This is a genomic window from Buttiauxella massiliensis (assembly GCF_902500225.1).
GTDB lineage: Bacteria > Pseudomonadota > Gammaproteobacteria > Enterobacterales > Enterobacteriaceae > Buttiauxella > Buttiauxella massiliensis.
Genome location: NZ_LR722663.1, coordinates 57672 through 109500, shown reverse-complemented (window position 1 = coordinate 109500; position 51829 = coordinate 57672). Strand labels below are relative to the sequence as shown.

The window sequence follows — 51829 nt, the reverse complement described above, 5'->3', positions numbered from 1 at the left end:
CGAACGACAACCCAACTAAACAGACTGCATTCAGCCAGTATGACCGCCCACAAGCGCGTCGTCGTTATGCTGAAATCGCAGACCATCTGGGTCTGAGCGCACCGGGCGACCGTACTGCTGCTAAGATCGAGAAACTGCTGGCATGGTTGGATAGCATCAAGGCTGAACTGGGTATTCCTAAGTCCATCCGCGAAGCTGGCGTTCAGGAAGCTGACTTCCTGGCTCACGTTGACAAATTGTCTGAAGATGCGTTCGATGACCAGTGTACCGGTGCTAACCCACGTTACCCACTGATCTCTGAACTGAAACAAATTCTGATGGATACCTTCTACGGTCGTGAATTCTCCGAAGAAGGCAACGAAGCAGCACAGGCTAAAACAGTAGCTCCTGCCGCTAAAGCTGACAAGAAAGCGAAGAAAACCGCTTAATTGTAAAGCCTAATAAAAAACCCGCTTCGGCGGGTTTTTTGTTTCTGTTTTCTAAAAACCCGCACAAAGCCTCTCACGACGATGATTGAGAAAGGCACCCCTCTGCCTTCCTATTTAATTTAATTCGCTCTGAATGCCTTCCAGAGAGCCTGTTTGCAGCGCTTCTTTATAGTGTTTACGGCAAACAGACACATAGCGCTCGTTCCCACCAATCACAACCTGTTCTCCCTGGTTATACGGACGACCTTCCTGGTCGAGGCGCAAAACCATGCTGGCTTTACGTCCACAAAAACAGATAGTTTTTAATTCCACGAGTTTGTCTGACCACGCTAATAAATATTGGCTTCCGCCAAATAACTCGCCCTGAAAATCAGTGCGTAGGCCATAACATAATACGGGAATATCTAATTCATCCACGACGTCTGATAACGCCAGAACTTGATCGCGTGTCAGGAACTGGCATTCATCTACCAGTACGCAATGCACAGAGTCCCGCTGATGCTCTTCACGTATTTCATTGAATAATTGGGTTGAGTCATTGTAAAGCTTTGCGGGCGACGATAATCCAATACGCGAACTCACCTTTCCAGAACCAAACCGATTGTCAATTTCTGCGGTATACACCAATGTACGCATTCCGCGCTCTTGATAGTTGTATGACGATTGCAGTAATGCCGTAGATTTACCCGCGTTCATTGCGGAATAGTAAAAGTAAAGTTGTGCCATTGGTCAGCTAGCCTGAGTTAAAATGTAAATATTATTAACACAGGATTATATCATAAGCCGTTAGGGAGTTGCTTTTACCTTATGACTCCAGGAAGAATTCATAGATTGTTAGAGAGATATATAAACCATAGCGTGGAATGCCTGAAATCGGCGGATGTTTGATGTTCATCACGTTGCACTTAACTTACGGAGTTTTCAGTGTTTTTTCTGGTATTCCCTGAAATCTATTGGATCACTAATAATAACTATCTATTAAAAATACCCACCATTACAGGCAATAATACCAAAGGTTGATATTTCACCATTAATGCGTTTATGTCTCAATTTACTACTTCGGCAACCCTGAAACTATCAGGGTTGTTGTAGAAAAAGTGAGTTCCCCACGTTTTGTTTACCTTAGATGCAAGCCAAAATTTAAGTTAATACCATTTTATAAATCGACAAAATATTATGGAATTTTGAATTCCTTACATTACTTCCTATTGCAGAACTTAATTTAAGCCTCTATTATTAGCCCAACAAGCCAACCATCAATATAAGTTTGAGATTACTAAAATGAGCGAAGCACTTAAAATTCTGAACAACATCCGTACTCTTCGTGCACAAGCCAGAGAATGTACCCTGGAAACGCTGGAAGAAATGCTGGAAAAATTAGAAGTTGTTGTTAACGAACGCCGTGAAGAAGATAACGCTGCTGCAGCAGAAATTGAAGAGCGTACTCGTAAACTGCAACAATACCGTGAAATGCTAATTGCTGACGGTATTGATCCTAATGAATTACTGAATAGCATGGCTGCTGTTAAAACTACAGGCAAAGCTAAACGCGCTGCACGTCCAGCTAAATATCAGTACATCGACGAAAACGGCGAAAGCAAAACCTGGACTGGCCAAGGCCGTACTCCAGCTGTAATCAAAAAAGCAATGGAAGAGCAAGGCAAGAAACTGGAAGACTTCCTGATCGCCTAATTTTCGCTTTTAGTGCTGCTTATTAAATCCCGCTTCGGCGGGATTTTTATTTTGAGCGCATCATTAGCAGAATCTTTGTTACTACAAATAGTGCTCATAAAAAAAGGAAGCCAGGCTTCCTTTTTTCTTTTAACCTCTCAGCATTCTCAGCATTAGCTGACTTTATAGAATGCCTTATACCAGTCTACGAAGCGCTGTACGCCATCCTGAACCGATGTCTGTGGTTTAAAACCAATGACATCATACAACGCCTTCGTGTCCGCACTCGTCTCCAGAACGTCACCTGGCTGCATAGGCATCATATGCTTCTGGGCAACCTTACCTAAAGAGGTTTCAAGGGCAGTAATATAATCCATCAACGTAACCGGATTACTGTTCCCGATATTATAAACTCGATAAGGTGCTGAGCTTGTCGCCGGAGTTCCTTCCTCTACTGTCCACGTGGCATCGGCTTGCGGAATGACATCCTGCAAACGAACGATTGCCTCAGCAATATCATCAATATAAGTGAAGTCACGACGCATTTGCCCATGATTATAAACGTCGATACTCTTTCCTTCGACAATCGCACGAGTAAATTTAAATAACGCCATATCCGGGCGGCCCCATGGACCATAAACGGTGAAAAAGCGTAACCCGGTCGTCGGTAACCCATATAAGTGCGAGTACGTATGCGACATCAACTCGTTAGCTTTTTTGGTTGCCGCATATAATGATATTGGATGATCGACAGTGTCATCAGTTGAGAACGGAAGTTTGCGATTTAGCCCATATACCGAACTGGACGAAGCATATAACAGATGCCCCACTTTATTATGGCGACAACCTTCAAGAACATTTAAATGCCCCACAAGGTTTGAATCAGCATAGGCGTGAGGGTTATCGATGGAATAACGTACACCTGCTTGTGCAGCAAGATGAATCACACGATCAAATTTCTCTTTGGCAAATAATTCTGCCATGGCATTACGATCGGCAAGGTCAATTTTATCGAAACGGAATGAAGAATGTGGTGCGAGGAGATCAAGGCGAGCTTGCTTAAGATTGACATCGTAATAGTCATTCAGGTTATCGATACCGATAACCTGGTGACCGGCTGCCAGCAAACGTTCACTGACATGAAATCCAATAAAGCCTGCACTGCCGGTAACCAAAAATTTCATATAATCCTCATTTATACCCGTCATACTTCAAACTACATCTTTGTTGGCTTCGTAAACATACCCGAATCACCTACTGATGTAAGTTCATCGGGATGTGTTCAATTGCCGCCGCGATGCAGCTTGAATTATTTAGGATATATTACGCAATATTGATGGACGCTCCGCGGCCGATTGCATAATAGACAAAGCCGCGTTTGTTAAGTCTCTCAGGATCATACAGGTTACGGCCGTCAAAGATAACTGGTTGCTTTAGGGATTTCTTGATTGCATCAAAATCAGGTGCACGGAAACTTTGCCACTCTGTACAAATAACCAGAGCATCTGCATCTTGTAATGCGGCTTCTTTAGTTCCCATCAATTTCAGATCTGGGCGATGTCCGTAAATGCGCTGAGCTTCGTCCATTGCTTCCGGGTCATACGCCTGCACCTGAGCACCGCGTTCCCACAGCGCTTCCATCAGGACGCGGCTAGAGGCTTCACGCATATCGTCGGTATTCGGTTTGAATGAAAGTCCCCACAGCGCGAAGGTTTTACCTTTCAGATCTTCACCGAAATGACGAGTAATAAACTCAGGGAGTTTTAACTTCTGGTCATGGTTGACCTCTTCTACCGCTTGCAGAATACGTGGCGTGTAGCCAATCTGCTGAGCGGTACGAATCAGAGCCTGCACATCTTTAGGGAAGCAGGAGCCACCATAACCGCAGCCAGGGTAAATAAAGCTGTAGCCGATGCGGGAGTCTGAACCAATACCCATACGCACTTTTTCGATATCTGCGCCCAAGCGTTCTGCCAGGTTGGAGATTTCGTTCATAAAGCTAATTTTAGTCGCCAGCATGCAGTTCGCGGCGTACTTGGTCAGCTCAGCACTACGGATATCCATCAGGATCATGCGATCGTGGTTGCGATTGAACGGCTCGTACAATTCACGCAGCAAATCCACCACATCATCGTTATCGGTACCGATAACAATACGCTCAGGGCGCATGCAGTCAGAAACTGCCGCACCTTCCTTCAGGAATTCAGGGTTAGAAACCACATCAAATGGAATATCCACGCCACGGGCTTTCAGCGTCTCTTCCATTACGTTGCGCACTTTGTCTGCTGTTCCGACAGGAACGGTAGATTTATCGAGCACAACTTTGTGGGATGTCATGTGCTGCGCGATAGTACGTGCAACAGCGGTGACATATTTCAGGTCAGCAGAACCGTCTTCATCCGGCGGAGTTCCAACGGCAATAAATTGCATTTCACCATGATGGACGCCCAATTCAGCATCGGTGCTGAACTGTAAACGGCCTTCTTCATAGTTTTTCTTCACCAGCGGCGTTAAGCCGGGTTCAAAAATTGGGATCACGCCGTTTTTCAGATTTTCGACTTTCTTCGCATCGACATCTATGCACATTACATCGTGACCAACTTCCGCAAGCACTGCTGCCTGAACAAGTCCAACATAGCCGATACCAAATACAGTAACTTTCATCTTTCTATCCTGCGTTGAAATGAATTACTTTTTCGCGCCAACTGTCTCTTCTAGCCAGGCTTTAAAATCTGCGCCCAAAGTGCTGTGACGGATACCGTACTCCACAAACGCCTGCATATAACCGAGTTTGTTACCACAGTCATGGCTCACGCCTCTCATGTGATAGGCTTCAACAGTCTGTTTTTCCATCAACATAGCAATGGAGTCAGTCAGCTGAATTTCATCACCAGCACCTGGAGGTGTTTTGGACAACAGCGGCCAAATATCAGCAGTCAGAACATAACGGCCTACAACTGCAAGATTAGATGGTGCAACATTGGCTTTAGGTTTCTCAACAATACCGACCATTGGCACGCTGTCACCTTCGTTTAACTCAACGCCTTTGCAGTCAACAACACCGTAAGCGGTAACATCTTCTACCGGCTCAACCATGATTTGGCTATGGCCTGTAGTATCAAAACGTTTGATCATTTCGGCCAGGTTATCCTGCGAAAGATCGGATTCGAACTCATCAAGAATTACATCTGGCAGAATAACGGCTACTGGCTCATCGCCGACAACCGGATGGGCGCACAGCACTGCGTGCCCCAGGCCTTTAGCCAGGCCCTGACGAACCTGCATGATAGTGACATGCGGAGGGCAAATAGCCTGAACTTCATCCAGCAACTGGCGCTTAACACGTTTTTCGAGCATGGCTTCAAGTTCAAAGCTGGTATCGAAATGGTTTTCGATGGAGTTTTTCGAAGAGTGAGTCACCAGCACAATTTCAGTAATGCCCGCTGCGATACATTCATTGACCACATACTGAATTAACGGTTTATCGACTAAAGGCAACATCTCTTTTGGAATAGCCTTGGTAGCCGGTAACATACGTGTGCCCAATCCCGCGACAGGGATTACTGCTTTTCTTACTTTAGAATTAATGGCAGCCATTGAAAAATCTCCTGGACTGTTCAAGTTTTCACTTGCAAGTCAATTAAAAAAACGTCTCGAGTATATCAGCTTAAAATTGAGATCTACGGCTGTTTACCCGTTGCGTTGGTAATTTAAGATAAATACGAATGAGTTGAATACGATATTACCACCAGCAATGATAGGGGAGAAAACCTAAATGATTTCAACCATCCAGATGCTCATTCCGCAGACAACATCAGGCGTAATCTCCCGCCCGTACCCCATACCTGACACTGCCAGGACTCACAACGCTGGCTAATTTGATTGAGATAAGTATTGCCCAGTGTCCCCAAAGGCACACCATTGCTGACCTGAATTTGATGCTCACCGGTATTTAAGGTGGCATTTAGCCCCGCCGAGACCAAAATGAGGTTTTTGAGTTCGCTATGGTAATAACCCACCATCAGCGGAAACTGCCCGGTAAGATTGGCCTGACGTAATAATTGATTCACTTGTTTGAGTAAATTACCGAGCTCAGGTAAACGTTGGTTTTGTTTGGAAAGTTGTTCCTGCAATAGCCCGTTAAATAGTGCTCGTAATAACAGTGCCGCCAGCACCCCATTATCCCCTGCTCTTGTCACATCAAGGCAATAAAATGCCAGGTCGTTCTCTGACAAAGCTGCAATATCCAGAACAAGTCCTGGTTGATTATGAGTAATTAACTGGCGGTAATTCACCCGGCAATGCGAAATCACCTGTTGTACCGGGGGTTGTAGTTCTTGAAGTAGCGTAGATGCAGCCTGCGGGTCGCTGACTAGCGCATCCCAGTCCTGAAATAGGCGTTCTTCTTCCTCAACACGCGAATTAAACATGTTGGGATAGAGGCAGGCGAAGACTGTTTCACGCAGACGATTGAGGTCTTTAATTGGCTTGAGCAGAACATCCTGCACCCCAAAGCGTAAGGCTTTGGCGATATCTGACATGTTCTCGGTGGCTGAGATCACAAGGATTGGCGTCTGTATGCCTTCATTACGCAAGTGCTCTACCAGCTTCAATCCATTCATGCGCGGCATAGCCAGATCGCAAATCAGCAGATCGGGCGCAAAACTGGTCATCTTTTCCAGAGCATCTATACCATCAACGGCAACAGCAATGACCGCACCTAAGGAAGAGAGATAATTTTCCAGTAAAGAGCGGAAAACGGGCTCATCCTCAACAATGAGAATCAGTTTTCCAACGAGTGGCTGTGTCATTTTCGCTCCCCTGACTGGCGATAGATCAATAGTGGCATGGTATGACAATCACCGCCTGTCAGAATTGCCTGAAGATGCGAGTTTTCACCATACTCAATCATGGGTACGAACCAATGGCAGCAGCTCATCCATCTTTTTCTCGACGGCAAGACTGCCCGCGCTTATCGCTTCCGCGGCACGGTGGAAATCAAGCGTTGAAATCTGGGGGCAAAAAGGTTGCAGCAAAATATCCGGTGGGTCACCTGCCATACGGTTACGCTTTAAGCGATTTTCCAACACCTGAATAGAGGTGGTCATGATTTCCATGGCCGTTGGCGTGGTATTGGCACGACGGGTAGTGATTTTGCCGAGCTGTTCGCGCAAACGACCACGCCATGAATCAGGCTGCACCTGATTTTCAGCCAGAGGAGTCGTCATATTGACGGAGAGTAAATCTTGCTGCATCAAATGCGCATCATGTTGCAGGTCGACGGCAATCACGATATCGGCACCCAGCGCACGCGTTAGCGAAACAGGCACCGGGTTAACCACTGCGCCATCCACCAGCCAGTAGCCGTTATACCCGACCGGCGACAATAGCCCCGGCATACTGCAAGAGGCTCGAACAGCCTGATGCAAATCACCATCCGTGAACCACAATTCACGTCCAGTACTTAAATTGGTGGCAACAGAGCCAAAACGCAGCGCGCAGTCTTCAATTTTTTCTTCAGTGATGATTTTACGGACGTTGTTGAACACGCGCTCGCCACGCAACAAACCGCCACGACGCCAGGAAAGATCCATTAGTCGCAGTACATCCCAATAGCCGAATGAGCGCACCCATCGTTCCATCATAGGTAAGCGATTACTTGCATACGCGGCACCGACCAGTGCCCCAACCGAGCAACCTGCAACGATATCAACCTGAATGCCTGCTCGTTTTAACGCATTAATGACACCAATATGCGCCCATCCTTTTGCTGCTCCCGACCCTAATGCCAGGCCGATCTTTACCTGTCTCATTTTGCCTCGGTCTTTCTTCCCCGGTTTATACCCATCATTCTTCAAGCTGCGGGAGGTGTTGATTGCAACTCAAATACCCATGGATATATCACCTCGTGGCGAACTCGCCACAGCTCAGTTAACATAACTACCCCGCGTATTTACGCTGACTATTTTTTGTAACCAAGGAGATGCTGTGTCGCAACTTTGCCCTTGTGGTAGCGGTCTGGAGTATAGCGTATGTTGCCAGCCTTACCTACGCGCAGACAAGCCCGCGCCAACCCCATCACAGCTAATGCGTTCACGTTATAGTGCGTATGTGATGCAGGACGCAGACTATCTTGTCACGACCTGGCACCCGCAAACCCGCAGCCCTTCGCTGAAATCAGATATTTCAGGAAGTTTTGGCACAACCAAGTGGTTAGGTCTGACAGTTTATGAAGCTGCTGCCGGACGCGATGATAACGAAGGTTTCGTCAGTTTTGTCGCGCGCTTTGAAGAACAAGGCGAAGAAAGTGCCATTATCGAGCGTTCGCGTTTCTTAAAGGAAAACGGCCAGTGGTACTATGTCGATGGAACACGCCCGCAATTTGGTCGCAATGACCCCTGCCCTTGCGGTTCTGGAAAAAAATATAAAAAGTGTTGTGGTCGTTAACTCACCGTGGCACAAATCAATTAGCAAACACACGCAAAACAGGATTTCCCAGTGACACAAGCTCTACAGCGAAAAGTACTCCGCACCATTTGCCCTGACGCAAAGGGCCTGATCGCCAAGATCACCAACATTTGTTACAAGCACGAACTGAACATTGTTCAGAACAACGAGTTTGTTGACCACCGCACCGGGCGCTTCTTTATGCGCACCGAACTCGAAGGTATTTTTAACGACAACACTCTGCTGGCAGATTTAGATGGCGCATTGCCTGAAGGTTCGGTGCGTGAACTCATTCCAGCGGGTCGTCGTCGCGTCGTGATTCTGGTCACCAAAGAAGCGCACTGTCTGGGTGACTTATTAATGAAAGCCAATTACGGCGGCCTGGATGTCGAAATCGCTGCGGTTATTGGTAACCACGAGACTCTGCGTACATTGGTTGAACGTTTTGATATTCCGTTCGAACTTGTGAGTCATGAAGGTCTGACGCGCGAAGATCACGACCAACAAATGGCCGACGCGATTGCAGCGCACAAACCGGACTACGTGGTACTGGCTAAATACATGCGTGTGTTGACACCTGAGTTTGTTTCTCGCTTCCCGAACCAGATTATCAACATCCACCACTCGTTCCTTCCTGCGTTTATCGGCGCTCGTCCTTATCACCAGGCGTACGAGCGCGGCGTGAAGATTATCGGTGCCACCGCACACTACGTGAACGACAATTTGGATGAAGGCCCAATCATCATGCAGGATGTGATTCACGTCGATCACACCTACACTGCAGAAGATATGATGCGTGCCGGGCGTGATGTTGAGAAAAATGTTCTCAGCCGCGCACTGTATCAAGTGCTGGCCCAGCGCGTGTTTGTATACGGTAATCGCACGATTATTCTGTAGATCAATCATGTAATTGCTTAGGTTTGCGACGTTACGTGTAAAAAAACGGCAAACGATTCATTTTCTTACAGTGAATGCTTTACAGCGGCGCTTCATTTGATATGATGCGCCCCGCTTCCAGACGAAGGAGGCGAGTAAGAAAGCCAACAAAATGTAATACCCCTGGCGGGGTTCCCGAGCGGCCAAAGGGAGCAGACTGTAAATCTGCCGTCATCGACTTCGAAGGTTCGAATCCTTCCCCCGCCACCATCTTCAAGATTTATGCACGGCCTGATTCAATTAAGAATCAAACACCCCTGGCGGGGTTCCCGAGCGGCCAAAGGGAGCAGACTGTAAATCTGCCGTCATCGACTTCGAAGGTTCGAATCCTTCCCCCGCCACCATTCTTTGCAACACCTTCCCAGCTCATCCAAATCGCACAATCTTCCATATTCCCGTTGGGGAAGGATGAGAAGCTTCGACTAAGGTTCGATTCGAGCGAAGCGAGAAAGCGTTGCCGCAGGCAGCGACCCGAAGGGCGAGACGCAAAGCGTCGAGTAATCCTTCCCCCGCCACCATTCTTTGCAACACCTCCAAACAAATTCCAAATCGCACAATATTCAACATTTTTTGTTGGATGACGCTTCGCTTATCCAACCTACAACACCAAATCAAAACCCATACGTCTTTCGTAGGTCGGATAAGCGCAGCGTCATCCGACATAACAGGCAAAAAAATACCCGGCCGAAGCCAGGTATTTTCAATCCAACCAACAACCGTCAGCGACGAGCGCGCACAATCTGGTACTTACGCGTCAAATACTCCACCGGAGCGCTCCACACATGCACCAGACGGGTGAACGGGAACAGCAGGAACAACGTCATCCCCAACACCAGGTGCACGCGGAAGATAAACGCCACGCCATCCAGATGCTCAGACGCGCCGCCGTGGAACGTCACCACCGCCTGCGCCCAGCCCACCAGTTTCATCATCTCGCTGCCGTCCATATGCTGAGCAGAGAAAGGAATCGTCAGCAGGCCTAACGCACACTGGATAACCAACAAGCTGAGAATCAGAATATCAGCAACACTGGATGTCGCACGAATACGCGGGTTAAACAGGCGGCGTTTGAGCAGCAACAGCCCGCCCACCAGCGTCATCATACCGCACGCGCCACCGGCAATCATCGCCATCTTCTGCTTCACATCAATCGGCAGGAACGACTCGTACATCCAGTGCGGCGTTAACATCCCCAGGAAGTGACCGGCAAAAATCCCGAGAATCCCGATATGGAACAGGTTTGACGCCAGATTCATCCCTTTGCGATCCAGCATCTGGCTGGAACCCGCTTTCCAGGTGTACTGGCCGTAGTCGTAACGCAACCAGCTCCCCAGCAGGAATACCGTACCGCAAATGTACGGATACATGTCGTAGAAGAACACATTGAGAAATTGCATGATTACTGTCCTCCGATATTCAGATACTGCGGAGCGACAGCCCCGGCAAAACGCTTCTGATGGCTGGAAATTTCAGTTTCACCGCAACCGGCGTCAGCCACAAATTTCACCTGCTCTTCTTCCCATACCGCATCCAGCGCCTGCGGCGTGTCATCGCGCGCTTCGCCAGCAATCTGCTTGCTCACGCTCTCAACCGCCACATCGCTTTGCGACAGGCCGAGCAGCACATCAAACAGCGCCGCATAATCACTTTCGCGCTGTTTCAGGCGCGCAGCCAGCAGGGCGAGAATCGGTGCGACATCCTGCAAACCGCCACGCGCTTCACTTTCTTCACGCTGCGACAGATATTCCAGATACAGCGGCAAATGGTCCGGCAGCTCGCGGCTGTCGATCTCCATCCCGGCTTGCTCGTACTGCCCCATCAGGTTAACCATCGCCTGCCCACGGTCACGGGATTCGCCGTGAACGTGTTCAAACAGCAACAAAGACGTGGCACGACCACGGTCAAACAGTTCGCTATAACTCGCCTGCGCATCCAGCAAATCGCGGCTGCACAACGAAGTAATGAAACCGTTAAGCTGAGCCGCCTGCTGCAAATTCAACGCGCTTCCTTCAGCCATCGCATCGCGCAGTTCCTGCTGATGCTGCCACAGGGCAGCATCCGGGTACTCAAGCAGACGGGAAATCACCAGAAGTTCAATCATGGTTTTGGCTCCGTTTTGCTGGATACATCAATCGCGTCAATGCGTTTGCTGTTGAACAGGTTGAATTTGGAATCCGAACCGTGGCAACCGTCGCCGAAGCTGAAACCACAACCTTTACTTTCCGGGAAGGCATCTGCCGCCAGCTCGCGGTGGCTTGATGGCACTACGAAACGGTCTTCGTAGTTGGCAATCGCCAGGTAACGATACATTTCCTGCGCCTGCGCTTCGGTCAAACCTACTTCTTCCAGCGCGCTGATATCGTGAACGCCTTCTACCGTTTCCGCACGCTTGTAATGGCGCATTGCCATCATGCGCTTCAGGGCGCGAAGAACTGGCGCGGTGTCGCCCGCGGTCAGCAAATTCGCCAGGTATTCCACCGGAATACGCAGGCTTTCAACGTCAGGCAGGATCCCGGTGTGCGGCAGCTCGCCCGCGTCAGCCGCAGACTGAATTGGCGACAACGGCGGCACATACCAGACCATCGGCAGAGTGCGATATTCCGGGTGCAGCGGCAGCGCCAGCTTCCAGTCCATCGCCATTTTATAAACTGGCGACTGCTGTGCGGCTTCGATAACGCTATTCGGAATGCCGTCTTTCCGCGCCTGCTCGATAACCGCAGGGTCGTTTGGATTGAGGAAAATACCCAACTGGCGCTCGTAAAGATCTTTCTCATTCTCGGTGCTGGCTGCGGATTCGATCGCGTCCGCGTCATACAACAGCACGCCGAGGTAACGAATACGGCCTACGCAGGTTTCGGAGCAAACCGTCGGCTGGCCGGCTTCAATACGCGGATAACAGAAGATGCACTTCTCGGATTTACCGCTCTTCCAGTTGAAGTAGATTTTTTTGTACGGGCAACCAGTAATGCACATGCGCCAGCCGCGGCACTTGTCCTGATCAATCAGCACAATGCCGTCTTCTTCACGCTTATAAATCGCACCGCTCGGGCACGTCGCCGCACACGCCGGGTTCAGGCAGTGTTCGCACAAGCGCGGCAGGTACGCCATAAAGGTGTTTTCGAACTGGCCGTACATTGCCTTTTGCATATTCTGGAAGTTCTGATCTTTGGAGAGCTTTTCGAACTCACCACCCAGATCATCTTCCCAGTTCGGGCCTGCTTCGATTTTGTTCATCCGTTGGCCGGTAATCAGCGACCGCGGGCGTGCAATCGGCTGATGCTTGCCTGCTGGCGAGTTATGCAGATGCTGATAGTCGAAATCAAACGGCTCGTAGTAATCGTCGATGCCCGGCAGATGCGGGTTAGCGAAGATTTTGCCCAGCAGCATCGCGCGGTTACCCATGCGCGGTTGCAGTTTGCCGTTAATTTTACGGATCCATCCGCCCTTCCATTTTTCCTGGTTTTCCCAGTCAGTTGGGTAGCCGGTTCCCGGTTTGGTTTCCACGTTGTTGAACCACGCGTACTCCATCCCTTCGCGGCTGGTCCAGACGTTTTTACAGGTCACAGAACAGGTGTGACAGCCGATGCATTTATCAAGATTCAGCACCATGCCGACTTGTGAACGAATTTTCATTTTACGCTCTCCTGTTTCTGGTCGTTGCCTTCACCGTCTAACCAGTTAATGTCTTTCATCTTGCGCACGACGACGAACTCATCACGGTTTGAACCGACGGTGCCGTAGTAGTTAAAGCCGTAAGCTAGCTGCGCATAGCCGCCAATCATGTGCGTCGGTTTCGGGCTAATTCGGGTGACCGAGTTATGAATCCCGCCGCGTTGCCCGGTAATTTCAGAACCCGGCAGGTTCACGATACGTTCCTGCGCGTGGTACATCATGGTCATGCCTTCCGGCACACGCTGACTCACCACCGCTCGCGCGGTCAAAGCACCATTATTGTTGAATACTTCAATCCAGTCGTTATCGACGATGCCCAACGCTTTGGCGTCGATTTCGCTCATCCAGACAATCGGCCCGCCGCGCGACAACGTCAGCATCAGTAGGTTATCGCTGTAAGTGGAGTGAATGCCCCATTTCTGGTGCGGCGTCAGGAAGTTCAGCGCCTTCTCTGGGTTACCGTTAGATTTTTTACCCATCACGCCTTTCACGGAGCGAGTATCAATCGGCGGACGGTACACCAGCAGGCTTTCGCCAAAATCACGCATCCACTGGTGATCCTGATACAGCTGTTGGCGGCCAGACAGCGTGCGCCATGGGATCAGCTCATGAACGTTGGTATAGCCGGCGCTGTAGGAAACGTGTTCATCTTCTAGACCCGACCAGGTTGGGCTGGAGATGATTTTGCGTGGCTGCGCCTGGATATCGCGGAATCGAATCTTTTCGTCTTCTTTATTGAGCGCCAGGTGCGTGTGGTCGCGGCCGGTAAATTCGCTGAGCGCCGCCCAGGCTTTCACAGCAACCTGACCGTTAGTTTCTGGTGCAAGCGTGAGTATCATTTCTGCGGCATCGATCGCCGTGTTGATCATCGGCTGGCCTTTCGCCGGGCCTTCGGTTTTGGTGTAATTGAGCTTACGCAGCAGATCCATTTCAGACTGCGTATTCCACGCAATCCCTTTGCCGCCGTTACCGATGGTTTCCATCAGCGGGCCAATCGAGGTGAAACGCTCGTAAGTCGCCGGGTAATCACGTTCAACGGTGATCAGATGCGGTGCGGTTTTGCCCGGAATCAGGTCGCATTCGCCCTTTTTCCAGTCCATCACGCCAAACGGCTGCGCCAGTTCTGCGGCGGAATCGTGCTGAATCGGCAGCGTCACCACGTCAGTTTCTTTGCCTAAATGGCCAACACACACTTCGGAGAATTTCTTCGCGATATCTTTGTAGATATCCCAGTCGCTTTTTGAATCCCAGGCCGGGTCAACAGCGGCAGAAAGCGGGTGAATAAACGGATGCATATCCGATGTATTCATATCGTCTTTCTCATACCAGGTCGCCGTTGGCAGCACGATATCGGAATACAAACAGGTGCTCGACAGACGGAAGTCCAGCGTCACCACTAAGTCCAGTTTGCCGTCGAGGCCGTTATCCACCCATTCGACTTCTTCCGGCATCACGCCGCCTTCTTTGCCCAAATCTTTACCCTGAATACCGTTCTCGGTACCCAACAGATATTTGAGCATGTACTCGTGGCCCTTGCCGGATGAACCCAGCAGGTTTGAGCGCCAGACAAACAAGTTGCGCGGATGGTTATTGCCCGCATCCGGCTGTTCTGCGGCAAAGCGAATATCGCCGCTTTTCAGTTGCTGCGAGGTGAAATCAGCCGGACTCATACCTGCCGCTTTCGCCTGTTTGGCGATGTGCAACGGGTTGGTATTAAGCTGTGGTGCAGACGGCAACCAGCCCATACGCTCGGCGCGCACGTTGAAGTCAATCAGATGACCGCTGTAACGGGATTTATCCGCCAGCGGGGACAGCAGTTCTTCGGCAGTCAACGACTCGTAGCGCCACTGGCTGGAGTGGTTGTAGAAGAATGAAGTGCTGTTCATCTGGCGCGGCGGGCGCTGCCAATCGAGGGCGAACGCCAGTGGTGTCCAGCCGGTTTGCGGGCGCAGCTTTTCCTGGCCAACATAGTGTGCCCATCCGCCGCCGCTTTGGCCGACGCAGCCGCAGAAGATCAGCATGTTGATCAGGCCGCGGTAGTTCATGTCCATGTGGAACCAGTGGTTCATACCGGCACCGACGATGATCATCGAGCGGCCATGGGTTTTGTCGGCGTTGTCAGCAAATTCGCGAGCGATGCGGATGATGTTCTGGCGAGTCACGCCGGTAATCTGTTCCGCCCACGCCGGGGTGTACGCCTTCATGTCGTCGTAGCTGGACGCACAGTTTTCGTCGTTCAGGCCGCGATCCAGGCCGTAGTTCGCCAGCGTCAGATCGTAAACGGTGGTCACCAGCGCGGTAGAACCGTCTGCCAGTTGAATACGTTTTACCGGCAGTTTGTGCATCAGCACGTTGTCGAGTTTAACGTTGCTGAAATGCTCGGTGCTTTCACCGCCGAAGTAAGGGAAGCCAACTTCCGCCACTTCGTCGTGGCTGCCCAGCAGGCTCAGGCGCAGTTCGGCTTCTTCGCCGCTGGTGCCGTCGCGCTGTTCGAGGTTCCACTTGCCCTTTTCGCCCCAGCGGTAACCAATGGAACCGTTCGGTGCCAGCAACTCGCCGTTCTGGCTGTCCATGGCGACCGTTTTCCACTGCGGATTGTTTTCCTGGCCCAGGCCGTCAACCAGGTCAGATGCACGTAACATGCGGCCTGCGGCGTAGAAACCATCACGCTCTTCCAGCATCACCAGCATTGGCATGTCGGTGTAGCGGCGCACGTAATCAGTGAAGTATTGGCTTGGGTTGTCGAGGTGAAATTCACGCAACATCACATGGCCCATTGCCAGCGCCATCGCCGCATCGGTGCCTTGTTTTGGTGCCAGCCACTGATCGCACAGTTTGGCGATTTCAGCGTAATCCGGCGTCACCGCGACGGTTTTGGTGCCTTTGTAACGCACTTCGGTGAAGAAGTGGGCATCCGGGGTACGGGTTTGCGGAACGTTAGAGCCCCAGGCCATGATGTAGCTGGAGTTATACCAGTCGGCAGATTCCGGCACGTCAGTCTGCTCGCCCCAGGTCATCGGTGACGCAGGCGGCAAATCGCAATACCAGTCGTAGAAGCTCAGACAGGTACCGCCAATCAGGGAAAGGTAGCGTGCGCCAGAGGCGTAGGACACCATCGACATTGCCGGAATCGGCGAGAAGCCCGCGATACGGTCAGGACCGAAAGTTTTCGCGGTAAACACGTTAGCCGCGGCAATCAGCTCATTCACTTCCTGCCAGCTTGAGCGTACAAAACCACCGCGACCACGGGCTTGTTTATAGCTTTTGGCTTTTGCCGGGTCGTTGATGATTGAAGCCCAGGCATCGACCGGATCTTCATGCAGCGTTTTCGCTTCACGCCACAGTTGGATCAGACGCTTGCGCATCAAAGGATATTTCAGACGGTTGGCGCTGTAGAGATACCAGGAGTAGCTTGCGCCGCGAGGGCAGCCGCGTGGCTCATGGTTTGGCATATCCGGGCGGGTACGCGGGTAGTCGGTTTGCTGGGTTTCCCAGGTTACCAGGCCGCTTTTGACGTAGATCTTCCAGCTACAGGAGCCCGTGCAGTTTACACCGTGAGTGGAACGCACCACTTTGTCGTGCTGCCAACGCTGGCGATAACCTTCTTCCCAATCACGATTGGTATCGAGCAGTTGGCCATGTCCATCGGCAAAAGTTTCGCCCTTCTGTTTGAAGTACCGAAACCGGTCAAGAAATTTGCTCATCGGGGTTCTCCTGATGTGGAGCCTGGAGGCTCTATCTTATGAAAACGACATTACTAACGATGGCGGCACGGTAACTCGCGCATATGAAGGGATAATTGATAAGGATCAACTGGGGTTGAGGATGTTTTAAGCGAGAAGTGGTGATATACCACCAAAGTGGCAATCGAACATTTGTAGTTAATTAATTGATATATAAACAAAATATCCATCCTCTACATTCTGTAAGGAGTAGAAATCAGAACGACTGGGTATTAAGGGGTAAGTCCGCCAAGATGGAGGGAGGGGAAACCCAAAATGGGGCATCCTCTATCAGAGAAACCCCATGTTGAATGGTGTCACAATCAGACAGAAGTTAACGGTTCAGCTTTGCGTTCCGCACGAATGTTTTTGATAAGCAGACCCGAAATAACTATCCCGGCGCAGGCGAAAACAGCCATCAAGCCAAACACGATTTTATAGCCCAATAACCCTGGGTTGGTATCTAAGATGTAGCCATACAGGCTGTAGCAGAACATCGCCGGGGCATAACCGATAAAACTGCCCAATGCCATTGCCGCACCGGTGTTTTTCTCACTGATTCCCGCTTCACCGATTGGGGCGAAGAATACTGCACGTTGCGTAAAGATAACCGCACCAAACATCAGCGTGCAGGCCATGCCCAAATAAACAGGCATTTGCTCATGCGGCAGTAATATCAAGGCAACCAATGCCAGGGCGCTAATAATAAAGGTATAGAACAAATACTGGCTGGGAGATTTTAAAACCTTGTCAGCAATTAAGCCACCAATAGGGCCGCCTACCATTTTCAAACAATATTGATTGATAATTCCATACGCGCCCACCAGTGCAATAGGCAATGCGTAGACATTTCTTAAGAATGGAATAAAGAATGTCAATCCACAATACACCGCATAAACACAGAACACACTAAAAGCGATTAACCAGACGGTTTTGTTTTTTAATACATTCCCCAAACCTGGATTGCTTTCTTTTTTCGCTGCATTCTCTTTTTTCGCCGTTTGTTCTTCCGGGCTTTCTTTTAATACGAAGAAAATAATCACACCCACCGCAATCGCGATAAATGAGTAAAACAATATTGCGGCTTTAAAACCGAAATAGTCGCTACCAAACCAGGTGAAAACAGCCAGCGCGCTAAAGGCGATAATGGTATCAACAATGCCTCGCCCGGTTTCGAAGAAACCAAACAAGCGCCCCTGTTGGGTGTTGTCTCCGAGCAAACTCACCGACTTTAACAGCACCGGCCAGTTCAGCATGTCGCACGTCACGCCGAACAGCGCCCAGACAAAAAGTATCCCCCAGTAGCCCGGCATGGTAGAAAGGTAGATCCCCAGCAGGCCAGTCGCAATCAGTGAAAGCGACATCGTAAAGCGGCGCGGTAATTTGTCGGAAAAGTAAATTGATAAGAAGAAACCAATGGTCGTAACAATGGAGTTAACCGACATCGCATTACCAATCTCACCGTTGGTCAGGTGAAAATACTCCTGCATAGGAACATAAAATGCGTCTTTCAATGACGGCAGTTTATATATTGTTCCACCGCACAGAACCAACAAGCTAAATATAGTCCATCTTTTTTTCGTTAGCATAAGACACCCCACCCCTGAATTAGCGGAATTAATTATTATTTGAGAGTACAGTCACTTCACGAAACGCAAAGCGCCGGAATTAAACGATTCAGATTATTTATTTCTGCAACATAGCCATGGCATCTTGGTGAAGCACGGAAAGAATATTACGCACATGGTTTATTTGATTCATGGCATCGTCAATTTCTTTATTTAACCTTGCTTCCAATCCGGAGGTTGGCAACGGAGTTTCACTCATCTGGCGCAATGGAATCCACGGATTTTTATCTTCGTTGGTAAAACGAAAGGCCGGAGCGTAATAATCCACTTCTTCTTCCAGACCGAATGCGGTAACTTGCGGTTTATCTTCGCCCAGACAAATTAATTGCAGTAATAACTCTTTAAACGGTAATTCACCTTCGCCAGAAATACAGGCCGTATGCCCGCGCCCTTCACCTTCGTGATTAATTAACGCATCTTTGATATGCACTTGAGTGACTTCTTTTCCCATCACCGCCAGCGCATCAAGCGGCTCTTCGTTGGCATTAATCATATTGGCAAAATCAAACAGCAGGGAAAGCTGGGGAAAGTCAGCCTGTTGAACCAGCTTCACCAGTTCGTGGCTTTGCAAATCTTCGTGTTGCTCAAGCGTAAATGTCAGGCCGCTATGCTGGTATTTTGCTTTAATGTATTGAATATCCTGGGCAATGATTTCCATCACCTCATAAAGTGTCCCTTCATAGCGCGGATAAAAGCGCACCGAAGTCGCCCTGGATTTCAGCGCAATTCTCACGGCTTCATCAATGGTGCGAGCATCTGAGGCGCTGGTTTCGATGTGAACATCCAATCCCAACTGGCGCGATTTTTCTGCAAAATTCGCAAGCCGCTCATCGCTGGCATGCCTTAAAGACTGGCTTTCTCCATCCACAACATGAATTTTCACCCCTTTCAGTTGCTGCTGGCTGGCAATATCCAGTAAATCTTCCGGCAGAATCTTCTCCATACGCATATTTAAATGAAACGCATAGGCATGCAGATACAGCGGCAGATTTGCGGCGCGTTCGACAATTTTTGTAGCCTGGATGTTGTTCATGGAAACTCCTATAAATCGATATAAAACTCTACTGATTCAAAACGCCAATATTCGATATCAACCTGAATAACTTGCCCGGCTTCGTCGGCGCGGTATTTTTCAACCCGGATAGACGGAGTCCCCGCCGTGCCGCCCATCCCCTTGCAAGCGCCTGCGGAAAGTCGTGTCGGTTTAAACGCTAAATGCTGCGTGTGCGAGCTTTTGCCGAATGCTTCTTGCCACACATCAACAAAAGAACGATCGCCTAATTTGTCGATAAAGCCCGGAGCGGACTGCGCATTGATAAAGGTTTCGTGATAGAAAACTTTATGGTTATCAAGCGCTCCCCAACCGCAGATTTTGTAGATTTCATCACCGTCTTTTACATTCAGCTGCGCCAGAACTTCTGCTTCCGCTGTGTTAACCCGTTCTTTTTCCAGAAAGCCCCATGACGGCAAACGCCCTTGTTCCAGCGCCGCCTGTTTAAAACTGGTGGAGGTATTCGGCGTGTACTTGAAACATGGCAAGGCAACAAACCAGCCACGACGATCCTTACGGAAGATCTTCTCCTCCCCTTCGAGAAACAACAACGCCTGGCGCAGCGTCATGCGCTTGATGCCCAATAATTCTTCTAACTCGCGCTCGGAAGGTAACTTACTGCCAGGCTGGACAACGCCTTTGCTCAGCCAGTCGTTGAGCATCTCTTTTGCTGCTTCAACTGTGGAATGGTTTTTCATGCTTTAATCCATTTGGTTTAAACCAGATTTGTCATCACGGTACTCTTCACCTGCGAATGTGACAATGGTGCCAGGGCGGGTAGTTATTCTAAATGTGAGGTTTCTCGCAGAAACAAGTAGGATCTAGGGGGAATTTCAGGCAAAAAAAAGCGCGACCGAAGTCGCGCAAGGGATAACCAAAAGGTCAATCGTTGGAATTTATTTTGATGATTTACGGCCATAAACGGCCCAGGTGATCACCACACACACAATATAAAACACGAGGAAAACTTTCATCGCACCTGCCGGAGAACCGGTCAGCGCAAGGGAGGTGCCGAACGCTTTCGGGATAAAGAACCCGCCAATCGCACCAATCGCAGAGATAAAGCCCAGCGCCGCAGCCGTGTCAGTTGCCGCTTCACGCAGCGCGCGCTCTTCAGTGCCACCCTGCGCTTTCACGCGGTCCATGGTCAACTTACGGAAGATCACGGAAATCATCTGGAAGGTAGAACCACTCCCCAGACCGGCCGTCAGGAACAGCATCAGGAACACGCCGAAGAACGCAATAAAGTTACCGCCAACGCCATTGTGCGGCAGCGTGGTAAACAGCAGCGCACTGAAAATCGCCATAAAGATGAAATTCAGCAGTGAAACACGCGTGCCGCCAAAGCGGTCTGAAATCGCCCCACCCGCAGAACGTGCCAGCGCACCAAACAGCGGGCCGAAGAAGGCGAAATGCAGAATGTTGACATCCGGGAACTGCGTTTTTGCCAGCATCGCGAAACCGGCAGAAAAACCGATAAACGAGCCGAATGTTGCCAGATACAGCACGCCCATGATCCACAGGTGCGCACGTTTGAGCACTGGAAACTGCTCTTTTAAAGAGGCTTTAGAGGTCGCCAGGTCGTTCATGCCAAACCAGGCCGCAACGGTGAAGATAGCCAGCAGCGGCACCCAAATCCAGGCGGCGTTTTCGAGGAACAGCATGGTGCCGTCGGTCTGCTCAACGCCCGTTCCACCGAATACGGCAAACATGGAAAGCGAAATCGCCAGCGGTGCAACGAGCTGCATCACGCTCACGCCCAGATTACCCAGGCCGCCGTTGATACCCAGCGCACCGCCCTGTTTAGCTTTCGGGAAGAAGAAGCTAATGTTTGCCATGCTGGAAGCGAAGTTCGCCCCCGCAAAACCGCACAGCAACGCAATAATGATAAACACGCTAAATGGCGTTGATGGGTTTTGCACCGCGAAACCTAACCACACGCAAGGGATAATCAAAATCCCGGTGCTGAACGCAGTCCAGCGACGACCGCCGAAAACAGGCACCATAAAGGAGTACGGCACGCGCAGTAATGCTCCGGACACTGACGGCAGCGCGGTCAGCATAAACAGTTGGTCAGTGGTGAAGTTAAAGCCGACTTTATTCAGATTTACCGCTACCGCACTGAACAACATCCACACGCAGAATGCTAACAGTAAGCAAGGAACGGAAATCCATAAGTTACGGCTGGCAATGCCGTGGCCCTTACTTTGCCAGAATGCAGGTTCTTCCGGACGCCATTCGGTAATGAGCGATCCCGATTTCTGGTTATTGGCGGGAGACTGAGACATAAACACCTCAAAAAAAGTGAGAGTAATTGCCGCCACAGTAGGGGCTAATCAAGAATAAAAATTGATGTGAATCAAGGGATAACCCATCAGAATAATGGCTAAAAATTGACCGTCATTCTTTGTGGGTAACACTAAAAATCGTAAATAGTGTGGTTTTTCACATGCCTGAAAGAAGGGGTTACTGACCTAACACCTGAATATGCCACCTCCGGCAATTAGTGGGTAATCCTTAAGGGGTATGGGTATACTCCAGGGGATGTCTGAGAATAAGCGCATTGTCTTTTTTATCTCCACGGAGTTCCTCTGTTAATGCTTAAACGCCTGCTCTCGCCACTCACTTTGTTCAACCAACTGGCACTTGTGGTGCTGTTGTTGGCGTTGTTGGGTGTCGCGGGAATGAGTCTGGCAGGCTGGCTGGCACAAGGGATTCAGGGGAATGCGCACGCCATCAACAAGGCGGGTTCGATGCGTATGCAAAGCTACCGCCTGCTGGCGGCGATCCCTCTTAGCGAAAAAGACAGCGCGCTACTCGATGAGATGGAACAGACCACCTGGAGCAAAGATCTCCAGGAAGCGGCAGAACAAGACGGGCAACAAGATAAATTAGCCGCCCTGCAACACTACTGGCGTGAAGAACTCGAACCTGCCCTGCGTCGTGCCAACAATGCCGAACAAGTCAAACCGCATGTTGCCGGATTTGTCGGGCAAATCGATCAACTTGTCACCACTTTTGATCACACCACCGAAATGCGCCTGCACCGCATTATCCAGCTCCAGATGGGGATGGCAGCCTTAATGGGCTTGCTGATTATTTTCACCGTCATCTGGTTACGCAAGCGCCTGTTGCGGCCATGGCAGAAATTATTGACGATGTCTCAGGCCATTGGGCAGCGAGACTTCACTCACCGCGTGAATGTGCGTGGGCGCAATGAAATGGCGACGCTCGGCATCGCGCTGAACAGTATGTCAGCCGAACTGGCGGAAAGTTACGCCAGCCTCGAACAGCGCGTGCGCGAGAAAACCGCCGGGCTTGAGCAAAAAAACCAGATCCTCTCTTTCTTGTATCAGGCTAACCGCCGCCTGCACTCTCAGGCTCCGCTGTGCCAGCGCCTGTCGCCGGTTCTCAGCGAGTTACAGCATTTGACGCCGCTGCGAAATATCGAGCTGCGGGTTTATGAATGTGAAGACGAAGAGAATTACGAAGAATATACCTACCAGCCAGACAGCAGCTGTGAAGCCAGCGGCTGTAACCTTTGCCCGCACGAACCAATCCTGCAACCTTGCGAAACCACCGCACAAAAATGGCGTTTAACCGATAACCACATTCAATACGGCCTGGTGCTGGCGCAATTGCCGCTGGGTTGCAGCCTGACGCACGACCAGCAGCAGCTCGTTTTAACGCTGATGGAACAACTCACCGCCACGCTGGCGCTTGAGCGCCAGTACGAGCGCCAGCAGCAACTTGTGGTGATGGAAGAGCGTTCCGCCATTGCCCGTGAATTGCACGACTCCATCGCCCAATCGCTCTCGTGCCTGAAAATGCAGGTCAGTTGTATGCAAATGCAAGGGGATTCCCTGCCCGCTGAAATGCAGACGTTGCTCGGGCAGATGCGCAGCGAGCTGAATACGTCGTGGCGGCAGTTGCGTGAGTTATTGACCACTTTCCGCCTGCAACTCATCGAACCGGGGCTGCGCCCGGCGCTGGAAGCCAGTTGCCGCGAATTTAGTGAAAAACTGGGTTTCCCGGTCAATCTCGATTATCAGGTGCCGCCGCGCCTGGTGCCTTCTCATCAGGCGATTCACCTGGTGCAAATTACCCGCGAAGCTTTAAATAACAGCCTAAAACACGCCAACGCGACCGCGAGCGGCGTCAGCGTTATTCATCGCGACAATCAAATTACGTTAACCATCTGGGATAACGGCTGTGGCATTCCCGACAACGGCGAGCGCCGCAACCATTACGGACTTATTATTATGCGAGATCGTGCGCAAAGTCTGAAAGGCGATTGCCAGATACGTGAACGCCCCGGTGGCGGTACTCAAGTCATCGTCAGTTTTATCCCCGAAATCACCTCAGGAGCACAACATGAGTAACCCGGAAGCCTCGACCATACTGCTTATCGACGACCATCCCATGCTGCGCACTGGCGTTAAACAACTCATCAGTATGGCGCCGGAGCTAGCGGTTGTCGGTGAAGCGGGTAACGGCGAGCAAGGCGTACTACTTGCCGAGGAACTCGACCCGGACTTGATTCTGCTGGACTTAAATATGCCCGGCATGAACGGACTGGAAACCCTCGACTGCCTGCGTGAGAAGCCACTTTCGGGGCGCATTGTGGTGTTCAGCGTCTCGAACCATGAAGAAGATGTGGTCACCGCGCTAAAACGCGGCGCGGATGGTTATTTGTTAAAAGACATGGAACCGGAAGATTTGCTCAAAGCGTTGCAACAAGCCGCTGCGGGTGAAATGGTTTTAAGCGAAGCGCTTACGCCAGTTTTGGCCGCCAGCCTGCGCGCCAACCGCGCCACGTCTGACCGCGATGTCAATCTGCTCACGCCACGCGAGCGCGACATCCTCAAGCTTATCGCTCAAGGTTTGCCGAATAAGATGATTGCCCGCCGCCTGGATATCACCGAAAGCACGGTGAAAGTTCACGTGAAGCATCTGCTTAAAAAGATGAAGCTGAAATCCCGCGTCGAAGCGGCGGTTTGGGTGCATCAGGATCGGATTTTTTAATGTTATAACGGTGAATGTGGTGGATGACGCCTGCGGCTTATCCACCCTACAACACCAAACCGTATCCCGAAATCACACGTTATTGCGGCAACAACTCATAACGCGGATCGGCAAGTGGACTCACCACCAGCGGCTCCGCCAGTTTCAGCGTAATCCAGTTCGACGTCACCTTCTGGCCTTTATCATCCTCAATCACCACCGAAAGCCGATATTCATTCGGGCCATTGTCGTTCCATGTCGGCATGATCATGCTCCAGCCGTTAGTGTCGCGGTTATCCGCAGGCGGCGTCAGGCTCAACGCCTGAGTGTCGCCCTGCCAGGTAATATTGCGGATATTGTGGCTGGCGCGGATTTGCAGCTTGAGCGCCACGGTTTCGCCCGCGTGCAGTTCCCATGGCGGCGTCGCCAAAAAGACCGATAACGTTTTACGCTGGCGATATTCCATCACCGGTAGCGAATCGCGTTCTACGTTGTCATAACGGCTGCCGCGCAGTGAACTGGTGGTCGCCACTTCGGCAGCAGAAAGCTGTTTTGCTACCGGAACACCAAAGCGGTAATTCAGCTTCAGGCCGAGGTTATCTTGCGAAACGCCGCTTTCCCCCTGTTTATGCTGCGCGGTCAGCGTCAGCAGCGGGATCGGCGTGTAACTCAGCCCCATGGTGACCGCCACCGGGTTGCGATAACCGGTGCCGCTATCAAACAAATCCACGCTGTTACCGTAGTATTTCTCAAAACTGAGGCTGGTATTGATATGGCGATAAAACGGCAGCCACGCCTGAGCGGTAATGTCATAACCCCGCGCCAGCCGTTGTTCCAGCGTTTCACTATCACCTTCCTGCCAGTTGGCTAACGGCTGGTAATAATTCGCAGAAAGACGTAAATACTCGCCCCACGCTTCGGTACCGAATCCGGCACGTTGCAATTGAGTGGCAAGCTGATTGTCATAAAACGCGTTGTAGCCCAGCAACCAGTCGCCCGCCACCCAACGCTGCCCGGCGCCAATATTGCCAATCGTGCCTTCGTCTTTCTGAGTAAAACCCACCTGGCTCCAGGTCAGATAACGGTTGTTATCTTCCCACGGCGTAAACACCGAGGCACTGCTGCCGTTCCAGTTTCCGTGTTCGTCCACCAGTAAATTGATATTGGCTTTGCCGAGCGGCGATAATAGCGATTCCGCTTCACTGGTCACTTTGTCGGTCAATACATCTCGCAGGCGAGTAAACGCCAGCAACCGCGCCTGATCCCCTGCATCCAGCCCGTCATCGACCATACTCGCTTCGCCAAATTTCTTCGCCATCGCGGCAATTTCACGCGCGGCGGCGTCGGTTTCTGGGGCAATGCCCAAATCCGGTAATTGTTCGGTGGACTGGTCAAAAGGATCGGCGGCTTTTTCGATAAAGGTATGGCGGGTACTGGCAACCCCTCCTGCGCTGAGGAGTGCGTATGACAAAGTGAAAAATGGAACGGCTTTTCTAAACATCTGGAAATTATAACATCACACAACAGCAATTCATTCCCAAACTCGTAAACACAGATTACTCCGGTATTACTTCAGCAACGCTTTCAGCTCTGGAATACAAGACCCGCAGTTGGTGCCGCAGCGCAGTTTTTCACCCAGTTGGCCCACCGATTTGCACCCGCTGGCGATCGCCGCAAGAATGGTTTTCTCTCCCACACCAAAACAGCTGCACACTGTCGCACCTGTATCAATAGCGGTTCCACCCGTTTTACCGGCTAATAAACGATGACGTTCGGCGGCGGTTGCCGGAGCCTGTTCAAATGCCGCAACGACCGCCGCTGCGCTAATCTCAGGCCAGACGTTGGCGCTGTAAAACGCCAGCTGTAACTCCCCGTTTTGCCAGGCGAGAACATGATAAAACTCACCGTCCCCGCTGGCTGTTTGCAACTGCCAGCCACGTCCGACTGCGAGTGTTTCAATCCATGCCTGAGCGCTGCTGTCTGCGGCGCAAAGGAAATGCTGCACGCCAGAAGTCGCCTGTTTCCACCATTGAATATCATCGGCAAAAGCGATGGTTTCGCGGGCGAAAATCTCCCCGTACCACGCAGGCTGCCAGCGCTGAATACGCACCGCCGTTTGCTTGCTTTCCGGCTGCCCGGAATGCGGATCGCAGACGCTTTTCACCATGCTATTTATTTGCCCTTTTCGGGCAAACTGCTGGTTCCAGTGCATCGGTGCAAACACGTTTCCCGGCAGTTGGTTTTCGCTCATCAGCACCTTCGCCACCATGCCGCCAGAGCGCGAGGCGACTCGAACCAGGCCATTTTGAGTGACACCGTAACGTTTTGCATCCTGTGGATGTATTTCGAGAAACGGCATACTGATGTGCTGCATCAGGCGTGGCACATTGCCGGTGCGCGTCATGGTGTGCCATTGGTCGCGAATGCGCCCGCTATTGAGGAACAGCGGATAATAATGGTCAGCGTTTGCCTGGGGTAAAGCCGGTTCAACCGGCAGCAACTGGAACTTTCCGTTCGCTCGCCAGCTTTTAAACGTTGAATTAATGGTTGAGGTTACCGGCCAGCGTACCGGTTCGAGCGCGTCGTATTGCTCGCGGTCTAACGTTGCCAGGCCACTAATATCAAAGGCGCGTGTGCCGTTATTCTCAAAGCCTGAAAGTGCCGCATGCTCGCAAAAAATCTCATGCGGATGCTGCCAGTTAAACGCTTCGCCATAACCCAGGCGTTGGGCGATTTGGGAAATAATCCACCAGTCAGCTCGCGCCTCACCGGGTGCGGGTAAAAACGCGCGCTGGCGTGAAATGCGCCGTTCGGAATTAGTGACGGTGCCGTTTTTCTCCCCCCATGCCAGCGCCGGGAATTTCACGGTGGCGAGGCGCGAGGTGTCCGTTTCACGCACTACATCCGAGACAATCACCAGCGGGCAGTTCGCCAGCGCCTTTGCCACGCGGGAGCTATCCGGCAGTGAAACCAACGGGTTGGTGCCCATAATCCACACGGCTTTTACTTCACCGCGCCCTATCGCGTCAAACAGTTCGACGGCCATCAAGCCTGGCGTTTCGGCAATGCGCTCGCTGCCCCAAAATCGCCCAAGGCGGGCAATATCCGCAGGTTCAAAATTCATATGGCAGGCGAGCTGGTTGGCAAGCCCGCCGACTTCGCGCCCGCCCATGGCATTGGGCTGCCCGGTCAGCGAAAACGGGCCACAGCCGTCGCGGCCAATTTTGCCGCTCGCCAGATGCACATTGATAATCGCGTTGCATTTGTCGCTGCCGCTCGACGACTGATTAATGCCCATGGTGTAAAGCGTCATGGCGCGGTTAGCCTGCGCGAACCATTGCCAGAAGGTTTGCACATCTGCACTGTCCAGTTGGCAAAAGTCGGCGGTTTTTTCCAGCGTCCAGTTTGCGGCTATTTCCAGCGCGGCGGTTTGTCCGTCAAACGTGTTATCGGCTTGAGAGAACGGCAAAACATTCAGTAAACCGACAAACAATGCGGCGTCACTTCCAGGGCGAAGCGCCAGATGCAAATCGGCGATATCGCAGGTCGCGGTGCGGCGCGGGTCGATCACCACCACTTTCATGTTCGGGCGTTGCTGCTTTGCCTTGACCAGGCGCTGATATAAAACCGGATGCGCCCATGCTGCATTTGAACCGACCAGCACCACCAGATCAGTTTGTTCGAGATCTTCATAGCTGCACGGCACGAAATCCGCGCCAAATGCGCGTTTGTACCCCACCACCGCCGAGGACATGCACAGCCGCGAATTGGTGTCGATGTTCCCCGCGCCAATAAACCCCTTCATCAGCTTGTTGGCGGCATAATAATCTTCGGTTAGCAGCTGGCCGGAGGCGTAAAACGCCACCGCTTTGGGGCCGAATTCGTCAATAATCCCTTGCAGACGACGGGCGGTTTCATCCAGTGCGGCTTCCCATTCCACGCGCTCGCCGTTGATTTCCGGGTACAATAAGCGCCCTTCCAGCCCGAGCGTTTCGCCCAGTGCCGCGCCTTTTACGCACAAGCGCCCAAAGTTTGCCGGATGCTTTTCGTCGCCGCTAATCTGGAAGCCGTTTTCCGTTGGCTGCGCTTTTACGCCGCAACCGACACCGCAGTAAGGGCATGTGGAGCGCACAACATTTGTCATGATGCCTCCGCACGCATAATCAGCGCCTGGCTTCCTACCCACACGGTGCCTTGTTCCACTTTCACCGGCCAGGCGCGAACCGCCTGTTCGCCATCCTGAGTGCGCCCGTCGCGCAGACGAATGCGATGTTTATACAGCGGTGAAATCACAATCGGCTCGCCGCTCGCATCGCCGACAATACCGCGTGAAAGCACGTTGGCATCGCTGCCCGGTTCGAGGTTATCAAGGGCATAAATCGCATCGCCAAAGCGGAACAAAGCAATTTGCTGCTCGCCAAGACGTGCGCCGATTCCCGCCTGCGCAGGGATTTCGCTGACGTTGCAAACTGCCTGCCACGGTTTGACTGGCGCGACCGTTGGCAGATGCACCACTTCGCTGACCGGCTGTAACTGCCCGCGCAGAGTCTGGCGCTGCACCGCTTCGTCCGGCTGTTCGCTGTTCACATACGAACGGAACAACGCAAGGCGATCCGGGCTGTTGAGCGTGGTTTGCCATTCGCACTGGAAGGTATCGACCACGCTGACCATCTCTTTTTCCAGCTCGTCGTTCAGGCCGAGACTGTCGTTGAGAATCACCTCGCGCAGGTATTCAATGCCGCCTTCGAGGTTGTCCATCCAGGTGCTGGTGCGCTGCAAACGGTCGGCGGTGCGGATGTAAAACATCAGCAAACAGTCAATGGTGCGGATCAGCGTTTCCCGGTCAAGATCGCTGGCGAACAAGTCCGCATGGCGCGGTTTCATGCCGCCGTTGCCGCAAACGTACAGGTTCCAGCCTTTGTCGGTAGCAATCACGCCGATATCTTTGCTCTGCGCTTCGGCACATTCGCGGGTGCAACCGGACACCGCCATTTTGATTTTGTGCGGTGAGCGCAGCCCTTTGTAGCGGTTCTCCAGCTCAATCGCGAGGCCGGTGGAATCCTGCACGCCGTAACGGCACCAGGTGGAGCCGACGCAGGATTTTACGGTGCGCAGCGACTTGCCGTAGGCGTGACCGGTTTCAAAGCCCGCCGCCACCAGCTCTTCCCAAATCGCAGGCAGCTCTTCAAGGCGTGCGCCAAACAGGTCGATGCGCTGGCCGCCGGTGATCTTGCTATACAGCTGGTAACGTTTTGCGACCTGGCCGATGGCGATTAAACCGTCCGGGGTGATTTCGCCTGCGGGAACACGCGGCACAATCGAGTAAGTGCCGTCTTTCTGGATGTTGGCGAAGTAGCGATCGTTGGTATCCTGCAGCGGTAAGTGCGCGGGTTTGAGCAAATATTCATTCCAGCACGACGCGAGCACCGAGGCCGCCAGCGGCTTGCAAATTTCACAGCCATGACCGTGCCCATAACGGCTAATGAGTTGCTCAAAACTGTGGATATGGTTGACGCGCACCAGGTGGTAGATTTCCTGGCGTGAATACGGGAAGTGTTCGCAAATGTCCTTTTTCACCTCCACGCCCTGCTCTTGCAATTGGTATTCCATCACCTGTTTCACCAGCGCTGAACAGCCGCCGCAGCCCGTCGCCGCTTTGGTGCAGGCTTTGATTGCACCCATGTCCCCCGCACCGTTGCTTACCGCCGCGCAAATATCCGCTTTGCTGACGTTATGGCAGGAGCAAATCTGCGCAGTTTCCGGTAATGCCGCGACACCAAGCCCTTTTGGTGCGCCGCCTGCCGACGCGGGCAGAATCAGACTTTCCGGCTGGGCAGGGAGCGCCATGCCGTTGAGCATCATTTGCAGCAACGTCGCGTATTCGCTGCTGTCGCCCACCAGCACGCCGCCGAGCAGGGTTTTGTTATCGGCTGAAACGACGATCTTTTTGTAGATTTGCTGCGGGCCGTTAGTCCACTGGTAACTCTGGCAGCCGGGCGTGCGCCCGTGAGCATCGCCAAACGAGGCCACTTCCACGCCGAGCAATTTTAGTTTGGTGCTCATATCCGCGCCGAGAAATGCGGATTCAACACCGGCAAGCGTTGCCGCCGCGACGCGTGCCATTTGATAACCCGGAGCCACGAGGCCAAAAATTTTCCCTTCCCACAAGGCGCATTCGCCGATGGCGTAAATCGCGCTGTCGCTGGTTTGGCAATGGTCGTTAATCACGATTCCGCCGCGTTCGCCCAACACCAGTTCGCTGGTTTTTGCCAGCGCGTCTTGCGGGCGGATACCGGCGGAAAAGACGATAAGATCGGTCGTCAGCGTTTCGCCGTCGGCAAAATTCAGCTGTAAACCGTCGGTATCGGTGATGGCGGTGGTCGATTTACTGGTATGCACCTGCACGCCGATTTCGCTGATTTTTGCGCGCAGCATCGCAGCGCCTTCGTTATCAAGCTGCACCGCCATTAGGTTGGGCGCAAACTCCACCACGTGCGTTTCGAGGCCAAGCTGTTTGAGCGCATTCGCCGCTTCCAACCCCAACAAACCACCTCCAATCACCACGCCGCGTCTGGCGCTGCGGGCGCATTCGGCAATCGCATCCAGATCGTCGAGCGTGCGATAAACAAAGCAGCCGGGCAGATCGTTACCGAGAACCGGCGGCACGAACGGGTACGAGCCAGTCGCCAACACTAACTTGTCGAAGTAAGTTTCACGCCCTTCGCTATCGCGAACCACGCGTTGCTGGCGGTCGATCTCCACGATTTTGCTGTTACAGCGCAGCTCAATGCCGTTCTCAACAAAGAAATCGCCCTGCACCATTGAGAGCGATTCGGCGCTGCGCCCGGCAAAATATTCAGAAAGATGCACGCGGTCATACGCCGGATGGCGCTCTTCACCAAACACCACAATGTGATAGCTGTGGTGCAGTTGCTGCGCCACGCACTGTTCCAGAAAGTGGTGCCCGACCATGCCGTGACCGATTACTACCAGCGTTGCTTTTGTCATGTCGTCATTTCCGGCAGCCAGCGGCTGCTCATCAGAGTGGTATTCGTCAAACAGCACGGCAGGCGTAACGGGGGCCGAGCTGAGTAAGATGTCGGTAAGCGCATTAGCGGGCGTGATATCGCCCAGCAGTAACGCGCCCACCAGCGTGTCGCCGCGTAAATGCAGGCAGCGATAATTTTTTGAAAGAGAATCGAAAGCGGTAAGGATGCGCGTGTCGGGCTGTTCGCGAAGGTCGCCTGCGGAAAATAGCGGGATGCCGCTGACTTTGAGGCGCGTGCCGCAGTCCTGATACTGAAAATCTGCCGTGGATTCGCCGCATAAACGCGCGGCTAAAACGTCGGCCTGTTGTAAACACGGTGCCACCAGCCCCCAGGTTTGCCCGTCGATTTCACAGCATTCGCCTAACGCGCTTACGCGAGGCGTTGAACTGCGCATTTGCCCATCAACGGTGATTCCGCGCTGGCAAGCTATTCCGGCCTGTTGCGCGAGGGCGATATTGGGTTTTACGCCTGTGGCGATAATGACTCTTCCTGCGGGTAAAATTTCGCCATTGCTTAACGTCACGCTAGTTTCAGAAATGCGCTCAATGCCGCAATTAAGCTGACAATGAATGCCCCGTTCTGCGAGATGTTCCTCAAGCAGCAAACCTGCCTGCTGGTTGAGCTGAATGTCCATGAGCCACGGCTGGCGGTGAATCAACGTGACGGGAATACCGCGCGCGCAAAGTGCCGCCGCTGCTTCCACGCCCAGCAAACCGCCGCCGAGCACCACGGCGTTTCCCTTGCCACCGAGAATTGCATCAACGTCCGCCAGGGTGCGGAAACCGTGTACGTGCGGCAACTGATGCCCGTCAATCGGCGGAATAAACGGGCGTGAACCGGTGGCGAAAACCAGTTCGTCATAGTTGAGAGTGCGAATATCCGTGCGCGCCGTCTGGCGCTGCGTGTCCACTTCCCGCACCGCTTCGCCCGTCAGCAGCTCAATACCGTGGGAAACGTACCAGGCGGCATCGTGCAACTGGGTCGCCAGCGCGGGCTTTTCCCCCGCCAGCACCGGCGACAGCAAGATGCGGTTGTAACTCAGCGCGGGTTCTTCGCCAAAAACGGTGATGGCGAAACGCCCCGCCGCCCGCACCACAATTTGCTCCACCAGACGAATGGCCGCCATGCCGTTGCCGATAACAATCAGACGTCGCGTCATGAGCGTGTCCTCAGGCAGCCCTGGGCTGTTTTTCGTAGAGGAAGCGCAGCACTTGCTGGCGCAGATGGTGGTAGCGGCTGTCTTCGGCGAGTTCCACGCGGTTGCGCGGGCGCGGCAAATCAACGTTCAGCGTTTCGCCTACCGTCGCCGCCGGGCCGTTTGTCATCATCAGCACGCGGTCGGAAAGCAGTACCGCTTCGTCAACGTCATGGGTGATCAGCACAATCGTGGTGTGCAGCTCTTGTTGGATGTGCATCACGGCATCCTGCAAGTGGGCGCGAGTCAGCGCATCGAGGGCGCCAAACGGCTCGTCCATCAGCAGCACTTTGGGTTTCATCGCCAGTGCACGGGCGATGCCGACACGCTGTTTCATGCCGCCGGAAATCTCACCGGGGCGCTTATTAACGGCGTGGCCCATCTGCACGCGCTCGAGGTTGTGCACAATCCATTCGCGACGCTCGGCGCGGTTCATGGTGTGGCGAAAGACTTGATCCACCGCCAGCGCCACGTTTTCGAAGCAGGTCATCCACGGCAGCAGCGAGTGGTTCTGAAACACCACGGCGCGCTCCGGCCCTGGCCCGGCGATTTCGCGGTTGTCGCACAGCAGGCCACCTTCGGAGGGCAAGGTGATTCCAGCAATCAAATTCAGCAGCGTGGATTTGCCGCACCCCGAATGCCCGATCAAACTGATGGTTTCCCCTTGGGCGATATCAAAGCTGACGTTGCTCAGTGCTAAAAATTCGCCGCTGGCGGTGGAAAAACGCTGGCTAACATTTTGAACCTGAATAATTTTCTTCATGATTATTTCTCCCAGCTAAAGCGACGCGCCAGCAACATCAAAGCCTGTTCGAGCAGCAGCCCGACGACGCCGATAATCACAATCGCGATAAGAATGTTTTCGACGTTAAGGTTGTTCCACTCGTTCCAGATCCAGAAGCCGATCCCCAGGCCGCCGGTGAGCATTTCGGCGGCGACAATCACCAGCCAGGCGATGCCGATGGACAAGCGCACGCCAGTCAGAACCGCAGGCAGAACCGCCGGGAATAAGATCTTGCGCATCACCGTCCATTCGGAAAGCTTCAGCACGCGCGCCACGTTGAGGTAATCGTCCGGGATACGTTTCACGCCTTCGGCGGTGTTAATCACCATCGGCCAGATGGAGCAGATAAAGATCGTCCAGCTCGATGCCGGTTCTGCTTTCTGGAATAAAAGCAGGCCAATCGGCAGCCAGGCGAGCGGGCTGACGGGGCGCAACAGCGAGATGATCGGGTTGAACATGCGGGCTAAAAAGGTGAAGCGGCCAATCAGGAAGCCAGCCGGAATGCCGACAACGGCGGCGAGGCCAAAGCCCACCGCCACGCGCTGGAGCGAGGCCAGCACGTTCCAGCCGATGCCCTGGTCGTTCGGCCCGGCGTTATAAAACGGGTCAGAAAACAGTGTGATTGCCGATTGCAACGTGCTGAGCGGCGTCGGGAAACCTTTGCTGTTAAGCGCGGCGATTTGCCAGGCGACGACCAATAATCCCATCCCCAGAACGGCAGGCACCAGGCGCTGGAAAAAGCTCAGGCAAAACTTGCGCCACTGCGGTGTGCGACGGCGAACGGTGACGGGCGGCAGGGTAATCACTTCCCCAACCGTCGCGCTAAGCTCTGCGGCGGGCGGTTTATGTGCAGGCTGGTTCATATTGTTCCCCTTAACGTTTATTAATGGCGAAACTGGCGGCGTAGGCGGCAGGGTCGCTGCCGTTCCAGGTGCTTCCATCCATCAGGGTGCTGGTGCGCATTGGGCTGGCAGGCACGGAAACGTTGCCCACGGCTGTGGCAGCTTGCTGATAGATGTCGATGCGGTTGATGCGTTTGGCGACGGCGAGGTAATCCGGGTCTTTGTCGAGCAAACCCCAGCGGCGGTGTTGAGTCAGGAACCACATGCCGTCGGAAAGCCACGGGAAGGTCACTTCGCCGTCGCGGAAGAAGTGCATGGCGTGGTCGTCCTGCCATTTTTTGCCGATGCCGTTGTCATATTGCCCAAGCATGCGCCCGGTCAGGAAATCGGCTTTGGTGTTCAGGTATGCGCGCCCGGCAAGCACATTGGCGGTTTCGCGGCGGTTGTCATCGCTGGCGTCAATCCAGCGCGACGCCTCAAGAATCGCCGCCACTAAAGCGCGCGCAGTATTCGGATTTTGTTCGACCCAGGCGCTGCGGGTGCCGAGAATTTTCTCAGGATGATCTGGCCAGATGGATTGTGACGTTGCGGCGGTAAAACCGATGCCGTCGCTAATGGCGCGTTGGTTCCACGGCTCGCCCACGCAGAAACCCTGCATATTGCCGATGCGCATGTTCATCACCATTTGCGGCGGTGGAACCACCACGGTGCGCACGTCGGTAAACGGGTTGATTCCCGCCTGCGCCAACCAGTAATAGAGCCACATCGCGTGAGTGCCGGTCGGGAAGGTATGGGCGAAGGTAAAACTACCCGGCTCTTTGCTGGCGACTAACTTCTTCAGGCTTTGCCCGTCGGTGACGTCTTGCTTCGCCAAATCGCTCGAGAGGGAAATCGCCTGGCCGTTGTTGTTGAGCGTCATCAGGTTGGCCATTGGCTCTTGTTTTCCGGCGATACCCATTTCCAGGCCGTAGACCAGGCCGTATAAAACATGGGCGGCGTCGAGTTCACCGGAAACCATTTTGTCGCGCACCGCGGCCCAGCTTGCTTCTTTGCTCGGCACGATCGAGATACCGTATTTCTTGTCGAAGCCTTTGACCGCTGCCATGACGACCGAAGCGCAGTCGGTGAGCGGGATAAACCCGACTTTGACCGTGGTTTGTTCAGGTTTGTCGCTCCCCGCCGCCCATGCGGAATTCATCATGCCTGGCAGCAAATACGCACCGCCTAATGCCGCACCCGCCTGTAAAAATCGACGGCGCGAGAGGGTTATGATTTTGTGGCTCATCGGCTTCTTCCTGATAAAAAGGTAAAAAAAAGCGCCCAACAATGTGGGTCAGCACATTGAAGGACGCCTTTGTCCAACCGGAACCACACCGCCATTGGCGCGATTCAGGTCAAAGTAATTTTCATAATGAGTGTTGCAACTCGCGTGCCAGATTCAAGAGTCCCCCTTTAAACCCTTTAGATTTCGTGGTGCAGGAAGGCGGCAAACTTACGAATCCTCAGTCACTTACTAAAGTAAGTGACTGAGGTGAGTGAGTGAAGCCAACGCATCTGCAACGTGAAAGATGAAGGGTTTTGCACTACGAAAACGCAGTTAATGCCCACTGTTTGTGCACCTACTCCTTAGTGGGTAGCCGCCAGATATCCGCCACGGAAACCATCGCGCTCGCCACATCCACCATGCGCTTGTTCTGGTTCATCGCCATTTTCCGCAGGGTTTGCCACGCCTGTTCTTCGCTGTAACCTTGATGGCGAATGAGCAACGCTTTGGCCTGGTCGATAACTTTGCGTTCCTCAAGTGTGGCCTGAAGCGAAGCTAACTGTTGCGCCATGGTTTCGAGCTGCTGTGCCTGTTGGCGCACGAGCGGCAATAGGTGGCGGTCAAAATAGCGTTCCCCATCGTAGCCACCGTGCCCGGCGACCCAACTGGCGATGTCGCTTTCCACCGGTTCTGTTTGCTGCAAAACCTGCCCGAGCGCCTGCTGCGCCTGGACCATGACGGCGTTGATAAGCGCATCTTCCACGTTTTTCAGGGCGTCGATTCGCGTGGTTAATAGCGCAAACCAGCGCAACGCGCGTTGAGGTTCATCGCCGTCATGCTGGAAACGGGTGCAGGCGATGCGCCGGAGCCGTTCGGTTTCGCGGCAAGGTTCACCGCAGGCCAGAAATTGCTGGCGCAGTGGCAAATCGACCATGCTGCAAAAGGCGTCAAAACAGTGCTGCTGGCTGTCAATTCTATCGACCAGTTGCTGGCGCAAGGTGTCGCTAAATTCCCCCTGCATGAAACCGAGCGCGCCAATCGCCCGCTCCTGCCCCGCCAGTTCTTTACCCTGCATAAAGCTGAATAACGCCGCCAGCGCTCGCGCCACACCACTGTCATCAACCACGTTGCTGGTTTCAGGAACAATACTCAGTAGATGGCGCAGCGTGATGTTGAACTGCTCCATCGCATTGAACGGCTGAATCTGTTGGGCGGTAATCTGCGTTCGCAGCGCTGGCAGTTGCTCAAAGTAATGCAGCGCGCATGCGAGGCTGACAAACAGCGCGCTTCCTGGCAGGTAATCCGGTTCGGCGATTGCCCGGCGAAAAAGGGCTAATTCGGTATCCACTTCCTTAATGCAAAGCTCGCGTTCGGCGGCAAACAACCTGCCCCGGGAACACAGCCAAATGTTGGAAGCCCCGCGCTCGCGTTGTAGCATGTGAGCGAGCCTGGCGATGCAGCCGGTGAGTTCACCGATTTGCAGAATATCCTGCAATTGCTCACGCCCGCGGTTTCGGGCCGCGATTAAAAAGTCACGAGCGGTGGGGTTCACGGTGACGGTAGCCTTCATAAAATACTCCTGAGCGGCAACGGATAATGGTGAGAAGCAAAAGTCGTGCCGTCGGGTGACAAGGAGAACAAATGCAAAAGATTGTGATTATTGCCAACGGTGCGGCTTACGGCAGCGAATCGTTGTTTAACAGCCTGCGCCTGGCTATTGCGCTATGCGATCAACAACCGCAGCCGGAAGTGAAACTGTTTTTGATGTCGGACGCTGTCACCGCTGGCCTGCGCGGACAGAAACCAACGGAGGGCTATAACATTCAGCAAATGCTGGAGATTTTGACCGCGCAGAATGTGCCGGTGAAATTGTGCAAGACCTGCACGGATGGGCGCGGCATCACTGCTTTACCGTTGGTGGATGGCGTTGAGATTGGCACATTGGTTGAGCTGGCTGAGTGGACGTTGAGCGCGGATAAAGTATTAACCTTCTGACACCAAATTTAATGATGACCACAGGCTAATTTTCCGCATAAAAATTCACCAGCTGAATGGTTTCAGGTACATCTACACTAAAGTTGATTCGTTACAATATTTTTTGATCAAAGTCAGGATTTGTGACGCCGGGGTCTGGTGTTATGCATGAAGTGTGATTTGTGAACAACGTCACTGATTGCCAGCAAAACTAGCGGCACGGATGTCTAACTTTGATGTGATAGCGGAGTAAAAAAATGCCAGTAGTGAAAGCCAGTCTGCATCTTTTCGGCGGTGATACCGTAGTGGTTCACTGTTCAAATAAAAGCCATATTCATTTGATGAGCGACAACAGTGCTACGGGCAAACCCGAGGCCGATATTCTGAGTGTGGAAGATAAGCAGTCTGCTTATTTGACGGTGCCGTACAGCGGAAAATGGAAAGTGTTGATTGATAGCCACAGCAAATCGCTTGAGCATTCAATTAGTTATGTCGCTGCATAAATGCAACATGGCGGCTCTTATTGATAAGAGCCACCATGAATTTTTAAGCAAATCGTGTTTGTAAATCGCCTTCATCGCCCTTCGGCTGTAGCCAGTCTCTGACTTTATTCACCAGTTCATCCAGGCAATCGTCATGCATCCCACGCTTTAGCAACTCTTGCTCGAGGGAGAAAAGATACTGCGCGTTGGTGCCTAGCGGGCCACTGGCGGCGGCAATAAGCGGCGCGATAATTTCAGCGCGCGTATCGGCTTCGTAAAGCGGATGGCGAGGGTCCATGATAAACACCAGCGCATTCACCACTCGCCCGTCGTCGAGCTCTAGTTTGCACCAGGTCGGCAAGTAACAACCGGTGATCATTTCACGCTTCCACACCAGCGTCAGTTCGTCTTCAAGAATGGCTTCTGGCAAGCGGTAAGCAAGCCCTGTAGTGCGCCCGCCTTCTTTTAGGGCGAGCATGCGACCAGGCTGGCATGCAGTGCCGCGCCCTGCCGTTAAACGCAGACAAAAGGCCCTATGCCAGCCGACCAGCGTTCCTGGCGCAGACTCTTCATGTTCAAAAGCCGGGTTCCACATCAGGGAACCATAGCCGAAAATCCATACGGGGCTGTTATCGGGACGGCAAGCGAGCGTCGCGGCGAGAGATGCCGAGCGCTGCTCAGGAGTCCACAACAACGATTCCTCAATGGAACCAAAAGCTGTCTTACAATCCGCTTTCATTAAGAAATCACGCGTTAACACCATACACCTCCGCCACTGCTTACTTCCGTGTGACTACGTCAGATGCGCCTTCCAGGCTTTTGACTTTTATAACCCTCATAATTCAATCCACAGGGGTGTTGGCGCTCTCGCTTACCCGAATCACTTACTCAAGTAAGCTCATCGGGATAAGCTCCTTTGCCGCCTACCTGTGAATCGAATTATGAAGGTTATTTATAGAGCAACATATCTGTGAACATAAGCAATTAGCGGGACGCTGGCAAGTTTGATGACGATCACAAAACAATAAAAATGTCATATTAACTTGCCATACTGTTGTGTGATGCGGCGTTTGAATATGGATATCAATACATTATATAAGGTTTACTTTTTCTTGTGCCATTTGTCGTCATCCCCTTTTTGATAACCATGTTTCACCGCAGCCCAGGCGACTTTATGGGCAGTTTCTTCGCGGCTGGCATCATCCCGGCGATCGTCATTGTCTTTATACTCGTCCCAGGCGCTGTTAAATGCCTCTTTATAGATATCCTGGGCGTGGGCGGGAAGAACGTTTTGAACACTTTCAGGGAGGTCACTTCGGCTGTTGTAGGGCATGGTGTCATCCTCAGTTGAGTAAAACTAAAGTGTGAAACAGCATGGTCGATCCTGCCAGAAAATATCGATAATTGCTTTTACACCCATCCTATCCACATGTTTTTCATTGCTTAAAATCAGTAAACATCAACTTTCATACGTCAGAAATACTATGGCTATATAAGCGGTAAAACTGAGTAAATTTCCACATAAAAACGCCTTAGTTTGCTATTTTAACGGGGCTTTAATGTCCGACTATAATAATTAAATTGCTTAATACCTGTGCAACTGGAGACGTATTTTGACCAAAACACAACATGAGGCGGTGAAAACCCGTCATAAGGAGAGTTCGCTCATTTTCCCGGTATTAGCGCTGGTCGTACTGGTGATGTGGGGAGGAAGCCAGTCTTTTCCAGCGGTGATAGGGATCAACATTCTGGCCCTGGTGGGCATCTTAAGTAGTGCTTTTAGCGTGGTTCGTCATGCTGACGTGCTTGCGCATCGTTTAGGTGAACCTTATGGTTCCCTGATTCTTAGTCTTTCGGTGGTTATTCTCGAAGTTAGTCTCATTTCTGCGTTGATGGCGACCGGCGATGCCGCGCCGACTCTGATGCGTGACACGTTGTACTCCATAATTATGATTGTGACGGGGGGCCTGGTCGGTTTCTCACTTCTGCTGGGCGGAAACAAATTCGCGACGCAATATATGAATCTGTTTGGCATCAAACAGTACTTAATTGCTTTGTTCCCACTTGCAGTCATCGTGCTAGTGCTTCCAACTGCATTGCCAGAAGGTAACTTTAGTACCGGGCAGGCATTAATGGCTGCAGCCATTTCCGCTGCAATGTATGGCGTGTTCTTACTGATTCAGACCAAAACACACCAGAGCCTGTTTGTTTACGAGCATGAAGACGAGGCTGACGATGATGACCCGCATCATGGTAAACCATCGGCACACAGCAGCACCTGGCATGCTATTTGGTTGATCGTGCATCTGATTGCAGTAATTGCCGTCACCAAGATGAATGCTATGCCGCTCGAGTCATTGCTGAGCAATCTGAATGCGCCAGCGCAGTTCACGGGATTCCTGATCGCTTTGCTAATTCTCTCGCCGGAAGGTTTAGGGGCGTTGAGAGCGGTATTGAATAACCAGGTTCAGCGCGCAATGAACCTGTTCTTCGGCTCGGTGCTGGCAACAATTTCACTGACGGTTCCGGCCGTGACGCTGATTGCTATGCTGACGGGCAACGATCTGACCTTTGGTTTAGGAATGCCTGAGTTAGTCGTGATGTTGACGTCGCTCGTGTTGTGTCAGATTTCATTCTCGACCGGGCGTACAAATGTCCTCAATGGCACCGCGCACCTTGCGCTGTTTGCCGCTTATTTGATGACAATATTTGCCTGACGGATCAGCATCATAAAAAAAGCCCTTATCGTGAGATAAGGACTTTTTGTTTTGGTGGCTAACAGCAACGCCAGCCGCGATTAATTCATTCTTACTTGCTGGTATCCAGCGGCTCGAAGTTCTTCACCAGGTCATCAATAGCTTTGATTTGCTGAAGGAACGGCTCAAGTTTTGCGAGTGGCAGTGCTGATGGGCCGTCGCATTTCGCGTTTTCTGGATCTGGGTGTGCTTCGATAAACAGCCCGGCCAGGCCAGTCGCCATACCCGCACGTGCCAGTTCAGCAACCTGAGCACGACGGCCGCCAGATGCTGCGCCGAACGGGTCGCGGCATTGCAGAGCGTGAGTTACGTCAAAGATCACCGGTGAGCCATTAGACACTTGTTTCATCACGCTAAAGCCCAGCATGTCGACTACCAGGTTGTCATAACCGAAGTTTGCGCCACGGTCACACAGGATGATTTGATCGTTGCCACCTTCGTGGAATTTATCAACGATGTTCCCCATTTGACCAGGGCTTACGAACTGTGGTTTTTTGACGTTGATAACCGCGCCAGTTTTCGCCATCGCTTCAACCAGGTCAGTCTGGCGAGCAAGGAAAGCAGGCAACTGAATCACATCAACCACATCCGCAACAGGTTGCGCCTGGCTTGCTTCATGAACGTCAGTGATGATTTTCACGCCGAAAGTTTGCTTCAGCTCCTGGAAAATCTTCATCCCTTCTTCCAGGCCCGGACCACGGTATGAGTTGATGGATGAGCGGTTGGCTTTATCGAAAGACGCTTTGAATACGTAAGGGATGCCCAGTTTCTGGGTCACAGTGACATAGTGCTCACAAATACGCATCGCCAGGTCACGTGATTCCAGCACGTTCATGCCGCCAAACAGTACAAATGGCAGGTCGTTTGCGACGTTAATATCGCCAATGCTTACGACTTTCTGTTTCATCTTAATCTCGCCTTGTTGGGAAACATTTAAAAATTTGGCATCAGTGCAGAGTGATCTGTTTTTGCGAAATAGAGTTAATTTGCGCTTTGATCATCTCGCTTATCGGGTCTTCCGGGCACTGCTCAACAAAATAGCTGAGGTCGTTGAGTGCCACATGTTCGCAATCGAGCTGAGCATATATCAAGCCACGGTCACGAATTTCATAAGGATCTTCCGGGTTAAACTGGAGCAAAGCTTCGCTGGTACGCAGTGCCAACTCCATCTGACGCTCTTCCATCAGCGCGGACTTCATGGTGTCGAGTAATTTCCGCACCACTTCCGCGTTGTCTGCTTCATCTAAATCTTCATCAAACAGCTCGGCTGTCGGCCCGACATTACCCTTGAGCCACACTTCCAGCGTGTGTTCGTTGAGCGTGTCACCATTGAATGGGTTAATGAGCCACATTTCACCGTCCATCCAGTCGCCGCGTAAAATCAGCTGAGTGGGGAAAATTACCGGATTCAACGGGATATCAAGACGGTCGGCTATCCACAATAAAATAGCACCCAGCGACACTGCACTGCCCTGACGCTTGGTCAGTACGTTATCGAGCCACAGGGCATCGGATAAACGGTAAACGCCGCTGGAGTCTTTAAAACCCCAGGTGCCATAAAACAGTTCGACTAATTTTTCGAGCTGCACATCCTGGTGTAGACCTTCGCAGATCTCTTCACGCGCCAGGCTCGCCAGGCTTTCCAGTTGTGCTCGCACTTCTTGCGCCGGGAAATCATCACGGATCAGCTGCGAGACTAAGATCATGCCCTCGCATAACGGCGCCTGATTGAATTCGAAATCGGCTAACGACCTCATGACTTACCCCAGTAATGGTATTTTTGTGGTGGCGAGTTTAATGATGATGTAAAGCACCACCAGGGCCAACAGAAAGGCAAACCACCGAATCTGTTGGCTGCGTGGGCGTTTGCCCAACACGATAAACCCTAAAACGATATAGATAATAACGCCAAATAGCTTCTCAGTCAGCCATGCACCTTGTGGCGTGAAGGGATAGAAATGCGTAATCATCACAAGAGCAACGCCGCTGACCAGCAACACGGTGTCATTCACATGCGGCACAATGCGCACCCAGCGCTTGTTTGACATGGCTGATTCGCGGTATTGCCACCAGTAGCGTAAAACGAACAGACTCACGGAAATGAAGACCGTCAGAATATGCAAATGCTTGAGCGCGAAGTAAGTTGCCATTTTGCTCAGTTCCTTATTTAGAAATAGCGTCCTACTGTCAGACGGTCATTTCCACCGTAATCCTGACAGCTTTGTATCTCGGTATATCCTGTTTGTGTAAACAATTCGCGAACTTGCGCAGCCTGAAGCCAGCCGTGTTCGAGCAATAACCAACCACCAGGCTCAAGAAAATTGCGAGCTGATTCCACAAGAACACGTAGATCAGCCAAACCGTGATTATCTGCCACCAGAGCGCTACGCGGTTCAAAACGAACATCACCCTGTGAAAGATGCGGGTCTTCCTCGTCGATATAAGGCGGGTTGCTGACTATCACGGAGAAACGTTGGGTATTGAGCGCACTAAACCAATTGCTTTGCAAGACCTTAACATTGGTTATTCCGAGGCGGCTCGCATTATCACGCGCAAGTTCTACCGCCTCAGGAATTAGATCAAGTGCTATCACTTCACAATCCGGGCGCTCGCTGGCAATCGCCAGAGCAATTGCTCCTGTACCCGTGCCTAAATCCAGCACGGAACATGCGGCTGCGGGCATCCTTGCGAGGGCTTGTTCGACAAGGCATTCCGTATCCGGGCGCGGGATAAGCGTCACTGGAGAGACACGCAGCGGCAGCGACCAGAACTCACGCTCGCCCACCAAATGCGCGATGGGCACCCCCTTCACACGGCGCGCCAGCAAAACATCCAACTGTTGCTGTTGCTGCGCGGTCAATTCGGTTTCACCGAATGCCAGAATAAAGGTTCGCGCTTTCCCGCAGACAAAACCCAGCAGGATTTCCGCATCACGACGCGGGCTTTCACTATCCTCAAGCTGGGCAATTGCCTGTTTTAACCAGTGTTGAAAATCCATTAGTCCTGCTCAGACAGCGCCGCTAATTGGTCTGCCTGGAACTCCTGCACGATAGGTTCAATAAGACCGTCGAGCTTACCTTCCATCACTTCATCCAGACGATATAAGGTCACGTTGATACGGTGGTCGGTTACGCGGCCTTGCGGGAAGTTATAAGTGCGGTTACGGTCTGAACGGTCACCACTGCCAAGCAGGTTACGACGCGTTGACGCTTCTTCCTGCTGACGTTTAGCCATTTCGGCGGCACGAATGCGTGAGCCCAACACCCCAAGCGCTTTCGCTTTGTTTTTATGCTGGGAGCGTTCGTCCTGGCACTCAACCACAATGCCAGTTGGCAAGTGGGTAATACGGATTGCCGAGTCGGTGGTGTTAACGTGCTGGCCGCCCGCACCCGAGGAGCGGAAGGTATCGATACGTAAATCACCAGGGTTGATATCTGGTAATTCCGCTTCAGGAATCTCTGGCATTACCGCAACGGTACACGCTGAAGTATGAATACGGCCCTGGGATTCGGTCGCAGGAACACGCTGTACGCGATGGCCTCCGGACTCAAATTTCAGACGACCATAAACACCGTCACCGCTGATTTTAGCGATCACTTCTTTGAAGCCGCCGTGCTCGCCTTCGTTGGCGCTAAGAATTTCGACTTTCCAGCGACGCGACTCCGCGTAACGGCTGTACATGCGGAACAAGTCACCAGCAAAAATTGCCGCTTCATCACCACCCGTACCAGCGCGCACTTCAACAAACGCGTTACGCTCGTCATCCGGGTCTTTTGGCAGCAACAACACTTGCAGTTGTTGTTCTAATTCTTCACTGTCGCTTTTGGCCTGGTTTAACTCTTCTTGCGCCATTTCGCGCATTTCTGGGTCATCGAGCATACTTTGTGCGGTTTCAATATCTTCCTGCACCTGGCGCCATTGCAGGAAGCAACGGGAAACGTCGCTTAACTGGGCGTATTCGCGGGACAACGCGCGGAAACGGTCCTGGTCGGCAATGGTGGATGCATCTCCAAGAAGCGCCTGAACTTCTTCATGGCGCTCTTGCAGGGCTTCTAGTTTGGCAACGATAGAAGACTTCATGGGCGGTGTTTCACCTTGTAATAAGAGTTTATTTGCTAATCCAGCCCGAGGCTGTTGCGCAGAATCTGCAGGCGTTCTTCATCCCCGTCACGGGCAGCCTGCGTGAGCGATTTGGTTGGTGCGTGGATCAGGCGATTGGTTAATTTCCACGCCAGATCCTGGAGAACGGTTTCGGCATCGGCACCCTGTTGAAGAGCGGCGATAGCTCTGGCAGCCAGGTCATCACGAACCTGTTCAGCCTGACTGCGATATTCACGGATGGTCTCTGTGGCACTTTGCGCGCGCAGCCAGGCCATAAATTCACTGCATTCCTGCTCAACGATAGTTTCGGCTTCAACTGCGGCAGCTTTGCGCTGCGCAAGATTGCTTTGAATGATCGCTTGCAGGTCATCAACGCTGTAGAGATAGGCATTCGGTAGTTTGCCGACTTCGGGTTCTACGTCGCGTGGAACGGCAATATCAACTAATAAAAGCGGCTGGTTACGGCGAGCTTTCAGGGCGCGTTCTACCATCCCTTTGCCAATAATAGGCAACGGACTGGCAGTGGAACTGATAATAATATCGGCTTCTTGTAACCTTGAATCGATGTCACTCAGGCTAATAACCTCTGCACCAACTTCATCTGCCAGTGCTTGAGCGCGTTCGCGCGTGCGGTTGGCGATGATCATTTTCTGGACATTGTGTTCGCGCAAGTGGCGTGCGGCCAGTTCAATTGTTTCACCCGCACCGACCAATAAAACAGTGACAGTCGATAAGGATTCAAAGATTTGACGTGCCAGGGTACAGGCCGCGAAGGCTACGGATACCGCACTCGCGCCGATCTCGGTTTCGGTTCGTACGCGCTTGGCAACCGAGAAGGATTTCTGGAACATGCGCTCCAGTTCGTTGGAAAGCGAATGTCCTTTCTGAGAGTCTGCGAAGGCTTTTTTGACCTGCCCTAAAATTTGCGGCTCGCCGAGCACCAAGGAGTCAAGACCGCTGGCAACGCGCATTAAATGCGTTACCGCTTCATTATCGTGATGCCAGTAAAGGCTTTTACGCACTTCCTCTTCTTCAAGGTTGTGGTAGTTACAAAGCCAACTCACTAGTTTTTCGTGGAGGTTTTCCTGCTCTTCAACACTCAGATATAGCTCGGTACGGTTACACGTCGACAGCACCACCCCACCCTGTACCATCGGCTGTTCGAGCAGGCTGTTCAACGCCTGGTCGAGCGAATCCGGCGAAAACGTAACACGTTCTCGCAACGATACTGGAGCTGTTTTATGGTTGATGCCAAGAGCTAAAAGGGTCATTGAGCGACTGTGAGTAACACCGATGTTGATAAGGATTAACTCGGCGCATCATACAGGATGCGCGCAGTCAATAAAAGGGAGCCACCCCTTGGGGAGTATCGTCGCAATTCATGATTTAAGACAACTTGAACGTAGACGACCTCGCTATGCGCCGCTAGCATAAACAGTTAACAACTAAAATTAATGAGAAGGATCCGTTGCCACTATGTTTATGACGAAAGCCCGTCTGCTGCGCCTTGCGCCACTGGCAAGCCTTGTTTTGGCTGCTTGTTCTATTCATCAACCAAGCGGTCCGGCAAAAAGTCCTGACTCTCCGCAATGGTTACAACACAAGCAACAAGTACAAAAAATCACCCAATACCAGACGCGTGGTGCGTTTGCTTATCTTTCCGATAGCCAAAAAGTATATGCGCGTTTCAACTGGCAACAGACTACGCCAGAACGCTATCGCTTGCTGCTGACTAACCCATTAGGCAGCACGGAGCTTGAACTGAATGCGCAACCGGGCGTTGTACAACTAACCGATCGCAATGGTAAAAAATACGTCGCTGATAACGCCGAAGAGATGATTGGCAAATTGACCGGGATGCCAATACCGCTCAACAGCCTGCGCCAATGGATTCTCGGCCTGCCAGGTGAGGCGACCGACTATAAAATCGACTCGCAATATCGCCTGAGTGAAATCAACTACACCCAAGACGGTAAAACCTGGAAAGTGGTTTACAGTGATTATGACGACAAGGTGCAGCCTGCCCTGCCATCTAATATGGAACTGCGCGAAGGGGACCAACGCATCAAACTCAAAATGGACAGCTGGACGGTTAAATAATGAGAAAGCGTTGGCCATCACCGGCAAAACTGAACCTTTTTTTGTATATCACGGGTCGTCGTGAGGACGGCTATCATAATTTACAAACTTTATTTCAGTTCCTCGATTATGGCGACACAATCACCATTGAGCCGAGAAACGATGGTCAAATTCGTCTTGCGACACCAATAGAAGGCGTGGCAGATGAAGAAAATTTGATTGTCCGCGCCGCCCGATTATTGCAAGACAGGGCATTACTGATGGGCACCTTACCACAAGGTGCTGGAGCCGATATCAGCGTTGAAAAACAGCTGCCAATGGGTGGCGGTTTGGGTGGTGGTTCGTCAAACGCGGCAACAGTTTTGGTGGCGCTTAACCATATCTGGAACACCGGCCTGACTGAAGATCAGCTCGCTGCATTAGGGGTGACTCTCGGTGCTGATGTACCGGTATTTGTTCGTGGGTTTGCCGCTTTCGCAGAAGGTGTTGGTGAGAAGCTTACGCCGGTTTCACCAGCGGAAAAATGGTACCTTGTTGCACATCCCGGAGTCAGTATCCCCACTCCGGTCATTTTTAAAGATCCTGAGCTACCACGAAACACCCCGATCAGATCAATTGACACGTTATTAAACTGTGAATTTGGTAATGATTGTGAGGTTATCGCAAGAAAACGTTTTCGTAAGGTTGATGAGCTGCTTTCCTGGCTGTTAGAATACGCGCCGTCGCGCCTGACCGGCACCGGCGCTTGTGTGTTTTCTGAATTTGACACCGAGGACGCTGCCCGCCAGGTGCTTAAGCAAGCCCCGGAATGGCTGCATGGGTTTGTTGCGCGAGGCGTTAATGTCTCCCCGCTGCATCAGGCCATATCCGGGCAAGCTGAGTATTGGTGACAACGTCACCTTGTTTCAGACGTTGCATCAAGCTCTTTATACACCGCCTGGATGGCGCTACCCCGTCCGCATAAGATGCGTTAGCACCATCCGCCACTGGACGCATGCCTGAGGTTTTTCTCGTGCCTGATATGAAGCTTTTTGCTGGTAACGCCACCCCGGAACTAGCACAACGTATTGCCAACCGCCTGTACACCTCACTTGGTGACGCCGCCGTCGGTCGTTTTAGCGACGGAGAAGTAAGCGTACAAATCAACGAAAATGTACGCGGTGGTGATATTTTCATCATCCAGTCCACCTGTGCACCAACGAATGACAACCTGATGGAATTGGTTGTTATGGTAGACGCCCTGCGCCGTGCTTCTGCAGGTCGTATCACCGCTGTTATCCCTTACTTTGGTTATGCTCGTCAGGATCGCCGTGTGCGTTCTGCACGTGTGCCGATCACCGCGAAAGTGGTTGCTGACTTCCTCTCAAGTGTTGGGGTTGACCGTGTTCTTACCGTGGACTTGCACGCAGAACAGATTCAGGGATTCTTCGATGTACCTGTAGATAACGTCTTCGGTAGCCCAATCCTGCTAGAAGATATGCTGCAAATCGGTCTGGAAAACCCAATCGTGGTTTCTCCAGATATCGGTGGCGTTGTGCGTGCTCGTGCTATCGCAAAACTGCTCAACGATACCGATATGGCTATCATCGACAAACGTCGTCCTCGCGCTAACGTTTCTCAGGTTATGCATATCATCGGTGATGTTTCTGGCCGTGATTGCGTACTGGTAGACGATATGATCGATACCGGCGGCACTCTGTGCAAAGCAGCTGAAGCCCTGAAAGAACGTGGTGCTAAACGTGTGTTTGCTTACGCAACTCACCCGATTTTCTCTGGCAATGCGGTTCACAACCTGCGTAACTCCGTTATCGACGAAGTTATCGTATGTGACACCATCCCACTGTCTGACGAAATCAAAGCACTGCCAAACGTCCGCACCCTGACTCTGTCCGGTATGCTGGCTGAAGCAATTCGTCGTATCAGCAATGAAGAATCAATCTCTGCGATGTTCGAGCACTAATAGAACTCGCATAAAAAAACCCGCTGCGGCGGGTTTTTTCTTTTTATAGCATGTAAAGCCACAAGGTAACTGGAGCTGTAGCAAGGTCGCTACGGCGCTAAGTAGTATGTAATTAAGTTTAGCCTCCTTCACCTGCCTTAATGACAGATGATGCGCTCACGGATGGAATCAAAGTGAAAAACGTATCTTCTTCTGTATTACCTTTCCGCGCTCTGGTAGACGCTTGTTGGCGCGAGAAATACACCTTTTCCCGTTTTAGCCGCGATGTTATTGCCGGTATCACCGTTGGGATTATTGCCATCCCTCTGGCGATGGCTCTGGCGATTGGCAGCGGCGTCGCCCCCCAGTACGGCCTATATACCTCGGCTATCGCCGGGATAGTTATCGCTTTAAGCGGCGGCTCACGCTTTAGCGTCTCCGGGCCGACCGCTGCGTTCGTCGTGATCCTCTATCCGGTTGCTCAACAGTTTGGCCTTGCCGGTTTGCTGATTGCGACACTGATGTCTGGCGTATTTCTTATCTTATTTGGTCTGGCGCGATTTGGCCGTCTGATTGAATACATCCCACTTTCTGTGACACTCGGTTTTACCTCCGGGATTGGGATTACCATCGCCACCATGCAGGTAAAAGATTTCTTTGGTCTGACGCTGGAACATGTGCCGGAACACTACCTGAATAAAGTGGCGGCGTTAGCCATGGCGATGCCAACGATTAATCTCGGTGATGCAGCGATTGGTGTGGTAACGCTCGCCGTGCTGATTCTATGGCCGCGTCTGGGTATCCGTTTGCCGGGCCATTTACCCGCGCTTTTGGCTGGCTGTGCGGTAATGGCGATCGTCCATGCCGCAGGTTTCGACGTGGCGACTATCGGCTCTCGTTTCCACTATGTTTTGGCTGACGGCACGCAAGGCAACGGCATTCCACAATTACTGCCGCAATTGATGCTGCCATGGAACATTCCTGACTCGAACTTTACCCTAAGCTGGGATTCACTTAGTGCCCTGCTTCCTGCTGCATTTTCCATGGCAATGCTCGGCGCGATTGAATCACTGTTGTGTGCCGTGGTGTTAGACGGCATGACCGGCACCAAACACAACGCCAACGGTGAACTAATTGGCCAGGGGCTGGGCAATATTATTGCGCCATTTTTCGGCGGGATTACGGCTACTGCGGCCATTGCGCGCTCGGCGGCAAACGTGCGCGCTGGTGCAACATCACCTGTTGCCGCAATTATTCATGCGCTGCTGGTAATTATGGCGTTGCTGGTGCTGGCCCCATTACTTTCATGGCTACCACTTTCCGCCATGGCGGCTCTGCTGCTGATGGTTGCGTGGAATATGAGTGAAGCACATAAAGTGCTGAGCCTGCTTAGGCGGGCTCCAAAAGATGACATCGTGGTAATGCTTATCTGTATGTCGTTGACGGTGCTGTTCGATATGGTCATCGCCATCAGTGTTGGGATTGTACTGGCATCGTTGCTGTTCATGCGCCGTGTCGCGCGTATGACGCGGCTCGCCCCTGTAAATGTCCATACACCGGAGGGCGTCCTGGCGCTGCGTATAACAGGTCCACTGTTTTTTGCCGCAGCTGAAGGATTATTCAATGACCTCGCCCAACGTGTTGAGCAAAACCAGCTGATCATTTTGCAATGGGATGCCGTGCCGGTGCTTGATGCTGGCGGCCTCGATGCGTTTCAACGCTTTGTAGAAAAATTGCCGGATGGCTGCGAATTGCGGGTGACTAATCTGGAGTTCCAGCCTCTAAAAACGCTAGCACGTGCTGGTGTTCAGCCGATTCCAGGTCGACTTGCTTTCTTCCCGGATATCCATGCGGCTCTGGCTGAATAAGATTTTTGCCAAAAAAAACGGTTCTTAACCAGAACCGTTTTCACTTCCAGACTTTTTAGCTGTGGCGATGATTATCATCACGGCGACAACGTTTATCAAAGTGGCGCACCCACCAATAACGGTCGCAAACTTGTTCATGCCCACCAACGCGCGCACCTGCCAGCCAAAGTACCGCACCAACAAATATGCTCAAAACAGCACCGTGGGCGAAATATTGCGGAAAGTTAAATTGAGGGAGTTGGTTTAAAATGGAGTAACCAACACCGCCCACCATGACGACAAGTCCCAAGCCCATGAAAAAATTGCCGAGTAATGAAGCGTTTTTGCGTTTCATAAGTCACCTCCGGGTGTTCCTGGGTCGGCGGGGGAAATCCCCATTCCTTGTGTGTAAAGTATAGACAACACCGCTTCGGATGATGTGCGTTAGCGATCACAATAACGAATGAAAAAGCTACAAAAGTTTACAAATAACTCGCTGAATAGCATCAAATTCTAATGGTTCATTCATTGAACTATTCAAGAATTCAATAGATGACACATTGGCTCTTTGTCATCACGTCTTGAGCGCAGTAAACTACGCGGCTCTGGTCTGTTTTCAGGAAATTAAACGTGAGTATTAAATTAATAGTTGGCCTGGCAAACCCAGGTGCGGAGTATGCGGCTACCCGCCATAACGCTGGTGCCTGGTATGTGGATTTGCTGGCTCAGCGCCACAACCAGTCGCTTAAAGAAGAAAGTAAATTCTTCGGCTACACGGCGCGCATAAACCTTGCCGGAGAAGACGTTCGCCTGTTAGTGCCAACCACGTTTATGAACCTTAGCGGTAAAGCGGTCGGCGCGATGGCGACCTTTTTCCGCATTGCCCCCGATGAAATTCTGGTCGCACATGACGAACTGGATCTCCCACCTGGCGTTGCGAAATTTAAGCTCGGCGGTG

Annotated in this window: 43 protein-coding genes, 2 tRNA genes, 1 other RNA gene and 1 pseudogene (1 of these 47 running past the window's edge); 17 read left to right on the top strand and 30 right to left on the bottom strand. The window is 52.1% G+C overall.

Translation table 11 applies throughout. The features are described from left to right. Window positions 1–428: pseudogene (locus tag GC128_RS19570) on the top strand (iron-containing alcohol dehydrogenase); the annotation flags it as partial. Between the two features lie 114 nt (window positions 429–542). On the opposite strand, the gene tdk reads toward GC128_RS19570, so the two are convergent. After that, window positions 543–1154 (bottom strand): thymidine kinase, encoded by a 612-nt coding sequence (gene tdk, locus GC128_RS19565; protein WP_151995694.1) that lies wholly within the window; start codon window positions 1152–1154, stop codon window positions 543–545. A gap of 555 nt (window positions 1155–1709) precedes the next feature. On the opposite strand from tdk, the gene hns reads away from it, so the two are divergent. Then, complete coding sequence (gene hns / locus GC128_RS19560; RefSeq protein WP_151995693.1) at window positions 1710–2120, top strand: histone-like nucleoid-structuring protein H-NS; 411 nt, start codon at window positions 1710–1712, stop codon at window positions 2118–2120. Window positions 2121–2272: 152 nt separating this feature from the next. Here the strand turns inward: hns and GC128_RS19555 are convergent, their stop codons facing one another. The 5 genes from GC128_RS19555 to rssA all read right to left on the bottom strand — a co-directional run bounded on the left by GC128_RS19555 (window position 2273) and on the right by rssA (window position 7912). Next, window positions 2273–3283 carry an NAD-dependent epimerase gene (locus tag GC128_RS19555; protein WP_151995692.1) on the bottom strand — a complete coding sequence of 337 codons (1011 nt, stop codon included), beginning with the start codon at window positions 3281–3283 and terminating at the stop codon, window positions 2273–2275. A 139-nt stretch (window positions 3284–3422) separates the two neighbouring features. Next, window positions 3423–4763: a UDP-glucose dehydrogenase family protein gene (locus GC128_RS19550; RefSeq protein WP_064518490.1), complete on the bottom strand. Its 1341-nt coding sequence runs from the start codon at window positions 4761–4763 to the stop codon at window positions 3423–3425. A gap of 24 nt (window positions 4764–4787) precedes the next feature. After that, window positions 4788–5696 (bottom strand): UTP--glucose-1-phosphate uridylyltransferase GalU, encoded by a 909-nt coding sequence (gene galU, locus GC128_RS19545; RefSeq protein WP_151995691.1) that lies wholly within the window; start codon window positions 5694–5696, stop codon window positions 4788–4790. Window positions 5697–5896: 200 nt separating this feature from the next. After that, window positions 5897–6910 (bottom strand): two-component system response regulator RssB, encoded by a 1014-nt coding sequence (rssB, locus tag GC128_RS19540; RefSeq protein WP_151995690.1) that lies wholly within the window; start codon window positions 6908–6910, stop codon window positions 5897–5899. 93 nt (window positions 6911–7003) lie between these two features. After that, window positions 7004–7912, bottom strand: coding sequence for a patatin-like phospholipase RssA (rssA, locus tag GC128_RS19535; protein ID WP_034455850.1), 909 nt, complete (start codon window positions 7910–7912; stop codon window positions 7004–7006). A gap of 175 nt (window positions 7913–8087) precedes the next feature. Between rssA and GC128_RS19530 the strand changes: the two genes are divergently transcribed. From GC128_RS19530 to GC128_RS19510, 5 genes are all read left to right on the top strand, one after another. Further along, a complete protein-coding gene (locus GC128_RS19530) occupies window positions 8088–8546 on the top strand; it encodes a YchJ family protein (RefSeq protein ID WP_151995689.1) in 459 nt (152 codons plus the stop codon). A gap of 51 nt (window positions 8547–8597) precedes the next feature. Next, entirely contained in the window at window positions 8598–9443 is an 846-nt protein-coding gene (gene purU, locus GC128_RS19525; protein ID WP_151995688.1) for a formyltetrahydrofolate deformylase, read from the top strand. 164 nt (window positions 9444–9607) lie between these two features. Continuing rightward, window positions 9608–9692, top strand: a tRNA-Tyr gene (locus GC128_RS19520). A 49-nt stretch (window positions 9693–9741) separates the two neighbouring features. Further along, window positions 9742–9826 (top strand) — tRNA-Tyr (locus tag GC128_RS19515). Window positions 9827–9869: 43 nt separating this feature from the next. Continuing rightward, window positions 9870–10000, top strand: a non-coding RNA gene (locus GC128_RS19510) — RtT sRNA. Between the two features lie 201 nt (window positions 10001–10201). On the opposite strand, the gene narI is transcribed toward GC128_RS19510, so the two are convergent. The 8 genes from narI to narU all read right to left on the bottom strand — a co-directional run bounded on the left by narI (window position 10202) and on the right by narU (window position 21843). Beyond that, window positions 10202–10879, bottom strand: a complete 678-nt coding sequence (gene narI / locus GC128_RS19505; RefSeq protein WP_151995687.1) for a respiratory nitrate reductase subunit gamma — start codon at window positions 10877–10879, stop codon at window positions 10202–10204. Between the two features lie 2 nt (window positions 10880–10881). Then, the gene (narJ, locus tag GC128_RS19500) at window positions 10882–11583 is read right to left on the bottom strand and encodes a nitrate reductase molybdenum cofactor assembly chaperone (RefSeq protein WP_151995686.1); all 702 of its coding nucleotides are present in this window, start codon (window positions 11581–11583) and stop codon (window positions 10882–10884) included. Beyond that, on the bottom strand, window positions 11580–13115 hold the full coding sequence (narH, locus tag GC128_RS19495; protein ID WP_151995685.1) for a nitrate reductase subunit beta: 1536 nt from the start codon (window positions 13113–13115) through the stop codon (window positions 11580–11582). The genes narJ and narH overlap by 4 nt, the downstream gene beginning before the upstream one ends. Further along, the gene (locus tag GC128_RS19490; RefSeq protein WP_151995684.1) at window positions 13112–16858 is read right to left on the bottom strand and encodes a nitrate reductase subunit alpha; all 3747 of its coding nucleotides are present in this window, start codon (window positions 16856–16858) and stop codon (window positions 13112–13114) included. Before GC128_RS19490 ends, narH begins: the two co-directional genes overlap by 4 nt. Window positions 16859–17199: 341 nt before the next feature. Beyond that, window positions 17200–18465 carry an MFS transporter gene (locus tag GC128_RS19485; RefSeq protein ID WP_151995683.1) on the bottom strand — a complete coding sequence of 422 codons (1266 nt, stop codon included), beginning with the start codon at window positions 18463–18465 and terminating at the stop codon, window positions 17200–17202. 97 nt (window positions 18466–18562) lie between these two features. Continuing rightward, on the bottom strand, window positions 18563–19537 hold the full coding sequence (locus GC128_RS19480) for a sugar phosphate isomerase/epimerase family protein (protein ID WP_151995682.1): 975 nt from the start codon (window positions 19535–19537) through the stop codon (window positions 18563–18565). An 8-nt stretch (window positions 19538–19545) separates the two neighbouring features. Further along, window positions 19546–20253, bottom strand: a complete 708-nt coding sequence (locus GC128_RS19475; protein WP_151995681.1) for a GntR family transcriptional regulator — start codon at window positions 20251–20253, stop codon at window positions 19546–19548. A 198-nt stretch (window positions 20254–20451) separates the two neighbouring features. Continuing rightward, window positions 20452–21843 carry a nitrate/nitrite transporter NarU gene (gene narU, locus GC128_RS19470; protein ID WP_151995680.1) on the bottom strand — a complete coding sequence of 464 codons (1392 nt, stop codon included), beginning with the start codon at window positions 21841–21843 and terminating at the stop codon, window positions 20452–20454. A gap of 309 nt (window positions 21844–22152) precedes the next feature. On the opposite strand from narU, the gene narX reads away from it, so the two are divergent. Further along, a complete protein-coding gene (gene narX, locus GC128_RS19465; protein ID WP_151995679.1) occupies window positions 22153–23937 on the top strand; it encodes a nitrate/nitrite two-component system sensor histidine kinase NarX in 1785 nt (594 codons plus the stop codon). Next, window positions 23930–24580, top strand: coding sequence for a two-component system response regulator NarL (gene narL / locus GC128_RS19460; RefSeq protein ID WP_064518454.1), 651 nt, complete (start codon window positions 23930–23932; stop codon window positions 24578–24580). Before narX ends, narL begins: the two co-directional genes overlap by 8 nt. Before the next feature lie 79 nt (window positions 24581–24659). Here the strand turns inward: narL and GC128_RS19455 are convergent, their stop codons facing one another. From GC128_RS19455 to GC128_RS19425, 7 genes are all read right to left on the bottom strand, one after another. Next, entirely contained in the window at window positions 24660–26060 is a 1401-nt protein-coding gene (locus GC128_RS19455; RefSeq protein ID WP_151995678.1) for a YchO/YchP family invasin, read from the bottom strand. A 66-nt stretch (window positions 26061–26126) separates the two neighbouring features. Beyond that, window positions 26127–28703: a nitrate reductase gene (locus GC128_RS19450; protein ID WP_151995677.1), complete on the bottom strand. Its 2577-nt coding sequence runs from the start codon at window positions 28701–28703 to the stop codon at window positions 26127–26129. Then, entirely contained in the window at window positions 28700–32767 is a 4068-nt protein-coding gene (gene nirB / locus GC128_RS19445; RefSeq protein ID WP_151995676.1) for a nitrite reductase large subunit NirB, read from the bottom strand. Before nirB ends, GC128_RS19450 begins: the two co-directional genes overlap by 4 nt. 10 nt (window positions 32768–32777) lie before the next feature. Continuing rightward, window positions 32778–33566, bottom strand: a complete 789-nt coding sequence (locus GC128_RS19440; protein ID WP_151995675.1) for an ABC transporter ATP-binding protein — start codon at window positions 33564–33566, stop codon at window positions 32778–32780. Window positions 33567–33568: 2 nt separating this feature from the next. Beyond that, window positions 33569–34450 (bottom strand): nitrate ABC transporter permease, encoded by an 882-nt coding sequence (ntrB, locus tag GC128_RS19435; protein ID WP_151995674.1) that lies wholly within the window; start codon window positions 34448–34450, stop codon window positions 33569–33571. A gap of 10 nt (window positions 34451–34460) precedes the next feature. Next, on the bottom strand, window positions 34461–35714 hold the full coding sequence (locus GC128_RS19430) for a CmpA/NrtA family ABC transporter substrate-binding protein (RefSeq protein WP_151995673.1): 1254 nt from the start codon (window positions 35712–35714) through the stop codon (window positions 34461–34463). A 334-nt stretch (window positions 35715–36048) separates the two neighbouring features. Then, the gene (locus GC128_RS19425; protein WP_151995672.1) at window positions 36049–37263 is read right to left on the bottom strand and encodes a nitrate- and nitrite sensing domain-containing protein; all 1215 of its coding nucleotides are present in this window, start codon (window positions 37261–37263) and stop codon (window positions 36049–36051) included. Between the two features lie 71 nt (window positions 37264–37334). Between GC128_RS19425 and GC128_RS19420 the strand changes: the two genes are divergently transcribed. Beyond that, window positions 37335–37688 (top strand): DsrE/DsrF/TusD sulfur relay family protein, encoded by a 354-nt coding sequence (locus tag GC128_RS19420; protein WP_151995671.1) that lies wholly within the window; start codon window positions 37335–37337, stop codon window positions 37686–37688. A 236-nt stretch (window positions 37689–37924) separates the two neighbouring features. Next, complete coding sequence (locus GC128_RS19415) at window positions 37925–38170, top strand: DUF1883 domain-containing protein (protein ID WP_120063641.1); 246 nt, start codon at window positions 37925–37927, stop codon at window positions 38168–38170. A gap of 43 nt (window positions 38171–38213) precedes the next feature. Here the strand turns inward: GC128_RS19415 and GC128_RS19410 are convergent, their stop codons facing one another. Together GC128_RS19410 and chaB are read right to left on the bottom strand one after the other, a co-directional pair. Next, window positions 38214–38909, bottom strand: coding sequence for a gamma-glutamylcyclotransferase (locus GC128_RS19410; RefSeq protein WP_151995697.1), 696 nt, complete (start codon window positions 38907–38909; stop codon window positions 38214–38216). A gap of 342 nt (window positions 38910–39251) precedes the next feature. After that, the gene (gene chaB / locus GC128_RS19405; RefSeq protein ID WP_151995670.1) at window positions 39252–39482 is read right to left on the bottom strand and encodes a putative cation transport regulator ChaB; all 231 of its coding nucleotides are present in this window, start codon (window positions 39480–39482) and stop codon (window positions 39252–39254) included. Window positions 39483–39762: 280 nt separating this feature from the next. Between chaB and chaA the strand changes: the two genes are divergently transcribed. Next, window positions 39763–40866, top strand: coding sequence for a sodium-potassium/proton antiporter ChaA (gene chaA, locus GC128_RS19400; protein WP_151995669.1), 1104 nt, complete (start codon window positions 39763–39765; stop codon window positions 40864–40866). A 91-nt stretch (window positions 40867–40957) separates the two neighbouring features. On the opposite strand, the gene kdsA is transcribed toward chaA, so the two are convergent. Genes kdsA through hemA form a run of 6 tightly spaced genes read right to left on the bottom strand, consistent with a single transcriptional unit; the run spans window position 40958 to window position 46277 of the window. Further along, on the bottom strand, window positions 40958–41812 hold the full coding sequence (gene kdsA, locus GC128_RS19395; RefSeq protein ID WP_151995668.1) for a 3-deoxy-8-phosphooctulonate synthase: 855 nt from the start codon (window positions 41810–41812) through the stop codon (window positions 40958–40960). 40 nt (window positions 41813–41852) lie between these two features. Further along, a complete protein-coding gene (gene sirB1, locus GC128_RS19390) occupies window positions 41853–42662 on the bottom strand; it encodes an invasion regulator SirB1 (protein ID WP_151995667.1) in 810 nt (269 codons plus the stop codon). A 3-nt stretch (window positions 42663–42665) separates the two neighbouring features. Further along, a complete protein-coding gene (gene sirB2 / locus GC128_RS19385) occupies window positions 42666–43055 on the bottom strand; it encodes an invasion regulator SirB2 (protein WP_151995666.1) in 390 nt (129 codons plus the stop codon). A gap of 17 nt (window positions 43056–43072) precedes the next feature. Beyond that, the gene (gene prmC, locus GC128_RS19380; RefSeq protein WP_151995665.1) at window positions 43073–43903 is read right to left on the bottom strand and encodes a peptide chain release factor N(5)-glutamine methyltransferase; all 831 of its coding nucleotides are present in this window, start codon (window positions 43901–43903) and stop codon (window positions 43073–43075) included. Further along, window positions 43903–44985 carry a peptide chain release factor 1 gene (gene prfA / locus GC128_RS19375; protein WP_151995664.1) on the bottom strand — a complete coding sequence of 361 codons (1083 nt, stop codon included), beginning with the start codon at window positions 44983–44985 and terminating at the stop codon, window positions 43903–43905. The genes prmC and prfA overlap by 1 nt, the downstream gene beginning before the upstream one ends. Window positions 44986–45020: 35 nt before the next feature. Further along, window positions 45021–46277: a glutamyl-tRNA reductase gene (gene hemA / locus GC128_RS19370; RefSeq protein ID WP_151995663.1), complete on the bottom strand. Its 1257-nt coding sequence runs from the start codon at window positions 46275–46277 to the stop codon at window positions 45021–45023. A gap of 205 nt (window positions 46278–46482) precedes the next feature. On the opposite strand from hemA, the gene lolB reads away from it, so the two are divergent. The 4 genes from lolB to dauA all read left to right on the top strand — a co-directional run bounded on the left by lolB (window position 46483) and on the right by dauA (window position 50892). After that, window positions 46483–47106 (top strand): lipoprotein insertase outer membrane protein LolB, encoded by a 624-nt coding sequence (lolB, locus tag GC128_RS19365; RefSeq protein ID WP_134182999.1) that lies wholly within the window; start codon window positions 46483–46485, stop codon window positions 47104–47106. Further along, window positions 47106–47975 (top strand): 4-(cytidine 5'-diphospho)-2-C-methyl-D-erythritol kinase, encoded by an 870-nt coding sequence (gene ispE / locus GC128_RS19360; protein ID WP_151995662.1) that lies wholly within the window; start codon window positions 47106–47108, stop codon window positions 47973–47975. Before lolB ends, ispE begins: the two co-directional genes overlap by 1 nt. Window positions 47976–48097: 122 nt before the next feature. Next, the gene (gene prs / locus GC128_RS19355) at window positions 48098–49045 is read left to right on the top strand and encodes a ribose-phosphate diphosphokinase (RefSeq protein ID WP_008454180.1); all 948 of its coding nucleotides are present in this window, start codon (window positions 48098–48100) and stop codon (window positions 49043–49045) included. A gap of 140 nt (window positions 49046–49185) precedes the next feature. Beyond that, window positions 49186–50892: a C4-dicarboxylic acid transporter DauA gene (gene dauA / locus GC128_RS19350; protein WP_151995661.1), complete on the top strand. Its 1707-nt coding sequence runs from the start codon at window positions 49186–49188 to the stop codon at window positions 50890–50892. A 55-nt stretch (window positions 50893–50947) separates the two neighbouring features. Here the strand turns inward: dauA and ychH are convergent, their stop codons facing one another. Then, entirely contained in the window at window positions 50948–51226 is a 279-nt protein-coding gene (gene ychH / locus GC128_RS19345) for a stress-induced protein YchH (RefSeq protein WP_151995660.1), read from the bottom strand. A 275-nt stretch (window positions 51227–51501) separates the two neighbouring features. Between ychH and pth the strand changes: the two genes are divergently transcribed. Next, on the top strand, window positions 51502–51829 hold the 5' portion of the coding sequence (gene pth / locus GC128_RS19340) for an aminoacyl-tRNA hydrolase (protein ID WP_151995659.1). The gene runs 260 nt beyond the window's last position; only the first 328 of its 588 coding nucleotides appear in the window; its start codon is at window positions 51502–51504; its stop codon lies beyond the right edge, outside the window.

Coding starts and splice junctions, on each gene's coding strand:
- tdk (WP_151995694.1), bottom strand. CDS start 1,154: ATGGCACAACTTTACTTTTACTATTCCGCAATGAACGCGGGTAAATCT.
- hns (WP_151995693.1), top strand. CDS start 1,710: ATGAGCGAAGCACTTAAAATTCTGAACAACATCCGTACTCTTCGTGCA.
- GC128_RS19555 (WP_151995692.1), bottom strand. CDS start 3,283: ATGAAATTTTTGGTTACCGGCAGTGCAGGCTTTATTGGATTTCATGTC.
- GC128_RS19550 (WP_064518490.1), bottom strand. CDS start 4,763: ATGAAAGTTACTGTATTTGGTATCGGCTATGTTGGACTTGTTCAGGCA.
- galU (WP_151995691.1), bottom strand. CDS start 5,696: ATGGCTGCCATTAATTCTAAAGTAAGAAAAGCAGTAATCCCTGTCGCG.
- rssB (WP_151995690.1), bottom strand. CDS start 6,910: ATGACACAGCCACTCGTTGGAAAACTGATTCTCATTGTTGAGGATGAG.
- rssA (WP_034455850.1), bottom strand. CDS start 7,912: ATGAGACAGGTAAAGATCGGCCTGGCATTAGGGTCGGGAGCAGCAAAA.
- narI (WP_151995687.1), bottom strand. CDS start 10,879: ATGCAATTTCTCAATGTGTTCTTCTACGACATGTATCCGTACATTTGC.
- narJ (WP_151995686.1), bottom strand. CDS start 11,583: ATGATTGAACTTCTGGTGATTTCCCGTCTGCTTGAGTACCCGGATGCT.
- narH (WP_151995685.1), bottom strand. CDS start 13,115: ATGAAAATTCGTTCACAAGTCGGCATGGTGCTGAATCTTGATAAATGC.
- GC128_RS19490 (WP_151995684.1), bottom strand. CDS start 16,858: ATGAGCAAATTTCTTGACCGGTTTCGGTACTTCAAACAGAAGGGCGAA.
- GC128_RS19485 (WP_151995683.1), bottom strand. CDS start 18,465: ATGCTAACGAAAAAAAGATGGACTATATTTAGCTTGTTGGTTCTGTGC.
- GC128_RS19480 (WP_151995682.1), bottom strand. CDS start 19,537: ATGAACAACATCCAGGCTACAAAAATTGTCGAACGCGCCGCAAATCTG.
- GC128_RS19475 (WP_151995681.1), bottom strand. CDS start 20,253: ATGAAAAACCATTCCACAGTTGAAGCAGCAAAAGAGATGCTCAACGAC.
- narU (WP_151995680.1), bottom strand. CDS start 21,843: ATGTCTCAGTCTCCCGCCAATAACCAGAAATCGGGATCGCTCATTACC.
- narX (WP_151995679.1), top strand. CDS start 22,153: ATGCTTAAACGCCTGCTCTCGCCACTCACTTTGTTCAACCAACTGGCA.
- narL (WP_064518454.1), top strand. CDS start 23,930: ATGAGTAACCCGGAAGCCTCGACCATACTGCTTATCGACGACCATCCC.
- GC128_RS19455 (WP_151995678.1), bottom strand. CDS start 26,060: ATGTTTAGAAAAGCCGTTCCATTTTTCACTTTGTCATACGCACTCCTC.
- GC128_RS19450 (WP_151995677.1), bottom strand. CDS start 28,703: ATGACAAATGTTGTGCGCTCCACATGCCCTTACTGCGGTGTCGGTTGC.
- nirB (WP_151995676.1), bottom strand. CDS start 32,767: ATGACGCGACGTCTGATTGTTATCGGCAACGGCATGGCGGCCATTCGT.
- GC128_RS19440 (WP_151995675.1), bottom strand. CDS start 33,566: ATGAAGAAAATTATTCAGGTTCAAAATGTTAGCCAGCGTTTTTCCACC.
- ntrB (WP_151995674.1), bottom strand. CDS start 34,450: ATGAACCAGCCTGCACATAAACCGCCCGCCGCAGAGCTTAGCGCGACG.
- GC128_RS19430 (WP_151995673.1), bottom strand. CDS start 35,714: ATGAGCCACAAAATCATAACCCTCTCGCGCCGTCGATTTTTACAGGCG.
- GC128_RS19425 (WP_151995672.1), bottom strand. CDS start 37,263: ATGAAGGCTACCGTCACCGTGAACCCCACCGCTCGTGACTTTTTAATC.
- GC128_RS19420 (WP_151995671.1), top strand. CDS start 37,335: ATGCAAAAGATTGTGATTATTGCCAACGGTGCGGCTTACGGCAGCGAA.
- GC128_RS19415 (WP_120063641.1), top strand. CDS start 37,925: ATGCCAGTAGTGAAAGCCAGTCTGCATCTTTTCGGCGGTGATACCGTA.
- chaB (WP_151995670.1), bottom strand. CDS start 39,482: ATGCCCTACAACAGCCGAAGTGACCTCCCTGAAAGTGTTCAAAACGTT.
- kdsA (WP_151995668.1), bottom strand. CDS start 41,812: ATGAAACAGAAAGTCGTAAGCATTGGCGATATTAACGTCGCAAACGAC.
- sirB1 (WP_151995667.1), bottom strand. CDS start 42,662: ATGAGGTCGTTAGCCGATTTCGAATTCAATCAGGCGCCGTTATGCGAG.
- sirB2 (WP_151995666.1), bottom strand. CDS start 43,055: ATGGCAACTTACTTCGCGCTCAAGCATTTGCATATTCTGACGGTCTTC.
- prmC (WP_151995665.1), bottom strand. CDS start 43,903: ATGGATTTTCAACACTGGTTAAAACAGGCAATTGCCCAGCTTGAGGAT.
- prfA (WP_151995664.1), bottom strand. CDS start 44,985: ATGAAGTCTTCTATCGTTGCCAAACTAGAAGCCCTGCAAGAGCGCCAT.
- hemA (WP_151995663.1), bottom strand. CDS start 46,277: ATGACCCTTTTAGCTCTTGGCATCAACCATAAAACAGCTCCAGTATCG.
- lolB (WP_134182999.1), top strand. CDS start 46,483: ATGTTTATGACGAAAGCCCGTCTGCTGCGCCTTGCGCCACTGGCAAGC.
- ispE (WP_151995662.1), top strand. CDS start 47,106: ATGAGAAAGCGTTGGCCATCACCGGCAAAACTGAACCTTTTTTTGTAT.
- dauA (WP_151995661.1), top strand. CDS start 49,186: ATGACAGATGATGCGCTCACGGATGGAATCAAAGTGAAAAACGTATCT.
- ychH (WP_151995660.1), bottom strand. CDS start 51,226: ATGAAACGCAAAAACGCTTCATTACTCGGCAATTTTTTCATGGGCTTG.